Annotated in this window: 59 protein-coding genes, 2 tRNA genes and 2 pseudogenes (2 of these 63 running past the window's edge); 52 read left to right on the top strand and 11 right to left on the bottom strand. The window is 55.5% G+C overall.

Annotated elements, in window-relative coordinates; translation table 11 throughout:
• The 4 genes and pseudogenes from AB8880_06535 to rpsF all read right to left on the bottom strand — a co-directional run.
• Positions 1-768, bottom strand: partial view of a replicative DNA helicase gene (locus AB8880_06535; protein ID XDZ64591.1) — the 5' portion only. The gene continues 759 nt to the left of window position 1, outside the view; only the first 768 of its 1,527 coding nucleotides appear in the window; its start codon is at positions 766-768; the stop codon falls past the left edge of the window.
• 109 nt (positions 769-877) lie between these two features.
• Complete coding sequence (rplI, locus tag AB8880_06530) at positions 878-1,546, bottom strand: 50S ribosomal protein L9 (GenBank protein ID XDZ64590.1); 669 nt, start codon at positions 1,544-1,546, stop codon at positions 878-880.
• A gap of 12 nt (positions 1,547-1,558) precedes the next feature.
• The gene (gene rpsR / locus AB8880_06525; GenBank protein XDZ64589.1) at positions 1,559-1,813 is read right to left on the bottom strand and encodes a 30S ribosomal protein S18; all 255 of its coding nucleotides are present in this window, start codon (positions 1,811-1,813) and stop codon (positions 1,559-1,561) included.
• A gap of 45 nt (positions 1,814-1,858) precedes the next feature.
• Positions 1,859-2,182, bottom strand: a pseudogene (rpsF, locus tag AB8880_06520) (30S ribosomal protein S6).
• 267 nt (positions 2,183-2,449) lie between these two features.
• On the opposite strand from rpsF, the gene AB8880_06515 reads away from it, so the two are divergent.
• The 29 genes from AB8880_06515 (at position 2,450) to AB8880_06375 (ending at position 30,265) form a co-directional block, all read left to right on the top strand.
• Complete coding sequence (locus tag AB8880_06515) at positions 2,450-3,352, top strand: dihydrodipicolinate synthase family protein (protein ID XDZ64588.1); 903 nt, start codon at positions 2,450-2,452, stop codon at positions 3,350-3,352.
• 141 nt (positions 3,353-3,493) lie between these two features.
• Positions 3,494-3,859, top strand: coding sequence for an NADH-quinone oxidoreductase subunit A (locus AB8880_06510; protein XDZ64587.1), 366 nt, complete (start codon positions 3,494-3,496; stop codon positions 3,857-3,859).
• Positions 3,860-3,863: 4 nt separating this feature from the next.
• Positions 3,864-4,409: an NADH-quinone oxidoreductase subunit B family protein gene (locus AB8880_06505; GenBank protein ID XDZ64586.1), complete on the top strand. Its 546-nt coding sequence runs from the start codon at positions 3,864-3,866 to the stop codon at positions 4,407-4,409.
• An 18-nt stretch (positions 4,410-4,427) separates the two neighbouring features.
• A complete protein-coding gene (locus AB8880_06500; protein XDZ64585.1) occupies positions 4,428-5,090 on the top strand; it encodes an NADH-quinone oxidoreductase subunit C in 663 nt (220 codons plus the stop codon).
• Positions 5,091-5,093: 3 nt separating this feature from the next.
• Positions 5,094-6,272, top strand: a complete 1,179-nt coding sequence (locus AB8880_06495) for an NADH-quinone oxidoreductase subunit D (protein XDZ64584.1) — start codon at positions 5,094-5,096, stop codon at positions 6,270-6,272.
• The gene (nuoE, locus tag AB8880_06490) at positions 6,269-6,925 is read left to right on the top strand and encodes an NADH-quinone oxidoreductase subunit NuoE (GenBank protein ID XDZ64583.1); all 657 of its coding nucleotides are present in this window, start codon (positions 6,269-6,271) and stop codon (positions 6,923-6,925) included. The genes AB8880_06495 and nuoE overlap by 4 nt, the downstream gene beginning before the upstream one ends.
• Before the next feature lies 1 nt (position 6,926).
• Positions 6,927-8,210, top strand: coding sequence for an NADH-quinone oxidoreductase subunit NuoF (nuoF, locus tag AB8880_06485; GenBank protein ID XDZ64582.1), 1,284 nt, complete (start codon positions 6,927-6,929; stop codon positions 8,208-8,210).
• Positions 8,211-8,219: 9 nt separating this feature from the next.
• Entirely contained in the window at positions 8,220-10,295 is a 2,076-nt protein-coding gene (gene nuoG / locus AB8880_06480) for an NADH-quinone oxidoreductase subunit NuoG (GenBank protein ID XDZ64581.1), read from the top strand.
• Positions 10,296-10,327: 32 nt separating this feature from the next.
• Positions 10,328-11,323 carry an NADH-quinone oxidoreductase subunit NuoH gene (nuoH, locus tag AB8880_06475; GenBank protein XDZ67036.1) on the top strand — a complete coding sequence of 332 codons (996 nt, stop codon included), beginning with the start codon at positions 10,328-10,330 and terminating at the stop codon, positions 11,321-11,323.
• A 10-nt stretch (positions 11,324-11,333) separates the two neighbouring features.
• A complete protein-coding gene (gene nuoI / locus AB8880_06470) occupies positions 11,334-11,822 on the top strand; it encodes an NADH-quinone oxidoreductase subunit NuoI (GenBank protein ID XDZ64580.1) in 489 nt (162 codons plus the stop codon).
• A gap of 8 nt (positions 11,823-11,830) precedes the next feature.
• Positions 11,831-12,469 (top strand): NADH-quinone oxidoreductase subunit J, encoded by a 639-nt coding sequence (locus tag AB8880_06465; protein ID XDZ64579.1) that lies wholly within the window; start codon positions 11,831-11,833, stop codon positions 12,467-12,469.
• Entirely contained in the window at positions 12,469-12,780 is a 312-nt protein-coding gene (nuoK, locus tag AB8880_06460) for an NADH-quinone oxidoreductase subunit NuoK (protein XDZ64578.1), read from the top strand. The genes AB8880_06465 and nuoK overlap by 1 nt, the downstream gene beginning before the upstream one ends.
• A 6-nt stretch (positions 12,781-12,786) precedes the next feature.
• On the top strand, positions 12,787-14,718 hold the full coding sequence (gene nuoL, locus AB8880_06455) for an NADH-quinone oxidoreductase subunit L (GenBank protein ID XDZ64577.1): 1,932 nt from the start codon (positions 12,787-12,789) through the stop codon (positions 14,716-14,718).
• A gap of 1 nt (position 14,719) precedes the next feature.
• Positions 14,720-16,231, top strand: coding sequence for an NADH-quinone oxidoreductase subunit M (locus AB8880_06450; protein ID XDZ64576.1), 1,512 nt, complete (start codon positions 14,720-14,722; stop codon positions 16,229-16,231).
• Entirely contained in the window at positions 16,231-17,679 is a 1,449-nt protein-coding gene (nuoN, locus tag AB8880_06445; protein ID XDZ64575.1) for an NADH-quinone oxidoreductase subunit NuoN, read from the top strand. The genes AB8880_06450 and nuoN overlap by 1 nt, the downstream gene beginning before the upstream one ends.
• Positions 17,642-18,439, top strand: coding sequence for a biotin--[acetyl-CoA-carboxylase] ligase (locus tag AB8880_06440; GenBank protein XDZ64574.1), 798 nt, complete (start codon positions 17,642-17,644; stop codon positions 18,437-18,439). Before nuoN ends, AB8880_06440 begins: the two co-directional genes overlap by 38 nt.
• Positions 18,423-19,205 (top strand): type III pantothenate kinase, encoded by a 783-nt coding sequence (locus tag AB8880_06435; GenBank protein ID XDZ64573.1) that lies wholly within the window; start codon positions 18,423-18,425, stop codon positions 19,203-19,205. The genes AB8880_06440 and AB8880_06435 overlap by 17 nt, the downstream gene beginning before the upstream one ends.
• On the top strand, positions 19,202-20,896 hold the full coding sequence (locus tag AB8880_06430) for a ribonuclease J (GenBank protein XDZ64572.1): 1,695 nt from the start codon (positions 19,202-19,204) through the stop codon (positions 20,894-20,896). Before AB8880_06435 ends, AB8880_06430 begins: the two co-directional genes overlap by 4 nt.
• A complete protein-coding gene (gene mce / locus AB8880_06425) occupies positions 20,897-21,301 on the top strand; it encodes a methylmalonyl-CoA epimerase (protein XDZ64571.1) in 405 nt (134 codons plus the stop codon).
• Complete coding sequence (locus AB8880_06420; protein ID XDZ64570.1) at positions 21,301-21,546, top strand: DUF1467 family protein; 246 nt, start codon at positions 21,301-21,303, stop codon at positions 21,544-21,546. The genes mce and AB8880_06420 overlap by 1 nt, the downstream gene beginning before the upstream one ends.
• Positions 21,547-21,832: 286 nt before the next feature.
• The gene (gene rpiB, locus AB8880_06415) at positions 21,833-22,276 is read left to right on the top strand and encodes a ribose 5-phosphate isomerase B (protein XDZ64569.1); all 444 of its coding nucleotides are present in this window, start codon (positions 21,833-21,835) and stop codon (positions 22,274-22,276) included.
• 37 nt (positions 22,277-22,313) lie between these two features.
• Entirely contained in the window at positions 22,314-23,588 is a 1,275-nt protein-coding gene (glyA, locus tag AB8880_06410; protein XDZ64568.1) for a serine hydroxymethyltransferase, read from the top strand.
• 45 nt (positions 23,589-23,633) lie between these two features.
• On the top strand, positions 23,634-24,086 hold the full coding sequence (nrdR, locus tag AB8880_06405) for a transcriptional regulator NrdR (protein XDZ64567.1): 453 nt from the start codon (positions 23,634-23,636) through the stop codon (positions 24,084-24,086).
• A gap of 29 nt (positions 24,087-24,115) precedes the next feature.
• Positions 24,116-25,258, top strand: a complete 1,143-nt coding sequence (gene ribD, locus AB8880_06400; GenBank protein XDZ64566.1) for a bifunctional diaminohydroxyphosphoribosylaminopyrimidine deaminase/5-amino-6-(5-phosphoribosylamino)uracil reductase RibD — start codon at positions 24,116-24,118, stop codon at positions 25,256-25,258.
• A gap of 24 nt (positions 25,259-25,282) precedes the next feature.
• Positions 25,283-25,879 carry a riboflavin synthase gene (locus tag AB8880_06395; protein ID XDZ64565.1) on the top strand — a complete coding sequence of 199 codons (597 nt, stop codon included), beginning with the start codon at positions 25,283-25,285 and terminating at the stop codon, positions 25,877-25,879.
• A 5-nt stretch (positions 25,880-25,884) separates the two neighbouring features.
• Complete coding sequence (gene ribB, locus AB8880_06390) at positions 25,885-27,012, top strand: 3,4-dihydroxy-2-butanone-4-phosphate synthase (protein XDZ67002.1); 1,128 nt, start codon at positions 25,885-25,887, stop codon at positions 27,010-27,012.
• A 44-nt stretch (positions 27,013-27,056) separates the two neighbouring features.
• Positions 27,057-27,515, top strand: a complete 459-nt coding sequence (locus tag AB8880_06385) for a 6,7-dimethyl-8-ribityllumazine synthase (GenBank protein XDZ67001.1) — start codon at positions 27,057-27,059, stop codon at positions 27,513-27,515.
• A complete protein-coding gene (locus tag AB8880_06380; GenBank protein ID XDZ67000.1) occupies positions 27,508-28,026 on the top strand; it encodes a transcription antitermination protein NusB in 519 nt (172 codons plus the stop codon). The genes AB8880_06385 and AB8880_06380 overlap by 8 nt, the downstream gene beginning before the upstream one ends.
• Positions 28,027-28,225: 199 nt before the next feature.
• On the top strand, positions 28,226-30,265 hold the full coding sequence (locus AB8880_06375) for a sodium-translocating pyrophosphatase (protein ID XDZ66999.1): 2,040 nt from the start codon (positions 28,226-28,228) through the stop codon (positions 30,263-30,265).
• Between the two features lie 83 nt (positions 30,266-30,348).
• Here the strand turns inward: AB8880_06375 and AB8880_06370 are convergent, their stop codons facing one another.
• Entirely contained in the window at positions 30,349-30,810 is a 462-nt protein-coding gene (locus tag AB8880_06370; GenBank protein XDZ66998.1) for an outer membrane protein assembly factor BamE, read from the bottom strand.
• A 99-nt stretch (positions 30,811-30,909) separates the two neighbouring features.
• On the opposite strand from AB8880_06370, the gene AB8880_06365 reads away from it, so the two are divergent.
• The 15 genes and pseudogenes from AB8880_06365 (at position 30,910) to AB8880_06295 (ending at position 44,222) form a co-directional block, all read left to right on the top strand.
• On the top strand, positions 30,910-31,461 hold the full coding sequence (locus AB8880_06365) for a ubiquinol-cytochrome C chaperone family protein (protein XDZ66997.1): 552 nt from the start codon (positions 30,910-30,912) through the stop codon (positions 31,459-31,461).
• Positions 31,462-31,484: 23 nt separating this feature from the next.
• Positions 31,485-31,985 carry a hypothetical protein gene (locus AB8880_06360; protein ID XDZ66996.1) on the top strand — a complete coding sequence of 167 codons (501 nt, stop codon included), beginning with the start codon at positions 31,485-31,487 and terminating at the stop codon, positions 31,983-31,985.
• Positions 31,986-32,011: 26 nt separating this feature from the next.
• Positions 32,012-33,070, top strand: a complete 1,059-nt coding sequence (gene plsX / locus AB8880_06355; GenBank protein XDZ66995.1) for a phosphate acyltransferase PlsX — start codon at positions 32,012-32,014, stop codon at positions 33,068-33,070.
• Between the two features lie 22 nt (positions 33,071-33,092).
• Entirely contained in the window at positions 33,093-34,076 is a 984-nt protein-coding gene (locus AB8880_06350) for a beta-ketoacyl-ACP synthase III (protein ID XDZ67035.1), read from the top strand.
• Positions 34,077-34,149: 73 nt separating this feature from the next.
• Positions 34,150-34,440, top strand: a complete 291-nt coding sequence (ihfA, locus tag AB8880_06345; GenBank protein XDZ66994.1) for an integration host factor subunit alpha — start codon at positions 34,150-34,152, stop codon at positions 34,438-34,440.
• Between the two features lie 9 nt (positions 34,441-34,449).
• A pseudogene (locus AB8880_06340) lies at positions 34,450-34,683 on the top strand (MerR family transcriptional regulator).
• Between the two features lie 256 nt (positions 34,684-34,939).
• The gene (locus AB8880_06335; protein ID XDZ66993.1) at positions 34,940-36,094 is read left to right on the top strand and encodes a M24 family metallopeptidase; all 1,155 of its coding nucleotides are present in this window, start codon (positions 34,940-34,942) and stop codon (positions 36,092-36,094) included.
• Positions 36,087-36,878: an arylmalonate decarboxylase gene (locus AB8880_06330; GenBank protein XDZ66992.1), complete on the top strand. Its 792-nt coding sequence runs from the start codon at positions 36,087-36,089 to the stop codon at positions 36,876-36,878. The genes AB8880_06335 and AB8880_06330 overlap by 8 nt, the downstream gene beginning before the upstream one ends.
• A 20-nt stretch (positions 36,879-36,898) precedes the next feature.
• Positions 36,899-38,170: a sarcosine oxidase subunit beta family protein gene (locus AB8880_06325; protein ID XDZ66991.1), complete on the top strand. Its 1,272-nt coding sequence runs from the start codon at positions 36,899-36,901 to the stop codon at positions 38,168-38,170.
• A gap of 30 nt (positions 38,171-38,200) precedes the next feature.
• Complete coding sequence (locus AB8880_06320; GenBank protein XDZ66990.1) at positions 38,201-38,485, top strand: sarcosine oxidase subunit delta; 285 nt, start codon at positions 38,201-38,203, stop codon at positions 38,483-38,485.
• A complete protein-coding gene (locus AB8880_06315; GenBank protein ID XDZ66989.1) occupies positions 38,482-41,439 on the top strand; it encodes a sarcosine oxidase subunit alpha family protein in 2,958 nt (985 codons plus the stop codon). Before AB8880_06320 ends, AB8880_06315 begins: the two co-directional genes overlap by 4 nt.
• Entirely contained in the window at positions 41,432-42,004 is a 573-nt protein-coding gene (locus tag AB8880_06310; GenBank protein XDZ66988.1) for a sarcosine oxidase subunit gamma, read from the top strand. Before AB8880_06315 ends, AB8880_06310 begins: the two co-directional genes overlap by 8 nt.
• Before the next feature lie 6 nt (positions 42,005-42,010).
• The gene (locus tag AB8880_06305; GenBank protein XDZ66987.1) at positions 42,011-43,147 is read left to right on the top strand and encodes an amidohydrolase; all 1,137 of its coding nucleotides are present in this window, start codon (positions 42,011-42,013) and stop codon (positions 43,145-43,147) included.
• 74 nt (positions 43,148-43,221) lie between these two features.
• Positions 43,222-43,298, top strand: a tRNA-Pro gene (locus tag AB8880_06300).
• Positions 43,299-43,355: 57 nt separating this feature from the next.
• A complete protein-coding gene (locus AB8880_06295) occupies positions 43,356-44,222 on the top strand; it encodes a DMT family transporter (GenBank protein ID XDZ66986.1) in 867 nt (288 codons plus the stop codon).
• Here the strand turns inward: AB8880_06295 and AB8880_06290 are convergent.
• Both AB8880_06290 and AB8880_06285 read right to left on the bottom strand, forming a co-directional pair.
• Complete coding sequence (locus AB8880_06290; GenBank protein ID XDZ66985.1) at positions 44,219-44,650, bottom strand: DUF3429 domain-containing protein; 432 nt, start codon at positions 44,648-44,650, stop codon at positions 44,219-44,221. The genes AB8880_06295 and AB8880_06290 overlap by 4 nt on opposite strands.
• On the bottom strand, positions 44,650-45,045 hold the full coding sequence (locus AB8880_06285; GenBank protein ID XDZ67034.1) for a heme-binding protein: 396 nt from the start codon (positions 45,043-45,045) through the stop codon (positions 44,650-44,652). The genes AB8880_06290 and AB8880_06285 overlap by 1 nt, the downstream gene beginning before the upstream one ends.
• Before the next feature lie 132 nt (positions 45,046-45,177).
• On the opposite strand from AB8880_06285, the gene AB8880_06280 reads away from it, so the two are divergent.
• The 8 genes from AB8880_06280 (at position 45,178) to AB8880_06245 (ending at position 52,433) form a co-directional block, all read left to right on the top strand.
• Positions 45,178-45,528 carry a DUF952 domain-containing protein gene (locus AB8880_06280; GenBank protein XDZ66984.1) on the top strand — a complete coding sequence of 117 codons (351 nt, stop codon included), beginning with the start codon at positions 45,178-45,180 and terminating at the stop codon, positions 45,526-45,528.
• 81 nt (positions 45,529-45,609) lie between these two features.
• Positions 45,610-45,694 (top strand) — tRNA-Leu (locus AB8880_06275).
• An 83-nt stretch (positions 45,695-45,777) separates the two neighbouring features.
• A complete protein-coding gene (locus AB8880_06270) occupies positions 45,778-47,358 on the top strand; it encodes a gamma-glutamyltransferase family protein (protein ID XDZ66983.1) in 1,581 nt (526 codons plus the stop codon).
• Positions 47,359-47,432: 74 nt separating this feature from the next.
• Positions 47,433-48,659, top strand: coding sequence for an amino acid ABC transporter substrate-binding protein (locus AB8880_06265; protein ID XDZ66982.1), 1,227 nt, complete (start codon positions 47,433-47,435; stop codon positions 48,657-48,659).
• A 113-nt stretch (positions 48,660-48,772) separates the two neighbouring features.
• Positions 48,773-49,675, top strand: coding sequence for a branched-chain amino acid ABC transporter permease (locus AB8880_06260; GenBank protein XDZ66981.1), 903 nt, complete (start codon positions 48,773-48,775; stop codon positions 49,673-49,675).
• Positions 49,676-49,788: 113 nt separating this feature from the next.
• Positions 49,789-50,721: a branched-chain amino acid ABC transporter permease gene (locus AB8880_06255; GenBank protein ID XDZ66980.1), complete on the top strand. Its 933-nt coding sequence runs from the start codon at positions 49,789-49,791 to the stop codon at positions 50,719-50,721.
• Between the two features lie 3 nt (positions 50,722-50,724).
• On the top strand, positions 50,725-51,471 hold the full coding sequence (locus tag AB8880_06250; protein ID XDZ66979.1) for an ABC transporter ATP-binding protein: 747 nt from the start codon (positions 50,725-50,727) through the stop codon (positions 51,469-51,471).
• Positions 51,471-52,433 (top strand): ABC transporter ATP-binding protein, encoded by a 963-nt coding sequence (locus tag AB8880_06245; GenBank protein XDZ66978.1) that lies wholly within the window; start codon positions 51,471-51,473, stop codon positions 52,431-52,433. Before AB8880_06250 ends, AB8880_06245 begins: the two co-directional genes overlap by 1 nt.
• A gap of 4 nt (positions 52,434-52,437) precedes the next feature.
• Here AB8880_06245 and AB8880_06240 read toward each other — a convergent pair whose 3' ends face one another.
• From AB8880_06240 to AB8880_06225, 4 genes are all read right to left on the bottom strand, one after another.
• On the bottom strand, positions 52,438-53,763 hold the full coding sequence (locus tag AB8880_06240; protein ID XDZ66977.1) for a hypothetical protein: 1,326 nt from the start codon (positions 53,761-53,763) through the stop codon (positions 52,438-52,440).
• Complete coding sequence (locus AB8880_06235; protein ID XDZ66976.1) at positions 53,763-54,668, bottom strand: hypothetical protein; 906 nt, start codon at positions 54,666-54,668, stop codon at positions 53,763-53,765. Before AB8880_06235 ends, AB8880_06240 begins: the two co-directional genes overlap by 1 nt.
• A 139-nt stretch (positions 54,669-54,807) precedes the next feature.
• Positions 54,808-56,313, bottom strand: coding sequence for an anthranilate synthase component I (trpE, locus tag AB8880_06230; GenBank protein XDZ66975.1), 1,506 nt, complete (start codon positions 56,311-56,313; stop codon positions 54,808-54,810).
• A protein-coding gene (locus AB8880_06225) for a peptidyl-prolyl cis-trans isomerase (protein XDZ66974.1) crosses the window boundary here: on the bottom strand, positions 56,313-56,932 show its final stretch. It continues 1,252 nt past the right edge of the window; 620 of the gene's 1,872 nt are visible here — the last part of the coding sequence; its start codon lies off the right edge, out of view; it ends in the stop codon at positions 56,313-56,315. The genes trpE and AB8880_06225 overlap by 1 nt, the downstream gene beginning before the upstream one ends.

Here is a 56,932-nt window from a genome sequence, read left to right as displayed (position 1 = left end):
GGTGGTGGCGGCGTGAAACGCGATATTGGTGGCAAGTGCGGTCTTCCCCATCCCCGGGCGGCCGGCAAGAATGATCAGATCAGATCGCTGCAACCCGCCGAGAAGCCGGTTCAGGTCTCTGAGCCCGGTACCGATACCGGAAAGTCCGCCACTGCTTTTGGACGCGGCATCAGCCATCTGAATGGCCTGGGTGAGGGAATGGCTGAATGCCCGCAATCCGCCCTGCGCCTGGTCCTGTTCTGCCAGCGTGAAAAGACGTTGTTCGGCTTCCTCGATCTGGGTTTCGGCGGTCATCTCAAGACTTGCGGTCCTGGCTTTCAGGACAACATCTTCTGAAAGCCGGATCAACTCCCGCCGGAGATAGCACTGCCTGATCTCTTCGGCGTATTCCGGTGCTTCCGAAAGGAAGAGCACATTTTCCGTCAGTTGAACCAGATAGGTCTCGATATCCATCCCCTCAAAGGCGGGGTCGCCGACAAAGTAACTTTTCAGCGTCACGGCATTGGCCAGCTGGCCACGGCTGGTGAGGCTCTTGATGGCAGCAAAGATGCGGCCATGCGCCGGATCATGGAAATGATCTTCCCTCAGCCCGTCATTGATCTCTTCGGTGATGGAGTTATCCGTAATGAGCGCCCCGAGCAGGCTTTGTTCTGCTTCAAGGTTATGCGGCAATCGCGCCACCTGTTCCTTCTGGGGGAAGGTGGCGATATTATCGTCGCTTGCAGAACCCTCTGGAGTGGCGGGTGATGTGGGCAGTTTGTCGCTCATCGGGCAAGTCTAGCAAAAACAATCTCGCCCCGGAATAGCCCGGGGCGAGATTGCTCTTGTGGATAATGGGGATAACGGGGGTAACCCCTTCTCCCTATTTATGGACGTATTACTCGGTGGCGGCGGTGTCTTCATCCGCATTGTCCGCCGCATCATCAGAAGCGGTCGCCGGGGACGTATCTTCGTCCTCGCCGCCGGTTGTGTCTTCTTCAGCTTCCTGAGCTGCCACACGCTCGGCTGCAAGACGCGCAGCTTCGGCGGCTTCTTCACGTTCACGTTCGGCAATATCGCTGATAATGGCGCGGCCGAGGCGCTGCTGTTCAGCGGCTTCATCGGCACTGCGTGCAATATTGACGGTGACATTGACGGAAACTTCCGGATGCAGAACAACCCGAACATCAAAAAGACCAAGTGTCTTGATCGCGGTGTTGAGATCGACCTGGTTTTTGGAAATGGTGAAACCGGCATCGGTCACCAGATCAGCGATATCACGGCTGCTGGCTGATCCATAGAGCTGGCCCATTTCGGAGGCCGCCCGGATCAGACTCACGCTGAGCCCTTCCATCTTGCGGGCCATATCCTCAGCTTCGCCTTTGCGGGCCAGGTTGTCGGCTTCGAGTTGCGCGCGTTCGCCTTCGAAGCGCTTCTTGTTTTCCTCGGTGGCGCGGAGAGCTTTGCCTTTGGGCAGCAGGAAGTTGCGCGCATAGCCGGGTTTCACCTTAACAAGGTCACCCATCTGGCCCAGGTTTTCCACACGCTCAAGCAGGATGATTTCCATGATATTTCTCCCTTAGCTTACAACATATGGCATGAGCGCCAGATGCCGCGCACGCTTGATGGCCGTGGTCAGTTCACGCTGTTTCTTCGCGGAAACGGCGGAAATGCGGCTTGGAACGATTTTGCCACGTTCAGTCGTGAAGCGCTGAAGAAGCTTGACGTCTTTATAGTCAATCTTTGGTGAATTTGGGCTTGAGAACGGGCAGGACTTGCGGCGACGCCCTTGCGGACGGCGAACAGAAGCACGTTTGATTTCAAGCTGGGCCATGATTTATTCTCCTTCCGCTTCTCTGTCGTCATGCGATGGACGGTCTGACTTGGACTGCATCATGACCGAAGGCTCATCATCAACTTCGTCGATCTTGATGGTCAGGATGCGAAGAATATCTTCATTAAGCCCGATCTTGCGGTCATATTCGCTCATCGTTGCGGCGTCGGCTTCGATGTTGAACATGACGTAATGGCCCTTGCGGTTCTTCTTGATCCGGTAGGCCAGGCTTTTCAGCCCCCAATATTCTTTTTTGAGAATTTTGCCGCCGCCTTCGGTAATGATGCCGGCGAATTCGTCACAAAGAGCATCAACCTGTCCGGTTGAAATGTCCTGCCGCGCAATAAATACGCTTTCGTATAGACGCATACTGGTTCCCCTTCTGGCTAATCTGGTGCTGCTGCACCAAGCCGGCAACATATGCGTGGAGCTGCCGGCAAGAGGTTGAACGAACGTGCCCGAGGCACATGTGATGTGGCTTTATACATGACCTGACAGAGAATGCAAGCGCAACAAGCCATGCAAAACATGGAAGTTCAGGGCTTGCGAAAGATATATCCATGGCAGTATAACCATCGAGACAATAGGTTGGGTTAATTCCTTTCTCGATACCGTTCCACCACAATGAGGCATGACATGCTCAAAGGTCTGATTTCTCCTGTTCTGACACCGTTCAACGATGATCTGTCCATCGCAACAGACCTTTATATCGATCTCGCCAGAAGGTTGTTGAGTGAAGGTGGATGCGCAGGTCTCGCGCCATTTGGCACAACCGGGGAGGCCTTGTCCGTCGGCATCGATGAACGCATGGCCGCGCTCGATGCCCTGATCGATGCCGGTATTGACCCGAAAGTTCTGATCCCGGGAACAGGCCTGACCAATCTTGTTGATACAACCCGGTTGACGCGGCACGCCGTCGAACATGGCTGTCTCGGCGCCATGATCCTGCCTGCCTTCTATTTCAAGGGCGTGAGTGATGAGGGCCTGTTCAGCTATTACAGCCGCCTGATCGAGATGGTGGATCATCCGGGTTTGCGCATTTATCTCTACCATATCCCGCAGGTTTCGGGCGTCGGGCTTTCGATTGATCTGGTGCGCCGTCTTCATTCGGCTTTCCCGGAGATCGTCGTCGGCATCAAGGATTCTTCCGGGGACTGGGAAAATACCAAAGCTCTTCTGTCGATCGACGGGCTGATCACCTATCCGGGGGCTGAACTGCCCGTGATTGACGCTGTCCGCGCCGGGGCTCCGGGATGCATTTCCGCAACAGCAAATCTGAACGGCAAGCGGATCGCCGAGGTCATTGACCTCAGCCATCAGGGGCGTTGGGAGGAGGCCGAAGCGAAACATCAGGATGTCAGGGGAATTCGGCTTCTGTTTCAGGATTATGCGCCAATTCCTGCCCAGAAAGCGCTGCTGGCCAGGGCCTTGGATGAGCCGCGCTGGAACAATCTTCGTCCACCGCTCATGGCCATGGCCGAAGATAAGGTGATCGCCCTTGAAGACGCGCTCAAATCAGGGTTTGACTTCACGGTTTGAGAGGGCGGCGAAACATGGGGCGAATGGAACACCCGCGGGGATAAATCTAGCCGTGAAATTTTGTCTCAGCCCATGTTTTGATCTTGATCTCTTTAGTCCATGATGGAATAAGGTATACCAAGAATACGTTCGGGGGATTAAATGGAAGCCTATCTTGAGGAATATCTGCCAATTGCCATCTTTCTGGCTATCGCCCTGACCTTGGCGGCGGCCTTTGTAATCGGCTCTGTCCTCGTTGGTGCGCAGCGTCCTGATCCCGAAAAGCTGAGCGCGTATGAATGCGGATTTGAAGCATTTGATGATTCCCGCAGCCGCTTTGATATCCGGTTTTACCTTGTTGCGATCCTGTTCATTATTTTTGATCTTGAAGTGGCGTTTCTCTTTCCATGGGCCGTGTCGCTGGGTGAAACAGGTGCCTTTGGCTTCTGGTCCATGATGGTGTTTCTCCTCGTCCTGACGGTCGGTTTTGTCTATGAATGGAAAAAGGGAGCCCTCGACTGGGATTGATGTCATGGGATTGATTACCTCACCGAATACAAACCCGATCCCGCCAGGCGCTGACCAGGACGCCATTCTTGCCGCGGTGGGTGATGAGATTGCCAACAGGGGATTTGTCATCGCCCAGGCAGACAAGCTTTTCAACTGGGCGCGTTCAGGTTCGCTCTGGCCCATGACATTCGGTCTTGCCTGCTGCGCAGTTGAGATGATGCATTCGGCGGCCAGCCGCTATGATATGGACCGTTTCGGGATGCTGTTCCGGCCGAGCCCACGCCAGTCCGACGTGATGATCGTTGCCGGTACGCTCACCAACAAGATGGCGCCTGCCCTGCGCAAGGTCTATGATCAGATGGCGGAACCACGCTGGGTGCTCTCGATGGGGTCATGCGCCAATGGGGGCGGCTATTACCATTATTCCTACGCGGTGGTTCGTGGCTGTGATCGCATTGTGCCGGTGGATGTTTACGTTCCTGGCTGTCCGCCAACCGCTGAAGCGCTTATTTACGGACTCCTGCAGTTGCAGAAGAAAATTCGCCGAACGGCAACAATTGCGCGCTGATCTCTATAGGAAGTTAAGATGTCGAAATCCTCCATGGGCGGGGCACTTGCAAAACAGAATGAGGCGCTGGAAAACCTCCAGCTTCAGGTTGAGTCTGTTCTCGCCGGCCGAACGCTCAGCGCCCGTGTCTTCAGGGGGGAATTGACCTTCGAGATCCCGGTTGATGAAATTCCCGGAATTCTGCTTAAACTAAAGGATGATAGCGGCGGTGGTTTCACCCAGCTTTCTGATCTGACAGCCGTTGATTATCCCTCACGCTCCAAAAGATTTGAGCTGGTCTATCAGCTTCTCAGCGTTCGCCTCAATCAGCGCCTGCGTCTGGTCGCATCGGTGGCGGATGGCGAGATTGTGCCTTCGGTCAGCCATATCTTTTCCTCCGCAATATGGGCGGAACGTGAAGTCTGGGACATGTTCGGCATTTTCTTCCGGGGTCATGGCGATCTTCGGCGTCTGCTGACGGATTACGGGTTTGAAGGTCACCCGCTCAGAAAGGATTTTCCGCTCACCGGAACCGTGGAGACACGCTACGACGACAGCGAGAAAAGAGTTGTCTATGAGCCGGTCAGCCTGACACAGGAATTCCGCGATTTTGATTTCATGAGCCCGTGGGAAGGCATGCAGACCGCCATGCGCCAGGATGATCCTCGTCCGGATACAGATCAGGGCGAAGGAAAGGAATAAGGGATGGCTGAAGCACAGATCAAACCTCTTACGATGAATTTCGGCCCCCAGCATCCCGCCGCCCACGGCGTGTTGCGCCTTGTTCTGGAAATGGATGGTGAGGTGATCGAACGGGCAGACCCGCATATCGGTCTTTTGCATCGCGGCACGGAAAAACTGATCGAACACAAAACCTATCTGCAGGCTCTGCCGTATTTTGACCGGCTTGATTATGTCTCGCCGATGAATCAGGAGCACGCTTTCGCGCTGGCGGTAGAAAAGCTGATGCAGATCGAGGTGCCGCGGCGGGCGCAGTTTATCCGCGTTCTCTATTGCGAGATTGGCCGCATCCTCAATCACCTGCTGAACCTCACGACATTTGCGATCGATGTCGGGGCGATGACGCCGCTGCTCTGGGGATTTGAAGAACGCGAAGAGCTGATGGGATTTTACGAGCGGGCTTCCGGTGCCCGGCTTCATGCCGCCTATTTCCGGCCCGGCGGGGTGCATCAGGACCTGCCTGATGGTCTGGTTGATGATATTCTGGACTGGGCTGGCCGTTTCCCTTCCTTTATCGATGATATGGAAACCCTGCTGACCGATAACCGGATCTTCAAACAACGGACAGTGGATATCGGGGTTGTCACCCTTGATGAAGCTCTTGATCTCGGGTTTTCAGGCCCCTGCATCCGGGCCTCGGGCCTGCCGTGGGATTTGCGCAAAACCCAGCCCTATGATGTCTATGATGAGATGGAATTCGATATTCCAACCGGCAAGACAGGGGACTGTTACGCGAGGTACCTTGTCCGGATAGAAGAGATGCGGCAATCCTTGCGTATTATCAGGCAGGCGATTGAAAACATGCCCAACGGTCCTGTGCTGGCCGAAGATCACAAGGTGACGCCACCTCGGCGTGATGAGATGAAAACATCGATGGAAGCCCTGATCCATCATTTCAAACTTTATACCGAAGGTTTCCACGTTCCGGCAGGTGAAACCTATACCGCGGTTGAAGCCCCGAAAGGTGAATTTGGCGTCTATATCGTATCGGATGGGACAAACAAGCCGTATCGATGCAAGATCAGGGCGCCGGGTTTTGCCTTCATGTCGTCGATGGATCAGTTGTCGCGCGGGCATATGTTGGCAGACAGCGTCGCCATTCTCGGGTCGCTCGATGTTGTTTTTGGAGAAATCGACCGATGAGCATTTCAAGCCGCATCGCCGAAGATCAGCCGGAAAAATTCGCTTTCACGGCCGAAAACAAGGCCAGGATCAAGACTATTCTGGCGAAATATCCCAAGGATCGCAAAGCCAGCGCGGTGCTGCCCCTGCTTGATCTTGCCCAGCGCCAGCATGACAACTGGGTGCCGATGAAAGCCATTGAGGAAATCGCCAATATTCTCGATATGGCGGAAATTCGCGTTCTTGAAGTGGCGACTTTCTACACGATGTTCAATCTTCGTCCGGTGGGCAAATATTTTATTCAGGCTTGCGGCACAACGCCCTGCTGGCTGCGCGGCAGCGATGACGTGATGCGCTGTATCAAGGACAAGGTCGGGATCAGCAACGGCGAGACGAGCCCTGATGGTAAATTCACCCTTCTTGAGGTTGAATGCCTCGGGGCTTGCGTCAACGCGCCCATGGTTCAGATCAACGATGATTATTATGAAGACCTGGATTACGAGGGCATGGCGGTACTGCTGGACCGGCTCAAGCAGGATGATGTTCCGCCCGCTGGATCCATCAAGGGCAGACAGGGTTCACAGCCGGCGCCCGGGCCAACTTCACTTTCTTCTGTAACGCCAATTTCGGGCAAAACAAGAAAAGCGGTCAAATCCGCCCGTAAAGGAGGCTGACATGCTGGCCGATGAAAACCGGATTTTCACCAATATCTATGGCTGGGAATCGGCAAGTCTTGAGGCGGCGCGCAACCGTGGTGACTGGAGCCGTACCGCGCAACTGATGAAGAAAGGCCCGGATGCTCTCATCGACATTGTCAAGGCATCGGGGTTGCGGGGGCGCGGCGGTGCCGGTTTCCCGACAGGGCTGAAATGGTCGTTCATGCCAAAAGAAGTCAAGGACCGGCCCCATTATCTCGTCGTCAATGCCGATGAGAGTGAGCCCGGAACCTGCAAGGACCGTGATATCATCCGCCATGAACCACATAAACTGGTTGAAGGTTGCCTGCTTGCGGGTTTTGCCATGCGCGCCAACGCCGCCTATATCTATATCCGGGGCGAATTTGTGAACGAAGCCATTGCCCTGCAGAAAGCCATCGACGAAGCCTATGATGCGGGGCTTCTTGGCAAGAATGCCGCCAAATCAGGCTGGGATTTTGACCTTTATCTTCATCGCGGGGCAGGGGCCTATATCTGCGGTGAGGAAACAGCGCTGATCGAATCCCTCGAAGGCAAGAAAGGCCAGCCACGCCTGAAGCCGCCATTTCCGGCAGGTGTAGGTCTTTATGGTTGCCCGACCACGGTGAACAATGTGGAAACCATTGCCGTCGTACCGACGATCCTGCGCCGCGGGGCGGACTGGTTTGCCGGTCTTGGCCGTGAAAACAATACCGGCAGCAAGCTTTTCTGCATTTCCGGCCATGTCAACAATCCCTGCAATGTCGAGGAAGAGATGGGCATTCCGCTCAAGGAGCTGATCGAAAAACACGCCGGCGGCGTCCGCGGGGGCTGGGATAACCTGCTGGCAATCATCCCCGGCGGATCATCAACACCCCTCATGCCGAAATCGGTCTGTGATAACATGCTGATGGATTTTGACAGTTTGCGGGCGGCAGGCACCGGACTGGGCACGGCCGGGGTGATCGTGATGGATAAGTCAACAGATATCATTCAGGCCATCGCCCGGATTTCCTATTTCTACAAACATGAATCCTGCGGCCAGTGCACGCCATGCCGTGAAGGCACCGGATGGATGTATCGCATGATGGACAGGCTGGTCCGCGGTGAGGCCGAGGTCGATGAAATCGATGTGCTTGAAAACGTGACACGTCAGGTTGAAGGACACACGATCTGCGCCCTTGGTGATGCTGCCGCCTGGCCCATTCAGGGGTTGATCAAGCATTTCCGGGGTGAGATCGAGAATCGCATCGCCGCGCGCAAATCCGCAGCGGTGGCGGAATAGGGGGCAAGGATGATCACGGTCACGGTTGATGGCATAGAAGTCGAGGTCGAAGACGGCGCCACGGTGCTGCAGGCCTGTGAAGCTGCCGGCAAGGAAATTCCGCGCTTCTGTTATCATGAGCGCCTGTCGATTGCCGGCAACTGCCGGATGTGTCTTGTTGAAATGGAACGCGCGCCAAAGCCCGTTGCGTCCTGCGCCATGCCGGCTGGCAATGGCATGGTCATCAAGACAGACAGCGAGATGGTGCGCAAGGCCCGCGAAGGCGTGATGGAATTCATGCTGATCAACCACCCGCTCGATTGCCCGATCTGTGATCAGGGTGGAGAGTGCGACCTGCAGGATCAGGCCATGGGGTATGGCGGCGACAGAAGCCGGTATCTTGAACCCAAACGGGCGGTTGAAAACAAGCATATGGGCCCGCTGATTTCGACCATCATGACCCGCTGTATTCACTGCACGCGCTGCGTCCGGTTTTCCACCGAAGTGGCCGGGGTCAACGATCTTGGCGCGATTGGCCGTGGTGAAGCCATGGAAATCACCACCTATCTTGAAAAATCACTGGCCTCGGAGCTTTCAGGAAATGTTGTTGATCTCTGCCCCGTTGGCGCGCTGACGAGCCGGCCTTACGCATTCAACGCCCGCCCGTGGGAGCTGAGCCATACGGAAACCGTCGATGTGATGGATGCCGTCGGCAGCTCGATCCGGGTAGATACCCGCGGCAATCAGGTGATGCGGGTTCTGCCCCGGGTCAATGATGATATCAACGAAGAATGGATTTCCGACAAGACCCGCCATGCGCATGATGGCCTTCAGCGTCAGCGACTTGATCGCCCTTTCATGCGCGGGGCCAACGGCCGCCTTGCCGAAGCCAGTTGGGAAGATGTGTTCGCCAAAATCCGCACCAGAATAAAAAAGGCCTCGCCTGAGAAGATTGCAGCGCTTGCCGGTGACCAGTGCGATACTGAATCCATGTATGCGCTGAAAACGCTGCTGGAGGCGCTGGGCAGCCCGAATATGGATTGCCGCCAGGATGGCAGCCTGCTCGATGCAAGCAACAGATCTTCCTATATCTTCAATTCCGGCTTCAACGGCATGGAAGAGACGGATTTCGTGTTGCTGGTGGGCACAAATCCACGTCACGAGGCGGCGGTGATCAACGCAAGACTGCGGCGGCGCTGGCTTCACGACGGGCTTGAGATTGCCCGTCTCGGTGCCCCGGTTGATCTCACCTACCCGGTCCGTGAACTTGGTGAAGATGCAAGTATCCTCAAGGATCTCGCTGACGGAAAAAGCCCTGTTTTCAACAAGATGAAAAAAGCTCGAAAGCCCATGATCATCATCGGTCAGGGGGCGTTGACGCGAAAAGACAGCAAGGCCATTCTCGGCGCCTTGAGCCGTCTTGCCAAAGCTGCTGGCGTAGTGAAAGATGATTGGAACGGGTTTAATATCCTGCATACGGCGGCGGCGCGTGTCGGCGGCCTCGATATCGGATTTGTTCCGTCAAAAGGCGGCAAGGACACGCAAGCCATTCTCAAGGCGGCGAAATCCGGTGATCTTGATGTGCTCTATCTGCTCGGTGCGGATGAGCTCGATCTCACCGGCATTTCATCCAGAACATTCGTGATCTATCAGGGAAGTCATGGCGATGCCGGGGCGCGGGTCGCGGATGTTGTCCTGCCCGGCGCGGCATGGTGCGAGAAAGACGCCACGTTTGTGAATACCGAAGGCCGGGTTCAGTTTGCGCCGCGTGCCACCTTCCCGCCAGGGGATGCGCGCCAGGACTGGTCGATCATCCGAGCGCTTTCGGCTGTGCTGGGCAAAACCCTGCCCTTTGACACGCTGGAAAATCTTCGCGCCCGGATGGAGGCTGCCTGTCCGGTTCTCCGTGAACGCGATGTGCTCGTTGTATCACGGTTCAAGGGGGTCAATTCTTCGGCCAGTATTTCCACATCACCTCTCGGCTATGCGCTTGGCGCCGGGACGGGGACAAGTTTCTACATGACCTGCCCGATCAGCCGCAATTCGGTGACCATGGCCGCGTGTATCGACGCGTTTGAAGGCGAGATGAAGGGAGCGGCCGAATAATGGACATGATCCTTTCCATCCTGACCGCGCCGATGACGCTTGAGCTGCTTTATACGGTGGCGCAGATCTTTGCCGTGATTGTGCCGCTGCTGATTGCGGTTGCCTACCTGACCCTGGCCGAGCGCCGTGTCATCGGGCTGATGCAGTTGCGCAAGGGGCCGAACGTGGTCGGGCCTTTTGGTCTGCTCCAGCCCTTTGCCGATGCGCTCAAGCTTCTTTCCAAAGAGACGATCCTGCCTTCCGGCGCGTCCAAGGTTGTCTTTGTGGCAGCCCCGATGCTCACCTTTATCCTGTCGCTGGTTGCCTGGGCCGTGATCCCCTTTGGTGAAGGGCTCGTGATTGCCGATGTCAATGTCGGCATTCTCTACCTTTTTGCGATATCATCGCTTGGCGTATATGGCGTGATCATGGCAGGGTGGTCGAGCAATTCAAAATATCCCTTCCTCGGGGCCATGCGGTCAGCGGCACAGATGATTTCTTATGAGGTTTCTCTCGGGCTGGTGATCATCACCGTGATCATGGCCTCCGGGTCACTTAACCTTACGGATATCGTCGAAGCCCAGCGTGATCTCTGGTTCTTCATCCCGCTTTTCCCGATGTTCGTGATCTTTTTCATCTCGACGCTGGCGGAAACCAACCGCGCACCATTTGACCTGCCCGAAGGCGAGTCCGAACTGGTGGCGGGATATTTCGTCGAATACTCATCGATGTCGTTTGCGTTGTTCTTCCTTGGTGAATACGCCAATATGATCCTGATGTCGGGAATGACGACGACGCTTTTCCTCGGTGGCTGGCTGCCGCCTTTGGATATTGCCCCGTTGAACTGGATACCCGGGCCGATATGGTTTGCGCTCAAGGTTGCGCTCGTTCTGTTTGTCTTTTTATGGGTGCGGGCAACCACGCCGCGCTATCGCTATGATCAGCTGATGCGACTGGGCTGGAAAGTGTTTCTGCCCTTCACCCTGCTTTTCGTGGCCATCTGCGGCGGTTTCATGCTGGCCTTTGATATGCTGCCGGCATCGGTTTAGGGAGAAGATCATGCACGCTCTTATCAATGCCGCCCGATCTTTTCTGCTTCTGGAAATCGTGAAGGGGCTTGCGCTTACGCTCAAATATTTCTTCAAGCCCAAGGTGACGATCAACTATCCCTATGAAAAGGGAAGTCTGTCGCCGCGATTCCGTGGTGAACATGCTCTCAGGCGCTATCCCAATGGGGAGGAACGCTGCATCGCCTGCAAATTATGTGAGGCGATCTGTCCCGCCCAGGCCATTACGATCGAAGCGGAGCCAAGAGAAGATGGCAGCCGCCGGACAACCCGATACGATATCGACATGACCAAATGCATCTATTGCGGGTTCTGCCAGGAAGCCTGCCCTGTTGATGCCATTGTCGAGGGCCCGAATTTTGAATTCGCCACCGAAACAAGGGAAGAGCTTTACTACGACAAGGAAAAGCTTCTTGCCAATGGTGACCGTTGGGAAGTCGAGATTGCCCGCAATCTAGCTGCAGACGCCAGGTATCGGTAAGGGGTGGAATGATGATTACAAGCTTGTTCTTCTATCTTTTTGCCGCCATGACCGTTGCATCCGGTTTCATGGTCATCACGGCACGAAACCCGGTTCACGCGGTACTGTTTCTGATCCTTTCGTTCTTTAACGCGGCCGGATTGTTCATCCTGATGGGGGCGGAATTCCTCGCCATGCTGCTGGTGGTTGTCTATGTCGGTGCGGTGGCGGTGCTTTTCCTTTTCGTGGTGATGATGCTTGATATCAATTTCGCCGACATGCGAGAAGGGTTCCGGCGTCACCTGCCGCTCGGTATAATTATCGGATTGATCCTGCTGATTGAACTTGTGCTCATTTTTGCGGTTCCGGAAACGGCGATCATGGTTGCGGACAGTGTGTCTTCGCGCAGCAATACAGCCCAGATCGGTGATGTGCTCTATACCGATTATATTTTCCTGTTCCAGCTCGCCGGGATCATCCTTCTTGTGGCCATGATCGGGGCCATTACCCTGACCATGCGTCATCGTGAAGGTGTCAAGCGGCAGTCCATTGCCCGGCAGAATGCCCGCCGCCGGGAGGAGACGGTGGAGATTGTCTCCGTTGAAAGCCATGTTGCGCCGCAGGAAATTGCCGCAGAAGTCAACGCTGACCAGAAGGTGCTTCGCTGATGGGTACGATTACGCTTTTCCACTATCTGACCGTGGCTGCTATTCTGTTTACGCTGGGCGCGGTTGGGATTTTTCTCAATCGCAAGAACGTCATCACCATTCTGATGTGCGTTGAGCTCATGCTCCTTGCCGTCAATATCAATCTGGTGGCGTTTTCCACCCATAACGGTGACCTGACAGGCCAGATCTTCGCTATGCTGATCCTGACGGTTGCCGCCGCCGAAGCTGCCATCGGTCTGGCCATTCTTGTTGTGTACTTCCGGAACCGCGGCAGCATCGCGGTGGAAGATATCAATATGATGAAGGGATAGGCGATCATGATTACGGCGATTGTCTTTCTGCCGCTGCTCGGTGCCATCGGTGCGGGTATTTTTTCGCTTCTTAAAAACGATACGGGCGGATATGCCGTGACGATCACGGCGATGCTTGCGTCGATGATATTGGGATGGATTGCCTTTCTGGGCCATATATCATCCGGCACGGACAGCACCGTCGTCTTGGCAAACTGGATGTCCTCAGGCGGATTTCATGTTGATTGGGCCCTGCGCTACGATGCGCTGACGGCCGTGATGGTAATTGTTGTTACCACCGTCTCGACCATGGTTCATATTTATTCGGTTGGCTATATGTCGCACGACAACGCCAAGCCGCGTTTCATGGCCTATCTCAGCCTCTTTACCTTTGCCATGCTGATGCTGGTGACGGCGGACAACCTTGTCCAGATGTTCTTTGGCTGGGAAGGGGTGGGGGTTGCCTCCTATCTGCTGATCGGTTTCTGGTATCATCGGCCCTCCGCGCATGAGGCGGCGATGAAGGCTTTTGTCGTCAACAGGGTTGGAGATTTTGGCTTTGCGCTTGGTATTTTCGGGGTCTATGCCCTGGCAGGCTCGGTAGAGCTGGATGTGATTTTTGGCTTTGCTCCTGCACTTGCCAATGTGACCATGCCGTTCCTTTTCTGGGAGTTGCCCGCGCTTGAAGTCGTCGGGATGCTGCTCTTTATCGGAGCCATGGGGAAATCTGCCCAGCTCGGGCTTCATACCTGGCTTCCCGACGCGATGGAAGGCCCGACACCTGTCTCGGCGCTCATTCACGCAGCAACGATGGTGACCGCGGGCGTCTTTATGGTCTGCCGCCTGTCGCCAATGCTTGAATATGCCCCGTTCACGCTGGATTTCATCACCGTGGTGGGGGCGCTCACGGCAATCTTTGCTGCTACCATCGGCTTCACCCAGTTCGATATCAAGCGGGTTATCGCCTATTCGACCTGCTCCCAGCTTGGATACATGTTTTTTGCCGCCGGTGTTTCGGCCTATCCTGCGGCCATGTTCCACCTGACAACACATGCGTTTTTCAAGGCGCTTTTGTTTCTCGGGGCGGGATCGGTCATTCACGCGCTGTCCGATGAACAGGACATGCGCCGGATGGGCGGGGTCTGGCGGAAAATACCCGTCACCTATGTGATGATGTGGATTGGATCACTTGCTCTGGCCGGATTCCCGTTCTTTGCCGGCTACTATTCCAAGGACATGATCCTTGAGGCGGCCTGGGGCCAGCATGCATCGACCGGCCAGTTTGCCTATATTCTGGGTATCCTGGCGGCGTTTCTGACGGCTTTCTATTCATGGCGTCTTCTGTTCATGACCTTCCACGGCAAGCCGCGGGCATCGGCAGAAGTGATGAGCCATGTGCATGAAAGCCCGGCGGTGATGACGCTGCCGCTATTTGTTCTGGCGATCGGTGCTATTTTCTCCGGCTTCCTTTTCTATGATCTGTTTGTCGGGCATCACTGGAAGGAATTCTGGGGCAATTCCATTTTCATTCTGGCTGAACATCAGGCTATGGAAGCGGCGCATCACGTCCCGTCGATCATCAAGCTGATGCCGCTTATTGTCGGTATTGGCGGTGTCGCTCTTGCCTTTGTGATGTATATCGCCATGCCGTCCTTGCCTGCACGCATGGCTGAACTGTTCCGGCCCCTCCATCAGCTTTTCTTCCATAAATGGTATGTTGATGAGATTTATGATGCTCTTTTTGTCCGGCCGGCGGTGCGGTTTGGTCGCTTCCTCTGGATGCGCGGCGATCTGCGGACCATCGACGCCTTTGGTCCCGATGGTGTTAGCGGGATGGTGGCCCGGCTTTCGGCGGTAACCAGCCGTTTCCAGACAGGGTACGTTTTTCATTACGCATTCGCGATGCTGATCGGGGTTGTTGCCCTGATCCTCTGGTATGCGCGAGCATTTGGGGGCTGAGATGGATACGAGCTGGCCAATTCTTACGGTTCTGACCTTCCTGCCTCTTTTTGGCGTGGTATTCCTGCTGCTCACCCGGGGGGATGATGAAACCGTCATGCGGAACTCCCGGAATGTTGCGCTGTGGGTTTCGGGCTTCACCTTCCTTGTGTCCCTGTTCGCGCTCATGCAGTTTGACCCGTCAATTGTCGGCTACCAGCTGGAAGACCGCGGTGAGTGGCTTCTTGAGGACGGGATCAGCTATCATATGGGGGTTGATGGGATATCCATGCCCTTTGTCGTGCTGACAACGTTTCTGACGCCGCTTGCCATTCTCGCATCCTTCAAGGCAATCACCCATCGGGTGCGCGAATACATGATCGGCTTTCTGGCGCTGGAAACGCTCATGATCGGGACTTTCTGCGCCCTTGATGTGGTGATGTTCTACCTCTTCTTTGAAGCGGTGCTGATCCCGATGTTCCTGATCATCGGGATCTGGGGCGGCAAGCGGCGGGTTTACGCCTCGTTCAAGTTCTTCCTCTATACGCTGGCCGGGTCGGTGCTGATGCTCGTTGCCATCCTTTTCATGGCAGATCAGGCTGGCACGACGGATATTCCGGCCCTGCAGAAATTCGCCTTTGATCCAGATGTGCAGTTCTGGCTGTTTCTGGCGTTCTTTGCTTCATTTGCCGTCAAAGTGCCGATGTGGCCGGTCCATACCTGGCTGCCTGATGCCCATGTCGAGGCACCGACCGCAGGATCGATGATACTTGCCGGTATTCTGCTGAAGATGGGGGGGTATGGGTTTCTGCGTTTCTCTCTGCCGATGTTCCCGGATGCATCGCTCTATTTTGCCCCGATGATCTTTGCGCTCTCCGTGGTTGCGGTGATTTACACGTCTCTGGTGGCCCTGGCCCAGAGCGATATGAAGAAGATGATCGCCTATTCCTCCGTGGCGCATATGGGTTTTGTCACCGTCGGGATTTTCACCATGACCGAGCAAGGCGTGGCTGGCGCCATGTTCCAGATGATCAGCCATGGCCTTGTCTCCGCGGCGCTTTTCTTTGCGGTTGGAGTTGTCTATGACCGCCTGCATACACGAGAGATAGATGCCTATGGCGGGGTTGCCGACAGCATGCCCCGATATGCCGTGTTTTTCATGCTGATGATGCTTGCCTCGGTCGGCCTTCCCGGCACAAGCGGCTTCATCGGTGAGTTTCTGGTTCTGGTCGGGGCCTGGCAGACAAGCAGTTTCCTCGCATTCCTGACGGCAACAGGCCTTGTTCTTGGTGCAACCTATATGCTCTGGCTTTACCGCCGGGTGGTGTTTGGCCGCGCCGAAAAAGAAGAGGTTATCAGCATGAGCCCTCTTGAAAGACGTGAAATCATCATCTTCCTTCCGCTGGCTGTTCTTGTCTTGTGGTATGGCGTATTTCCGGGCTCACTTCTCGATCTGATGCAGCCATCCATTCTGGCCGTGATTGACCAGGTCAATCTCCACGCTGATGCCTCTCTCCTCCCAGGGGGTAAATAATGTCGATGATCACGTATTTTCCTGCGATTGCTGAAATATTTCTTGCTCTCATAGCCATAATTCTGGTGCTGGTCGCGGCATTCGGCGGAGATGAGGGCCGGGTCTCCCAGATCATGCGCAGGCTCGGGCTGGTGACGCTTGTTGCGACAGGTATCCTCGTGCTGTCCTATGGCCGGGAATCTTCATTGGCGTTTGGCGGGCTTTTTCTCACGACACCTTTTGCGGTCTTCATGAAAATGATTGTGCTGGTCGGCGCGGGCATCGTGTTGCTGCTCGCCAAGCCAAGCCTGAAAGCGGATAATATCAACAAGCCCGAATTCACGATGCTGGTCCTCATGTCGGTGCTGGGCATGATGGTGCTGATATCTTCCAATGATTTGATGGTTCTTTATATGGGCATTGAATTGCAGTCCCTGCCGCTCTATGTCATCGCGGCGATGCAGCGGGATTCGCTTCGCTCGTCTGAGGCGGGGCTGAAATATTTTCTGCTGGGCGCCCTGTCTTCAGGGCTTCTGCTCTACGGCATATCGCTCATCTACGGTTTCACCGGGGCAACGAATTACGCGGAAATATCGCAGTCGCTTTCCGGTTCAGTCTCATCGGGGGCGGTGATCGGGATTATCTTCGTCATTTCCGGGATGGCGTTCAAGATCTCGGCGGCTCCCTTCCATATGTGGACACCGGACGTGTATGAAGGCTCCCCGACCATTGTCACGGCCTTTTTTGCGATCGTCCCCAAAGTTGCGGCCATGGCCCTGTTCCTGCGGATAACTTACGGGATGCTCGCGCCCGTGCCCGGGGTATGGCAGCAGGTGGTGGCAGTCATCGCGGTTCTTTCAATGGTCGTCGGGGCGCTGGCCGCGATCATGCAGACCGATCTGAAACGGCTGATGGCCTATTCGTCGATTGCGCATATGGGTTATGCCCTCGTCGGATTGTCGGCGGCGACAACCGGCGCGGTGAGCGCGGTGATGATCTATATGCTCATCTATGTGATTTCATCGATCGGGGTATTCGCCATCATCCTGAACCTGACAAGGGAAGGTGAAGCCGTCCACCGGATCAGCGATCTCAAGGGGTATTCACGTTCGCATCCCCTGCACGCGGCCTGTCTTCTTGTCTTCATGTTTTCGATGGCAGGGATACCGCCTCTTGGCGGATTTTTCGGCAAATGGTTCACCTTTATGGCCGCTGTAAATGCTGGCCTGATCCCGCTTGCGGTGATAGGTGTTCTGTCGTCGGTTGTCGGCGCGTTTTACTACATTCGGATCGTCAAGGTCATGTATATCGATGAGGTTGATATCGTGCTTGATCCATCAGCGAGAAGAGCGAATACGATCATCATGGGCCTGTCAGCCCTGATCCTGGCCCTGTTCGTTTTCGGTCTGAGCCCGTTGCGGGAGGCAGTCATTGCGACCGTCCCGCATATCATCCTCATCGCAGGTTGATGTGCTGAAAGAACTAGTCATTTCCTACCACGATCAGGTGACCAGCACCTCTGATCTTGCCCGTCAGGCGGTCAAGGAAGGCAGCCTTGCGGGAACGGCGTTTCGTGCAGGTCTCCAGACAAAGGGGAGAGGGCGTCATGGCCGCCACTGGGAATCGCCCGAAGGCAATCTCTATGTGTCCATTATCCTCTATCCCGCCGTACCCGAGGTGCGCTGGCCGGAGATATCGCTTGTCACTGGATTGGCGCTCCTTGATGCGATCCGCTCGCTGAAAAAGGATGCCGGGATTACCTTGAAATGGCCCAATGATGTGCTGGTAGACGGGCTGAAATGTGCCGGTATCCTTCTTGAACGTGAGGGCGATGCCATCATTGTCGGATGCGGCGTCAATCTTGATGCCGAGCCGATTGAAACATCTGGCTGGGCGCCGGGCTCGCTCAACAGGAATTCAACGACGGAACCGATCACGCCTGAAATCCTGATGAAGACGTTTGAGCAAACGCTCATCCGCCGCTATAACACCTGGGAAGGTGAGGGGTTTGAGCAGCACCGGCGTGACTGGACCCGCGCGGCGGCTCATATCGGGGCCATGCTGGCCGTTGATCTGGGGCAGGGAAAGGTTTTGCACGGTATTTTTGAGTCTCTCGGAGAAGACGGCGCGTTGATGCTCTGCTCCGGAGATGGAACAACGCATCGTATTCAGGCTGGTGATGTGATCAGCGCCCGGCTGGAAGAGGATCAGCATGCTTCTTGTCATTGATTGCGGAAACACCAATACGGTCTTTGGTATTTACGACGAAAACCGCAAGCTTCAGCATTGGCGGATGACCACCGTTCCAAGCCAGACCTCCGATGATATGGCGGTGTGGCTGTCGCATCATCTGCAGCGTGCCGGCCTCGGGATTGAACGCATAAGCGGGGTGGTTGTATCAAGTGTGGTGCCGCAACTGCTGCCGGCATTCCGCCATCTTGCCAAGGATCACCTTGGTCTTGAGGCTTTTGTGATCAGTGCCGATAACCCGGACCATGGTGTCAAGGTCCGCATCCCCAATCCGGCGCAGGCCGGGGCTGACCGTATCGCCAATACCGCCGGGGCAAGGGCCTATGGCCTGCCGGCGATGGTGATAGATTTCGGGACTGCGACAACCTTTGATCTCATCGATGCCGATGGCGCCTATATCGGCGGGGCAATCGCGCCGGGGGTCAATCTTTCGATTAATGCGCTTTATGAAGCCGCGGCAAGACTGCCGCTCATCGATCCATCCACCTGGACACCGGAAATGCCATCCCTCGGCACCACAACGGTCGATGCGATGAATTCGGGGCTCTATTTTGGGTATGTCAGCCTTGTTGAAGGCATGATAACCCGGCTCAAGGCCGCCTTTGGTGGTGAGATGATCGTGATTGCCACGGGAGGGCTTGCTAATATATTCAGTATTTCCATTGAGGGGGTTGATCATCATGATCCGGACCTTACTCTCAATGGCATGGTTGCGATCTATAGCAGCATCAGGGAAAAGGAATGACAGCGACTCAGCCGTGGCAGCATGATGATCTATTGTTTGTGCCATTAGGTGGCTCTGGTGAGATCGGCATGAACGCCAATCTCTTTCACTACGACGATCAGTGGCTGATGGTTGATCTAGGGATCAGTTTTCCCGATGATACCATGCCGGGGATTGATGTGGTGCTGCCGGACCTCTCCTTTATCGAGGCACGGCGCGACAAACTCGCCGGCCTCGTCATCACCCATGGGCATGAAGATCATCTTGGCGCAATTCCCTATCTCTGGGAGCGGCTGAAATGCCCCATCTATGGCACGCCGTTCACCCTTGCGCTTGTTCGCGGCAAGCTCAGTGAAAGATTGCCGGACGCCCGGGTCAAGCTCATTTCCCTGCCGTTCAACACACCGGTTCCTGTGGGAAGCTTTGATGTTGAGATGATATCTCTCACCCATTCCATACCTGATCCGGCGGGGCTTGTTCTCCGCGCCGGGGGCAAGACCATTTTTCATACCGGTGACTGGAAATTCGATAATGATCCATTACTGGGCCCGACCTCGGACAAGGATGCGTTGAAGAAACTTGGCGACAGCGGCGTTGATATCCTTATCGGCGACAGTACCAACGCCATGGTGGAAGGCAGAACCGGCAGCGAAGCTGATGCAAGAGAGGGGCTTCTTGAAACCATCAGCGGGCTAAAGGGGCGGGTGGCGGTCACCTGCTTTGCGTCCAACGTGGCCAGGGTCGATTCGCTCGTGCGTGCCGCGCGTGAAACCGGACGCAGCCCGATGCTGGTGGGGCGGGCCCTGCACCGGATTTCGGAAGCTGCCAGATCCTGCGGCTACCTTTCTGACTGGCCTGATTTTGTCCCCGAAGATGATTTTGATCTCATCCCCAAGGAAAACCTGCTGATGATCTGCACCGGCTCGCAGGGTGAGCCGAGATCGGCACTTTCCCGGATTGCATCGGGCAGCCATCACATGGTTCGTCTTGAAAAGGGTGATACGGTGCTTTTTTCTTCCCGTGAGATACCAGGCAATGAGCCTGCTATTTCACGCGTTCAGGATAATCTGATCCGCCGCGGGGTGCAGGTGATCACGGCAGATGATGCACCGATCCATGTTTCCGGCCACCCGGGACGCGAAGACATGGCGGAGATGTACCAGATGATAAGGCCTCGGGTTGCGATCCCGGTGCACGGGACCGCGCGCCATCTCAACGCCCATGCGGCGCTGGCGCAGTCTTGCCAGGTTGGCAAGACGATCATTCCCGATAATGGTGATGTCATCGCGCTTGACGGCGACCAGAGCCGGGTGATCAGCAAGGCTGATACAGGGCTTCTGACCTATGAAGCCGGCGAAGTCATCGGGCTGGACAGTTCGACCTTGCGTGACCGCCGCCGGATGTTGTGGAACGGAAATGTCTCGGCGTCGATCGTGTTGAGCCTGACAGGCGAGTTGTGCCTCGCACCCAGCATCACCCAGAACGGGCTTAACGACGGGTTTCGCGCCGATGATTATATCGCCGAAGGATCGCTTCGTGTCGAAGATGCATTGCTGGCCATGAGCAACAGGGACCGCCTTGATGATGACGTGGTAACAGACCGTGTTTCGCAAGCCTTGCGCGGTCTCGCCAAAACGATGTTTCAACGTCGCCCCGCCGTCCAGGTTCATGTGATGCGCGTGGATGCGCCAGGCGTTCTGACGGGGGAATGAATGATAGGAAGACTTAACCATATCGCGCTGGTCGTTCCGGATCTTGAAGCGGCGGCAACGCATTGGAAAGAGGCCTTGGGAGCAAAGGTATCTCTTCCCCAGGCGTTGCCCGAACATGGCGTGACCGTTGTCTTTGTCGATACAGGAAACAGCAAGATCGAACTGCTTGAGCCCATCGGTGATGACAGCCCCATCGCCCGATATCTTGAACGCAATGCCGATGGCGGCATGCATCATCTGTGCTTTGAGGTGGATGATATCCTTGCCGCCCGTGACCGGCTGATCTCTCAAGGGGCGCGGGTCCTTGGTTCGGGGGAGCCCGCGATTGGCGCCCATGGCAAGCCGGTACTGTTTCTTCACCCCAAGGATTTCAACGGTACCCTGATTGAACTGGAACAGGCGTAATGGATACGGTTTCGGGAATAGTTGTGTATATCCTGCTCTGGTGGTGGGTCTTCTTCATGACCTTGCCATTCGGGGTGAGACAACCGGATGAGGTTGAAAAAGGACACGCCTCCGGTGCCCCCGCCAGGCCTGGACTGTGGATCAAGGCGGCAATTACCAGCATTCTGGCGTTACTTCTCTGGTTCGGGGTGGATGCGGTGATTGCAAGCGGGATATTTTCGTTCCGGGATATGGTGAACAATTAGAGCCAAAAGAAAATGACGGGGCAAAACCCCGCCATTTTGTACAATTTTTTTTAATTGTACCGAAATTGTCCTCCCCAACCTCGGTTTAATAAAAACCTATGACACTTTATGGGCGTTGTCACCAAAAAAAACTTTTTGAGGGAAGTTTTTGAAAGAAAATTTCCTTTTGCAGATAAAATTTAAAACATGCGGCAATATGGAGTGTTGAGATAGATCAGGTTGAAGACTATAACATCTTGATATAAAACTACGATCCAGCGCATCCTGAACTTTTTATGGACCGAATATGACAGTTGAAATCTATATGGCGTCAGATCATGCCGGGTATGGGCTGAGGACTCATCTTGCGGATTTTCTGCGTGAATCTGGTCATATTGTCCATGATCTCGGCCCGGAATCGAGCGACCGCGTGGATTATCCGGATTATGGCGCGAGACTTGCTGAGGCCATGAAGCCTGTTTCTGATGCAAAAGGTATTCTTGTATGCGGGAGCGGAATAGGGATTTCCATTGCGGCGAATCGCTTCCCATGGATTCGAGCTGCACTCTGCCATGATATAACGACAGCCAAACTGGCACGGCAACATAATGATGCCAACGTGATCGCGCTGGGGGAACGCGTGATCGGCATCACAACCGCAACAGATATTGTTCATGCCTTTCTTGAAACCGGTTTTGAAGGTGGCAGGCACGAAGCCCGCGTGAACAAGCTGAGCCAATTGAAGCCGTGATCGGCTTCTTCACTTCTCCAAGGAAAGGTCAAGACAGATGAACGAAATGAAATCCTTTTTCTCAACGCATCTCATGGATAGTGATGCCGAACTTTACTCGGCCCTTGATAAGGAACTGACACGTCAGCGTGACGGGATTGAACTGATCGCATCGGAAAACATTGTCTCCAGGGCTGTCCTTGAAGCGCAAGGCTCCGTCTTCACCAACAAATACGCCGAAGGTTACCCCGGGCGGCGCTATTACGGCGGCTGTGAGTTTGTCGATATTGCCGAACAGCTGGCGATTGATCGCGCCAAAAAACTTTTTAACTGCGCCTGGGTCAATGTTCAGCCGCATTCAGGTGCCCAGGCCAATCAGGGGGTGTTCCTGTCGCTCTTGAAGCCGGGGGATACGATTCTCGGCATGTCTCTTGCGGCCGGCGGTCACCTCACCCATGGCGCTGCGCCAAACCTTTCCGGCAAGTGGTTTAACGCGGTTCAGTACGGGGTCCGGCGTGACGATGCCCGCATTGACTTTGAAGAAGTTCAGCGGCTGGCCGATGAACATAAGCCCAAGATGATCATTGCCGGTGGTTCAGCCTATCCGCGGGTGCTTGATTTTGCAAAATTCCGGGAGATTGCTGATCGTTGCGGGGCGTATCTCTTGGTTGATATGGCCCATATTTCGGGTCTTGTTGCGGTCGGCGCGCATCCCAGCCCGATCGATCATGCCCATGTGGTGACGACAACGACGCATAAAACCCTGCGCTGCGGGCGTGGCGGCATGATCATGAGCAACGATGAAGAGATCGGCAAGAAGATCAATGCGGGGATGTTCCCGGGTCTTCAGGGTGGTCCGTTGATGCACGCGATCGCCGGCAAGGCCGCTGGCCTCGGCGAAGCGCTGAAGCCTGAATTCAAAACCTATATCGACAATGTGGTCACCAACGCCAAGGTGCTGGCGGAAACACTTGTTGAATGCGGTTTCGATATTGTCTCCGGCGGCACGGACAATCATATCGTGCTGGTGGACCTGCGGCCGAAGGGGTTGACCGGGAATATCTCTGAAGTCTCCCTTGAACGTGCCGATATCACCTGCAACAAGAACGGGGTGCCGTTTGATCCGGAAAAACCGATGGTGACATCGGGGATACGTCTTGGCACGCCGGCGGCGACAACCCGCGGCTTTGGTACAGCAGAGTTCCGCCAGGTCGGCCTGCTGATCGGTGAGGTGCTGGATGGTCTGGCTTCCAACCGCAACGACAACAGCCCGGTTGAAAAGGCGGTGGCGGAAAAAGTACATAAATTGTGTCAATCCTTCCCAATCTACTAGATTTAGTGTAAAAAGGGGCAGATTTAACGGCGTGGAGACAGCCTGATGGACTGCCCCTTTTGCGGAAGCAACGACACCCAGGTTAAAGATTCAAGACCTTGCGAGGATGGCGCGGCCATACGACGTCGCCGTCTTTGCAGCGCGTGCGATGCACGTTTCACCACCTTTGAGCGGGTTCAGCTGCGGGAGCTGATCGTTGTCAAACGCAATGGCAAAAAATCGCCGTTTGATCGCGATAAACTGGAACGTTCGCTCAATATCGCCTTGCGCAAACGTGATGTTGATCCGGAGAATGTCTCGCGTGCCATCAATGATCTCATCCGCACCCTCGAACAGCGCGGCGAAGTCGAAGCCACGACGGAGACGATCGGCCGGCTGGTGATGGAAGTACTCGCCAGGCTCGACAAGGTGGCGTATATCCGCTACGCCTCGGTATACCGGAATTTTGCCGAAGCAAGAGACTTCGGCGAATTTGTTGAGAAGGAACTGGGCGACTGATATTGGTATGCCCTCAAGAGGAGGGCAGGTTGCCCGGAAAGACCAGATCATCATCCGTCAGTCCCGTTTCTGACCGGCGCTGGATGCGTGCGGCGCTCGCCCTTGCCATGCGGGCGGAAGGGCGGGCCTGCCCCAATCCTGCGGTGGGATGCGTGATCGTCAGGGATAACAGGCTGATGGGGCGCGGCTGGACTCAGGATGGGGGCCGCCCTCATGCGGAGACCATGGCCCTTGCCGAAGCCGGGGATATGGCGAAAGGCGCCACCGCTTATGTCACCCTTGAGCCTTGCGCCCATCACGGCCGGACACCGCCTTGCGCCGATGCGCTGATAAAAGCAGGGATTGCGCGTGTTGTCGTCGGGGTGAAGGATCCCGACCCCAGGGTTTCAGGTCAGGGGATGGAAAAGCTTGAGGCTGCGGGGGTTGATGCCTCGTTTGCGCTGATGGCCGGGGATATTTCATCTCTTCTCTGTGGCTATATGCTCACCCGCCGTGAAGGCCGCCCCTCGGTGACGGTCAAGATGGCCTCCAGCCTTGATGGCCGGATTGCTCTTTCCAATGGCCACTCAAAATGGATCACCTCGCCGGAAACGCGGCGCTATGTTCATCTTCTGCGGTCGCGCCATGATGCGATACTGACCGGTGCCGGAACCGTCCGTGCCGACACCCCGTCGCTGACCTGCCGTCTGCCCGGATATAAAGGCCCCCAGCCTTTGCGGGTTATTCTCTCTTCAACCCCCCGGCTGGAAGGGCTTGACGCCATCATTGCTTCAACGGATGTGGCGCCGGCCTTGCTGATCTGCCGGGAAGATCAGGGGCTGGAGGCTGACAAAACCCCTCTTGCTGGCGGGATTGAATGCACGCAAGTTGCCGGGGCGGCCACCGGCGGCGTGGATGTAAAAGCTGCCCTTCATCTCCTTGCTGATCGCGGTGTAACCTCGGTTCTGGTGGAGGCGGGAGGAAGATTGATCGCATCGCTGCTGAAGGCAGGGCTGGTCGATCAGTTGATCTGGACCAGGAGTGCTGGCCTGATCGGGGCGGACGGGCTGCCGTCTCTTGCCGGGATGGGGCTCGAAACACTCGAGGAAGGCTGTATTTTTTCAAGGCAGAAACTTAGGTGTTCCGGGCCGGATGTGATTGAAATCTTCACCCGCCATGCGCATCTTGAATAAGAGAACAGAAAACAGGGAAAGCAGATGTTCACAGGGATCATTGCCGCATTGGGAGAAGTGGCCTTGCTGGAGAAAAAACCCGATGGCGGGTGCCGCGTTGAGATCAGCACGCCATGGAACTGCGATGACATTGATCTTGGTGCGTCAATCGCCTGCAGTGGCGTCTGCCTGACGGTGGTGGAACGAGACGGGCCATGCTTTGCCGTCGATGTCTCTGAGGAATCGCTCGCGGTTACAACGCTTTCCGGCTGGAATGTGGGCCGGAAAATCAATCTTGAGCGAGCCCTTGCCATGGGGGATGAGCTTGGCGGTCATCTTGTCTCTGGACATGTCGATGGTCTGGCGGAGCTGGTAAGCATCACCCCGGATGGTGATAGTTACCGGCTTTTTCTCGATGCCCCGCATGAGCTTGCCCATCTCATTGCCCCCAAGGGATCGGTTGCCCTTGATGGCATTTCCCTTACGGTCAACAGCGTCGAGGGTCGGCGCTTCGGGGTCATGATCATTCCCCATACCTGGGAGATGACCACGCTCAGCCTTGCCAGGTCCGGGGACAAGATTAATCTTGAAGCAGATATGTTCGCCCGTTATGTTGCGCGCATTGTCTCCTATACAGGTTGAAGTTCATGGACTCCACCAACGAAGCCGCTCTTTCCTCAACGGATGAAATCATCGCCGCCGCCAGGGCCGGGGAGATGTTTATTCTGGTCGATGATGAGAACAGGGAGAACGAAGGTGACGTCTGCATTCTTGCCGAACATGCAACACCGGAAGCCATCAATTTCATGGCCAAGCATGCCCGCGGCCTGATCTGCCTTGCCCTTGAGCGCAAGAGGGTGGAACAGCTCGGCCTGTCGCTCATGGAACAGCGCCACGATTCCCGCCACCAGACAGCCTTCACGCTTTCGATCGAAGCCAGGGACGGGGTGACCACCGGGATCTCTGCCCATGACAGGGCAAGGACCGTCTCCATTGCCAGCAATCCTCAATACGACGCATCGCACATTACAACGCCCGGGCACATCTTTCCGCTGATGGCGCGTGATGGCGGGACTCTTGTGCGCGCCGGCCATACCGAAGCGATGGTCGATATTGCCCGTGCCGCTGGCGGGACTCCAGCCGGCGTTATCTGTGAGATCATGAAGGATGACGGCACCATGGCACGGCTTCCGGATCTCAAGGTTTTTGCAAGGGAACATGGGCTCAAGATCGGCACGATCGCGGATCTCATTTCCTGGCGTCGGCAACGGGAATCCATTGTCAAACGCGGAAGTGAGACGATTATCCAGTCGTCTTATGGCGGCGAATGGCGGATGGTTGTCTATATCAATACCGCAAGCTATGCCGAACATGTCGCGCTGGTGAAGGGCGATATCTCTTCGGATGATCCGGTGCTGGTCCGGATGCACGCCATGAATATCATGACCGATGTTCTGGGGGAAACCGGCGCGGGCCGGACCGGATCTGAAATTCAGACAGCGATGCGGGCCATCGCCAGAGAAGGCCGCGGCGTCATCGTCATGCTTCGCGAGCCCAGCCCGACCACGCTTTCCGATCTTGTCGAGATGAAAGCCTCCGGAAAAAACGGACCGAAAAACCAGATCCGCAGTTACGGCGTCGGGGCGCAGATTCTCCTTGATCTCGGGATTACGGAAATGGAGTTGCTATCCAATACCCAGCGCAATATAGTTGGCCTCGACGGTTACGGGCTGACGGTGACTGGATACCGCGAGATAAAACCTGACGCGAGATAAAACCTGACTAGGTGAACCGGAACCTTACAAGCGAGGACAATACCATGGCGGATACGCCATTGCGCTTTCTGATTGTGGAAGCACGTTTTTACGAAGATATTGCCGATGCCCTGGCCGCAGGTGCGATTGAAACCTTGACCGAAGCCGGGGTTGAATATGACCGTATCGCCGTGCCGGGTGCTCTTGAAATACCTGCCGCCATCGCCATGGCAGCCCAGAGCCGGGAAGGGGCGATATATGATGGGTATGTTGCGCTCGGATGCGTCATTCGCGGGGAAACCTATCATTTTGAAATTGTCTGCAACGAATCGGCCCGCGCGCTCATGGATCTTTCCACCATGGAACTGATCGCGATCGGCAATGGCATATTGACGGTGGAAAATGCAGATCAGGCATGGGAACGTGCAGATCCCGCACGCAAGAACAAGGGCGGCGATGCTGCCCGTGCGGCGCTGGCCATGTCGGCGCTGGCCCGGAAATTCGGCATCGAAAGCGATGACTGATATCAACACCATCAATGATGAGGGCGATGATCAGGACAAACAGCAGCGTCGTCCGGGCTCGTTGAGGCGACGGGCGGCGGCGCGCCTTGCGGCCGTGCAGACCCTGTTTCAGATCTGGGCCAGCGGCAAGCCCGCAACAGATGTCGTGCCGTCGTTCAGGTCACATTTTCTTCCGGCTCTTCTCGATGAGTTTGAAGTCAACCGGATGGACGAAGATCATTACACCCGTCTTGTTTTCACCGCCGCAAGCGATGCCGGGAGCATTGATGAGATGATCCGCCCGCTTCTCAAGGAAGGCTGGACGCTTGAGCGTATGGATGAAGTCGAACGCTCGGTCTTGCGGGCGGCTTTTGTCGAGTTGCGTGATACACCTCATATTCCGGCCAAGGCCGTGATCACGGAATTCACGGCGATTGCCGACAGTTGTGCCTGTGACAGCGATTTTATCAACGCCTTGCTGGATCGGTTGGCGCGCACGCTCCGAGGTGCCGAAATGACCGGCAAAACCTGACCCGGAGGTTTCGGGAATAAATTGTTTGCCTTCCTGGGGGCGTTTGATTATACACATCCCAAGACGTCAAAGGGCCGGTTTTACTGGCCTTTTTCTTCGGTTGCCCGCATCGGATATGTCCTGGGCGCCAAATCTGGAGCAGCCATAGCAAACTGGGGGCAGGCTGTATTCGTAAATCCAATCCCTAAGGGTAAACAAGATGAGCATTGTTGATTTTTCCATCCTCTGCGGTGTCATCGGTCTTGCCTATGGTATCTGGGCTGCAAGAAGCGTTCTTGCCGCTGATGCCGGCAACACCCGTATGCAGGAAATTGCAGGCGCCATCCAGGAAGGTGCGCGCGCCTATCTCAACCGTCAGTACACGACGATCGGTATCGTTGGCGTCATCGTGACGGGTATTCTGATAGTCACTCTTGGCATGTATGTTGCCATCGGTTTTGTAATCGGCGCTGTCTTTTCCGGTATCGCCGGCTATATCGGCATGAACGTGTCGGTTCGGGCGAATGTCCGTACCACCCAGGCCGCCCGGTCTTCGCTTTCCGGCGCGCTTGATATTGCCTTTAAGTCAGGTGCGATTACCGGGATGCTGGTTGTTGGCCTTGGTCTCATCGGCGTTGCCCTCTACTACCGTATTCTGACAAACCTGAACCTCGGCGAACGCCAGATCATGGAAGCACTGGTGGCATTGTCCTTCGGTGCATCGCTGATTTCGATCTTTGCGCGTCTTGGTGGCGGTATCTTCACCAAAGGCGCCGATGTCGGCGCTGACCTTGTCGGCAAGGTTGAAGCCGGCATTCCCGAAGATGATCCACGCAACCCGGCGGTTATTGCCGATAACGTGGGCGACAACGTGGGTGACTGCGCCGGAATGGCCGCCGACCTCTTTGAAACCTATGCGGTTACGATTGTTGCAACCATGCTTCTTGCATCCATTTACGGGCTTGGCGAAGCAGCGCTTGTCTATCCGCTTGCAATCGGTGCTGTCTGCATTATCGCCTCGGTGATCGGAACATTCTTTGTCCGTCTCGGTTCCTCCAATAACATCATGGGGGCCCTTTACAAAGGGTTCATCGTCACCGCGATCCTTTCGGCGATTGCCATTTACTTCGTGACCCAGAACATGTTCGCCGGCACGAATGAAATGATGTCATATTTCATCTGTGCGCTGGTCGGTCTTGTGGTAACGGGCGCTCTTGTCTGGATTACCGAATACTACACTTCGACGGAATATCGTCCGGTGCGTACGGTAGCCAAAGCTTCTGAAACCGGCCATGGCACCAACGTGATCTCCGGCCTTGCCATTTCCATGGAAGCTTGCGCTGTTCCGGCGATCATCATTGCCGCCGGTATCGTTGTTTCCTTCCAGATGGCCGGGATTTACGGCATTGGTGTTGCCGCAACCACGATGCTGGCGCTTGCCGGGATGGTCGTTGCCCTTGACGCCTATGGCCCTGTTACCGACAACGCCGGCGGTATTGCCGAGATGTCCGAACTCGATGAAAGCGTCCGGAACGTCACCGATGCCCTTGATGCTGTTGGCAACACCACCAAAGCCGTGACCAAGGGTTATGCTATCGGCTCCGCCGGTCTGGCCGCGCTGGTGCTGTTTGCTGCCTATACCGAAGATCTGAACCACTACTTCCCGGACTTGACGATCAACTTTGATCTCAAGGATCCATTTGTTGTGGTTGGCCTGATCATCGGCGGCATGCTGCCCTATCTCTTCGGTGCCCTTGGCATGCAGGCCGTGGGCCGTGCCGGTGGCGCGGTGGTCGAAGAAGTCCGCCGCCAGTTCCGTGAGATCAAGGGGATCATGACCGGAAAGGCCAAGCCGGATTACAGCCGTGCGGTTGATCTGCTGACACGTTCGGCCATCAAGGAGATGATTGTCCCGTCACTTCTGCCGGTGCTTGCGCCCGTGGTTGTCTATGCCGTGATGGCAACGGCCGTCAGCCAGTCCGCCGCGCTGACAACCGTTGGGGCCATGCTTCTTGGCACGATCGTCACCGGTCTCTTCGTGGCCATTTCCATGACCGCAGGTGGCGGTGCCTGGGATAACGCCAAGAAGTATATCGAAGATGGCAATCACGGTGGCAAGGGCTCGGAAGCGCATAAAGCTGCCGTGACCGGCGATACCGTGGGTGATCCATACAAGGATACCGCGGGTCCTGCCGTCAACCCGATGATCAAGATCATCAATATCGTGGCGATTCTGATGCTGGCTGCTCTGGCCCACTGAACGCTCTTAAGATAAGAAAAAGGCCTGTCATCTGACAGGCCTTTTTTATGTCGCAAGAGGTAAGGTTAAGATTGCGCCCCGAATTATTGGCTTGCTACGGGCCGCTTGGCAACATTGCTGAAGATCTGCTCAAGTATCCCGAATGTATCTCCGGGGGTAGGCGTTTTCTCATCGATATGGAAGACATTCCGGCCTGATGCCTCATCGGTAATGTCAACGGCGGTCACGATCCCTTTATCGTTGAAGGAAAAGGCCACAATCGTCCGGTTGACGGGGGTTTTCTTGCCGCCTGGGGCTTCTTCCATGATCTGCGCGACATAGTAGACCTTGCCGCTGTCAAAGGCCCCGTCCACCGATGGGCGACCAAAGAGCGCCTCGACTTCGATCATCCGGCTTTTGCCAGGTTCAATTCGCGACAGTTTGACCGGATCAAGCGTATTGCCATGGCTGGTCACGACGCTGCTGCAGGCCACAAGACTGATCGCAAGACATCCTGCGGCAAAAAAACGGGTGAGGAAAAATGTTTTTGGATCAGATCCGTTCATGGTATCAACAATCTCTTTTGCGGATATACTCTTATTGCAGTGAAGTTTCCTCTTGGTCAATGACACATAACAAAAAAAGATTTATCGATGATAACAAGGTTGTCCAGCATAGTTGAAAAATGGGCCCGTCCCGGGGGAGAGCAGGCGCATCTGCTTTATGCCGAAATCGCCCGCGCCGCACGGATGCCGGAGTTTTACCTGCGGTTTAATGTCGAAGATACCCTGGATGGGAGGTTCGACACGCTGACACTCATGGTGGTGCTGGTTGTCCGCCGCCTCAACAATGCAGGCAAGGAAGGTACCGCGCTGGCCCAGGAAGTCATTGACATGATGTTTGCTGATATGGATCTCAGCCTGCATGAAATCGGCGTGAGCGAGAACAAGGTCGGCAAAAAGGTCAAAACCATGGCGACAGCTTTTCTTGGCCGGATGAAAGCCTATTCATCGGCGCTCGATAATGGCGATAGCGCTGAACTTGGCGCCGCGCTCAGTCGTAATCTTTATCGAGACAATGGAACTGATCCTCTGCTGAACGGTCTGGTAGAGGCTGTTGAGGGGCATGCGAGGCGACTTGCAGCGCTGGCAGATCGTGATCTGCTAGCCGCCTCGCCATCCCTTGAATTCGATATTCCAGATCAGATCAGCAGCTGATCGGCATGGTGTGAGGTACAGATATGTTTGCCACTACTATTTCAGCCGAGCAGTTAAATCAGGGAAAGCCGGTAAACCTCGCGCTGGAAGCCGATCGGCCAGCCTGCAGGGAACTTGCCGAACGATTTGGATGGATTGAGGTCTGCTCCCTTCGGGCGGAGTTGCGGCTCAAGTCTGTTGCCAAGACGGTGTATCAGGTCACTGGCCAGATCGAGGCGGCGATTATCCAGTCCTGCCGGTTGAGCGGTAATCCTGTGCCTGAAGCGCTACTGATCACGGTGAATGAACGCTTTGCTGATCTGGAAAAGGAAGCCGGTGATACGGAAATCGATCCCATGGCCGTTTCTGTTGAGGCGCTGGAAGACGGCAAAATACCGATAGGGGAGATGATAGCCCAGCTTGTTGGGCTTGAGGCTACACCATGGCCAAGAGATCCGGGTGTTGCGGATGAGGGGATTCTTCCCGCAGGAGAAGATCCTGACCATCCCTTCGCTTCTCTTGCCCAAATGAAGAAAAATCTATAGACAGGAACTGAATTCATTTTAGGGGTGTGGCTCTGTCTTCCCAGAATAAAATAAAATCTCTGCGCATCGCTATCGATGCCATGGGTGGCGATAAGGCGCCGGATGTAGTGGTCGAGGGCACAGCGCTTGCTGTCAGCCGAAATCCTCACATTGTGCCAACACTTGTCGGGGATGAAACGGTGCTGCGGCCACTCCTGCATCGGCACCGTTTGCTCCGCGATGTTGAGATCCTGCATACCCCGGATCAGGTGGCTGCCGAAGAGGTGCCTTCGGTTGCGTTGCGAACAGGCAAGAATTCCTCGATGAACCTTGCAATTTCACTTGTCCGGGAAGGCAAGGCGGATGCGATTGTTTCCGCCGGTAATTCTGGCGCGCTTCTGATCATGGCGCTGATGGCGCTGCGGACAATGGAGGGCATTGATCGCCCGGCTCTGGCCGCATATATGCCGACAATTCATGGCCAGTGCTGCATGCTGGACCTTGGCGCGAATATTGATTGCAGTGCCGAGCATCTGGTTCAGTTTGCCATCATGGGGGATGCGTTCTGCCGCGTCACCACCGGTGTTTCAACGCCATCTCTTGGCCTGCTCAATGTTGGTGAGGAAGAGCAGAAAGGCAACGCCACCATAAGGGAAGCGGCGACCGTTCTCTCACGTCCGGATGTTGAGCTGAATTACATTGGCTTTGTCGAAGGTAATGACATAACCCGGGGTGAGGTGGATGTCGTGGTAAGCGACGGGTTTTCCGGGAATATCGCGCTCAAGACAACCGAAGGCACGGCCCAGTTCATCACCACTCTTCTGCGTCGGAGCTTCAAGACCAGTGCCATGTCCAGGCTTGGCTATCTTCTTGCCCGCCCGGCATTGAAAGGTCTCCGCAAGAAGCTGGATCCACAACTTTATAATGGCGCGGTTCTGCTCGGCTTGAACGGGATTGTGGTCAAATCTCATGGTGGCGCCAATGCCCGGGGGATAGCCAATGCCATCGAAGTGGCGATACGGATGATTGAAAACGATTTTCTCAATGACCTGAAGCAATCGGTTGAGCGTTCCATGCTTGCACTTGATGCCTCAACGGCGCAATGATGAGAAAAACAGAGAAACGATGATGTCAGAACCAGCCCGCCAAACCCTGATCACCGGCACCGGCTCGTATCTTCCGGAAAAATGCCTCAGCAACGATGATCTGGCGGAGTTCATGGACACGGACGATGCGTGGATTCGCCAGCGGACAGGGATACAGCAGCGTCATGTTGTTGCCGATGATGAGACAACATCCGATCTGGCCGTAGCCGCTGCCCGGAAGGCGCTTGATACAGCAGGGCTGGAGGCAGCAGATATAGATGCGATCATCATTGCCACCACAACCCCGGACCAGACATTTCCCGCTACCGCGGCGGCGGTTCAGGCAAAGCTCGGGGCCTTTCGTGCCTTTGCTTTTGATGTCCAGGCCGTCTGTGCCGGGTTTGTCTATGGCCTTGATGTTGGCGATGCCCTGATAAAGAGCGGCAAGGCGGATCGCCTCCTTGTCATCGGCGCGGAGAGTTTCACCCGTATTCTCGACTGGGAGGACAGATCAACCGCCGTCCTTTTTGGTGATGGTGCTGGCGCGGTTCTGCTTGAAGCCGCCACGGGGCACGAAGGATGGGGGATTCTTTCCTCTTGCCTCTACACCGATGGCCGGTTCCGGGATATTCTTTATGTTGATGGCGGGGTTTCTAGTACAGGTACCGTTGGGCAAGTCCGGATGAAAGGAAGTGAAGTTTTTCGTCATGCCGTTGAAAAACTCGCCGCAAGTCTTGATGCCGCGCTGCAGGACTCGGGCCTCACCGCCGGTGACATTGACTGGCTGGTGCCGCATCAGGCCAATATCCGGATCATCGACAGCATGCAGCGGAAGCTCAAACTCGACAGCAGCAAGGTCGTACGGACAGTGGCGGAGCATGCCAATACATCCGCGGCGTCCATACCACTGGCCCTTGATACGGCGGTGCGCGATGGCCGAATTCAGCATGGCCATGTTCTTGCTTTTGAGGCGATTGGCGGCGGGTTGTCCTGGGGGGCGTCGCTGGCCCGCTTCGGCCGTCCCTGAAAGCGCTGGCAATTCCGATATTTTCTTGATTTAAGCCATTGACCCGCGGAAATTTTTTACCTAACCTTTCTCCATGTCACGTTCCGTTATCAGAGCCGATCTAGCCGAGGCGATTTACCAGAATATCGGACTCTCCCGAAATGAGTCCGCTGAGATCGTTTCCACTATTCTTGAGGAAATCACCGAAAACCTTGTTGAGGGGAAGACGGTGAAGATTTCATCTTTCGGCAGTTTTTCGGTGCGCAACAAAAACATGCGGATCGGCCGCAACCCCAAGACCGGGCAGGAAGTGCCAATCACGCCCCGGCGTGTTCTTTCCTTCCGGCCATCGCATATTCTGCGCGATAAGGTCAACGCCGAATAGGTGAGGGGTATGGTTGAAAAATCCCCTGAAGCCTTTCGCAATATTTCCGAAGTGTCCGACCAGTTGAATGTCCCGGCCCATGTGCTGAGATTCTGGGAAACACGTTTCAGTCAGATTAAACCGATCAAGCGCAGTGGCGGGCGCCGCTATTATCGTCCCGATGATATTGCGTTGCTGCAGGAAATCCGGAATCTTCTCTACACCCAGGGTTATACGATCAAAGGCGCACAGCAGGTGCTCAAAGGCACTAAGGAAGCATCGGCAAATGCTCCTGCCACCTCTCGAAGGCAGGAAGCCATGGACCTTCTCAGGGAAGCATCAGCCCGGCTGGCAAAACTTTCTGCCTGAGCATTGAAAATGATTCTCCCTGTTTCAGGTGGCCGCGGATACCTTCTTTTGACCGAAACGTTGTTTTCTCATTGAATTATCTTTTTATTTATATTTAAGATACGTCCAGCAAGCCGTGTGAAGAACATTACCATCCAGAAGTAGAGCCATCATGTTCGCTGAAAGACTGCGCAAATTTCAGAAGTCTTTGGATGACGCATCTGTCGATGTCGCGCTGATTACGGATGACGATAACGTCTATTATCTTACAGGGTATTTCGATTACCTGCATATGGAATTCGGCCGCCCGACGATCCTTGTGGTGCCGAAGGACGGGGACACATTGCTGATCACCCCGGTTATCGATTATAACGCCGCGCTGGAACACGCGCATGTTGACCGTATCGCGCCATGGAATGATGGTGCTGGCAATGAATGGCGTGAAGAGCTTCCCGCCGCAATTCGCGGCGCCGGTAAAGTCGGGATTGAGCCGGACCACATGCCCCCACCTGTCCGGGCGTATATTGAAAATCTGGTCGGGCGCGACAAACTCAACAGCGTAACCCCTCATCTGGCAGAGATGCGCATGATCAAATCCAGCGAGGAGCTCAAGATTGCGCGGCATGCCGGCATGGTGGCCAACACGATGATGGAGGCTGGCCGTTCGGCAATTGGCGATGGCGTGCCGGAATACGAAGTGGCGCTGGAGATTTCACGCGCCGGCACCCGCAAGGCCGCCGAATTGCTTGATGCCCATTACGACGCCGCCGATATGTCACCAAATACCCATTTCCTTCAGATCATGGCGTCAGGCCGGGAGGTGACCAAGACCCATCATCGCGCCTCTACCCGGATCATGAAGAGGGGTGAGCCGGTCTTTCTCTGTTTCTGCGGGATGACCAATTTCCACCGGTTCAAACTGGGTTTTGACCGGACGTTCTGGATTGGCGAGATTGCCGATCCTGCCCAGGCCCGGGTTTATGAAAGCGCCGTTACCAGCCAGCAGGCCGCGCTTGATGCCCTGAGGCCTGGTGTTACGGCTGAAAGCGTCCACGCCGCCTATGCCGAAGCTATCCGCGAGGCGGGCTATGATTATCCTTTCCGCTGTGGCCGGGCGACAGGGTTCAGCTTTCTTGAAAAGCCGCAGCTTGTCACCGGCGATACAACAATCCTTCAGCCCGGGATGGTGTTGGCGGTCGATGGGTCGGTGACGGTTGAAACTTTCCGCGCCCAGGTCGGAGACAGTTTCATCATAACCGAAGACGGCTATGAGCCGCTGACAAATCATCCCAAATCCCTGGAAGATGTGGTCTTGAAACATGTATGAATCCGGGCAGATCATTACCTCTAAACCGCGCCGCCCCGTGCTTGACGGGGGCAGGCATCACCGCGCCAAGCTCGGCTTTATCCTGATGTCCACCGATCTTGCTGCAGAGGCAGATTTTATGGACATGGCACCGGAAGGGGTCGGGGTTCATATTACCCGCCTGAAGACGGAAGACTACACCACCACCGAAACACTCTCTCGTCATATTGAACATATGGCTGATGCCGCCGCCCGGCTTCAACCGGATGTCAAACCTGATGTTGTCAGCTACAGTTGCACCAGCGGCTCGATTGTCAACGGGGAAGAACGCGTCTTTGAAGAGATCCGTAAAGGGGCACCTTGGGCAAAACCGATGTGTATCGTGACCGGGGTTGTCGATGCGTTGCGAGAGATTGGAGCACAGAAAATCGTGGTAGGCACGCCCTATCTCGATGAAATCAACACCGCCGAAGCCGAGTTTCTCATCAAGAAAGGTTTTGATATACTTGATATTCAAGGTCTTAATCTTGAAACAGGGATTGAATTCGGGCGCGTGACGCCTGCCTACTGGAAGGAGTTCGCCCTTGAGATTGATCGCCCCGATGCTGATGCGATTTTTCTTTCCTGCGGGGGGATACGGGCACTCGAAGTTGCCGAAGAGATCGAAGAGGCCACGGGCAAACCGGTGATCACTTCAAATCAGGCACAGTTCTGGAGTTGCCTGCGCCGAGCAGGTATAATGGATGAAATCCAGGGTTTCGGAGAGATCTTCAAGAGACCCGGCACATCCCTGCTGCCAGCATGATATCGGAGCGCTAAATCGCCATGACCAGATTTTCTGCCTGGAATGTCATCAAAAACGCCTTCAACGACCAGAAAGGCTGGACGCGGCAATGGCGTGATCCGGAACTAAGGCCCGAATATGACATCGTGATTGTCGGCGGCGGGCTGCACGGGCTGGCCACCGCCTATTATCTGGCGAAAAACCACGGGATCAAAAATATTGCGATCCTTGAAAAAGGCTGGCTTGGCGGCGGCAATGGCGGCCGCAATACCACCATCGTGCGCTCGAATTACGCCCGCCCGGGCAATCGTGAGTTTTACGAACATTCGCTGAAACTCTGGGAAAATATGAGCCATGATCTCAATTACAACGTGATGTTCAGCCAGCGATCGCATATCACGCTTCTGCATACGCCAGGCGCCATTGATACCGCGGCGCGGAATTACAATACCATGCGCAAGACCGGCACGCCGGATACCGAATTATGGAGCCTCGACAAGTTGAAGGAAACCATCCCTCATCTGAATTACAGCCCGGAGGCACGGTTTCCGATCATGGGGGCGGCGGTGCATAAAAGAGCCGGCACCGCCCGCCATGATGCCGTCGCCTGGGGCTACGCACGGGCAGCCGATCAGTTGGGCGTTGATATCATCCAGAACTGCGAAGTTAACGGCGTGACGCGTAAAGGCGGGAAGGTTGTCTCGCTCAGCACCAGTCGCGGGGTTGTCCGGGCGGGCAAAGTCGGCTTTGCAGTGGCGGGCAATACATCACGTCTCTGGGGCATGGCGGATCTAGGGCGCCTACCCATCGAATCGCACAAGCTTCAGGCTTTTGTATCGGAGCCGCTCAAACCTCTGCTTGATCAGGTCGTTGTCTTCGGTGTTGGCGGCGCGCATTTCTATATCTCCCAGTCCGATAAGGGCGGGATGGTCTTTGGCGGTGATTTAGACTGGTATAAATCCTACGCCCAGCGCGGCAATCTGCCGATTGTTCAGGATGTGGCGGAAGCCGCCATGTCTGTTTTGCCCTGCCTTGGGCGGGTGAAACTGCTGCGGCACTGGTCAGGCGTCATGGATATGTCCATGGACGGGACGTTCTTCATCTGCAAGACACCTCTTGATAACCTCTATCTCAACGCGGGCTGGAACTATGGCGGCTTCAAGGCAAGCCCGGCCTCGGGCTGGTATTTCGCTGACCTCATCGCCAATGACCGGCCGCATCGGGTGATTGAAAACCATGACCTCAAACGGTTTGAGCGCGGCTTGCAGATCGATGAACGCGGTGCCGGTCCTGACCCGAAACTCCATGGTTAGGGATGAACAGCATGAAAAGAAAGGTATGAGATGATCCGGATACCCTGCCCATTCTGCGGTGAACGCGATCATAGCGAATTCAGCTATGGCGGTGATGGATCAATTCAATATCCGCCCCTCGATGCGTCGGTGGAGGCCTGGCATGACGCGGTCTTCCTCAGGGAGAATATATGCGGCGTGCAGGTGGAAACCTGGCAGCATGCGCAGGGCTGCCGGATGTGGCTTCGGGTGACGCGTGATACCATGACCCATGAAATTCACGGCGTTGAACCTGCGCATCCGGGATTGGCTAAAGCCTTGGGGGTAAGCAAGTGACGGCACGGCGACTTGATAAGGGCGGGCGGATTGACCGCTCTCAGCGACTTGAATTCACCTGGGATGGCAGACCGATGACAGGCTTTGCCGGGGACACGCTTGCTTCGGCGCTGATGGCAAATGGGGAGCAGGTCATCGGCCGCAGCTTCAAGTATCATCGTCCTCGGGGAATCATGTCCGCAGGCGTCGAGGAATCCGGCGCTATTGTTTCGGTGGGGGAAGGCGACCGGCTTGAACCTAACGTCAAGGCAACCATGCAGGAGCTCTATGACGGCCTCATCGCCACCGGGCAGAATGCCTGGCCGAATGTGCGGAATGATATCGGTTCGATCTCCAATCTGTTCAGCCGATTTTTTGCCGCCGGGTTCTATTACAAGACCTTCATGGGCTTGCCGCCGTTTGAATGGGGGCGCGGCACCTGGATCTGGATGCAGTACGAAAAACTGATCCGCAAGGCCGCAGGCATGGGCCGTGCCTCGCGTGAGGCGGATCCGGACATATATGACCACGCCCATGCGTTCTGTGATCTGCTGGTGGTTGGCTCGGGTCCTGCCGGGCTCAATGCCGCGCTTGCGGCAGCTCAAGGCGGCATGGACGTTATTCTGGTTGAACAGGATCATGTCCTTGGCGGTGATCTGCTGAACTCATCGGATACCGTTTCTGAGAAACACCGGCTTTCCCTCATCAAGGCAGTTGAAAAGGCTGGCGTCCGGATCATGACCCGGACAACGGCTTTCGGTCTCTATGATTACGGCACGGCAGGTCTGCTGGAACGTGTAACGGACCATCTTTCATCCCCGCCTTCTTATATGCCACGCCAGCGTTTCTGTACGGTGCGGGCGCGTCACACCATTCTGGCAACCGGCGCGATCGAACGCACACTTGCCTTCGGGCATAACGACCGCCCCGGGGTGATGACGGCGGCATCGGCGCGGGTTTATCTCAACCGTTTCGGCGTTCTCCCCGGCAAGAAGATCATCATCGCCACCAACAACGATTCGGTTTACGGCACCGCCGGCGAGTTGGCGGCCGCCGGGGCGAAGGTTTCGGTGCTTGATGCGCGGATGGCGGCCAAACCTCAACTGGCTTCGGGAATTACGGTTCGCACCGGCACCGCCCCGCTGGAAGTCTTGGGCGGCAATGTTCTCACCGGCTTGCGGGTGGTGAAGTCCAGCGGCGATATCTGGAGCGATGCGGGCAGGGAAGATGCGGATCTTCTGCTGGTTTCCGGAGGATGGTCACCTGTGGTGAACCTTCTTTCGCATCGCGGGAACAAGCCAGAGTGGAATGATGAGCTTGCCTGTTTCCTTGCGGGGCCGACCTCCGAAAACATCTATATGGCAGGGTCAGCGGCCGGAATCTGGAATGCCGAGGCGTGCGAAGAATCAGGCAGGGCTGCGGCCAGCATGGCGCTTGGTAAAAAGACCGGAATGCCTGCTCCCGGCGGCTGGAGTGAGCCGATCAGGCCGCTCTATGAAATCAGCGTGCCGGGCCGCAAGACCAAAAGCTTCGTTGATTTTCAGCATGACGTGACGGCAAGCGATATCCGGCTTGCGCATCAGGAAGGGTTTGTTTCGGTGGAGCATCTGAAGCGCTACACCACCCTCGGGATGGCGACCGATCAGGGCAAGATGGGCAATATCATCGGCCTTGCGCTGATGGCGGAAGCCCTTGGAAAGGATATCCCCGAGGTTGGCACAACCCGTTTCCGCCCGCCATATACGCCGGTGTCCATCGGGGCGCTGGCCGGGAGAAATACCGGCAGTCACTTCAGGGCACTTCGCCGTACCCCGCTGCATGACTGGAATTTGCGCCATGGCGCGGTCATGACCCTTGCCGGTGTCTGGCATCGGCAATGGTACTACCCAAAGGAAGGTGAGACCATCACCGAAGCCTATATCCGTGAGGCGGGAACGGTTCGTGATACTGTCGGCATCTGCGATGTCAGCTCATTGGGCAAGATCGCGGTTCAGGGTCCGGATGCGGCGGAATTTCTCAATCGTGTCTACACCAATGGATTTGCGAGACTGCCGGTGGGTAAATCACGTTACGGCATCATGCTCCGTGATGACGGTATCGTCATGGATGACGGGACCACCTGGCGGTTTGATGAAAACGACTTCCTCATGACCACCACCACCACCCATGCCGCCAAGGTCATGGTCTGGCTCGAAGAACTTCTGCAGACACGCTGGCCGGAGCTAAAGGTTCATGTCACCTCCGTATCAGATCAATGGGCCGGTGTGTCGGTGGCAGGGCCGCTTTCAAGGGAGACCATCGCCGCCTGTCTTGAGAATGCAGATAATATCTCACCGGAAAATCTGCCCTTCATGGGTGTTGCTTCCATCAGGATGAAGGGCGGCATTGATGCCAGGATCGCCCGGATCAGCTTTTCCGGTGAGCTTGCTTTTGAAGTCTATGTTCCGGCAGGATATGCCGAAGCCATGATGGATCAGCTTTACGCGGCGGTAGAGGAACGTGGCGGCTGCCTCTATGGATTGGAAGCCCTTGGCACATTGCGGATCGAGAAAGGCCATGTAACCGGGGCTGAGCTTGATGGCCGGGTGACGATTGATGATGCCGGGCTGGGCAAGATGGCCTCCACGCAAAAATCCTTTATCGGCTCGGCCTTGCGCCAGCGACCGGAATTGATGCGCGAAGACAGGCCGCAACTGGTGGGGATTTTCCCGAAAGACCGAAAACAGACCTTCAAGGGCGGCGCCTTGCTCTTCAGATATGGCCGGATCAGCGGCTTCGGGGAAGGCTGGATCACCGGCGTCACCCATTCCCCGGCCCTTGGCCACTGGATCGGGATCGGTTTTATCTCAGGCGGCTATAAAGCCTGGGAAGGCAAGCGCATTATTGCGACCGACCCGTTGCGCAACAAGGATGTCGAGGTGGAGATCGTCTCTCCCCACATGTTCGATCCTGATGGAGGGCGGATGCATGGCTAAAACAGTATCAGCACTTCATGGCCATATGAAAAAGGGCAGATACGGGGCATCGGGCACGCCCGGGGTCATCATCGAGGAGGTGCGCGTTGCCACACTTGTTCAGCTGGCTGCCTGGCCTGAAACGCATTCTGAGGCCGGCAAACTGGCGGCCAGAATGGCGGGGGTGCGGGCAGCGCCCGGACGGGGCAAGGTCAAGAGATCGAAAAAAGGTGAACTCTTGAGTATCGATCCCCTCAAATGGTGGGTGATCTCGGATCATGAGGAGATATCTGCCCCATCTGTTCCGGTAAAGACGGGCATGGTGCTGGACCTTTCCGATGCGCGAACCTGGCTCAGGATACGCGGGGCGAAGGCTGAAATGCTGCTCAACCACTTTCTGCCGCTGGATTTCAGGAAAGACGTGTTTTCGGAAGATGACGTTGCCAGTACCGGATTTCATCATATCGGCGTGACGGTCTGGCGTGCAAAAGATGGGTTCAACCTGCTCTTGCCACGCAGCTTTGCCCTGTCGCTCTGGGAGTTGCTTGAGACCAGCGCCCATCAATACGGGCTCGAGGTGAAATAACCCGACGTGCAGGCATTGAAAGAAAAATTGACCCTCCTGCGGCATGATCTTCACCGCCATCCCGAACTTGGATTTCAAGAAGATCGCACCCGTTCGGTCGTGGCTGAATATCTGCGGGATCTCGGGCTTGACGTCCATGAAGGGGTTGGTGTCGTCGGTGTTCTCCGATGCGGGAAAGGCAACAGGGCCATTGCGCTCAGGGCAGATATGGACGCGCTGCCCATTCACGAAACCAGCATCCATGATCATGTTTCAACACAGCCCGGCGTCATGCATGCCTGCGGCCATGATGGCCATACAGCCATGTTGCTTGGGGCGGCGGAACTGCTCAGCCAGTCGAGGGATTTTGACGGCACGGTGGTGTTCATCTTCCAGCCCAATGAAGAGCACGGTCTTGGCGCGAAGGCCATGATTGACGAAGGCGTGCTGGAACAATTCCCTGTTGACGAGATCTATGCCATTCATAATCTGCCGGGCGCACCTCTCGGGCAGGTCTCCACCCGGGTTGGCCAGATTTGCGCCAGCGAGAGCCTTTTTGAGATAAGGATCAAGGGCCGTGGAGGCCATGCGTCCATGCCGCAGGTCGGGGTGGATGCGATAACCGTCGGGGCCGAGCTCGTGCTGGCCTTGCAGACCATCATCTCCCGCAAGATATCTCCCGGCGCAGGCGCGGTGGTCTCGGTGACGGAGTTTCTCACCGACGGGTGCCGGAACGTTCTGCCCGGTCACGCCACGCTGAAAGGCGATGTCCGCGCAAGACAGCCGCAGGATCGTGAGATGATTGAGCGTTTCATGCGTCAGATCGTCGGAGGAGTTGCGGCTACCCACGGGGTTGAGGCGAGCATGGATTTCCGCGCCGATTTTATTGAGACGATCAATGCAGGTGAGCCGACAGAGGCCGTCATCCGTTCGGCGGAAAGGGCGGGGATGGACGTGATCGGCCAGCGCCAGCCGATGAGTTTTTCCGAAGATTTCGCCCAGTTCAGTCAGGCGGTGCCCGGGTGTTTTCTGCTCCTCGGCAATGGTGAGGAAGGCCCCCATGGCCAGCCGCTTCACGCCTCCGATTATGATTTCAATGATGAGCTTCTCACCATTGGTCCCGGCTTCTGGCAGGAACTGGTGCGCGATCGCCTCCCTCGATAAAGATATCTCAATCTACCTGCATGTGCTGTTTGACCTTCATCTTCTCTTGGGTTACAAGCGGTATTTAATGGTCTCGGAGTGTAGCGCAGCCTGGTAGCGCACCATACTGGGGGTGTGGGGGTCGTGGGTTCAAATCCCGCCACTCCGACCATTAATCCACATGGATCTTGCACCCTGGGTCATCGTGACCTGAAGAACAGGTCTCCTGATGAAACCACTTGATTATCTGCTTTATGGCTTAACCATTTTTGGATGGTCAACAAGCTGGCTTGCGCTTAAATGGCAGCTTGGCGTGGTGGCACCTGAAGTCTCGCTTTTCTGGCGTTTCAGCGCCGCTGCAATACTGATGTTCATCATCACCCGGGCGCTTGGCAAACAGATCTGGATTCCGCTTCATCAGCATTTCCGCATCGCCGGGCTGGGGCTTTGTCTCTTCAGCCTGAATTTTGCGCTTTTCTATTATGGGGGGCTCAACAGTACCTCCGGCCTTCTTGCGGTGGTGTTTTCGCTGGCTTCGGTGATTATCATGCTGATGGTTGCCGCACTAAGCCGGAGCTGGCCAAGGTTTGAGCATCTCACGGCGGCATTTATGGGGTTCTGCGGTGTCGGCCTTCTCTATGCACCGGAACTTCAGGTCAATGTGGATATTCTCTTTAGTCTTGTTCTCTGCATTATGGGAACGCTTGTCTTTTCAACCGGCAACATTCTTTCTGCTGCAGCCCAGCGCCAGGGGATGCCCGTCATGGCAACGAACTGCTGGGGCATGGTCTATGGCGCCACCTATCTTGGTCTTTACAGTTTTTTCCGCGGTGATGAATTTACCGTCGAGCCGACCCTGACTTATCTGGGCGGGTTGATCTGGCTCGTGGTCATATCGACGGTGATGTCCTTTACGGCCTATCTGATGCTGGTCGGGCGCATTGGTCCTGGCCGGGCAGGGTATGCCACCGCAGTCTTTCCGGTCTTTGCCTTGCTGATCTCATCGGTGATGGAAGGGTATGACTGGTCTCTTCTGGCCTTGGCCGGAATCACCCTGGTGGCAGGGGGCAATGTCATCATGGCGCGAATTCGCTAGATCCCGAGATGAAGCGACAATAGCGAAGCGCCAGCCACGGCCGTCAATCCATGGCGCAGGCGCATATACCAGCGCGGCAGTACTCCCGCCCGTGTCGATCTGAGGTCAACGCCCCAGACAAGTATCAGCCCCGCCAGCAACAGAAGAGGACGAAAGGGCGGAGCAAGCATCAGCACCAACGCCATCAGGAGCGACGGGATCACCGACCAGAGATAGACATAAGGGCTTGCATCTTCACGCTTTATTGCAACCCCCCAGTGGACGGCTCCGATAAAGGTGATGATCACCGCCCCATAAATGGTGCCGGCTTCAAGCGCGGTGATTGCCACATGGGGCGGGGCGTATTTGAACGCCAGTGCCGTTGCCACAAAAGGGATGACCCCGCCCCAGCCAAGTATCAGGGCAGATAGAGGTGTCTTTTCGTCCATTACCCGGTAACGGGGCTGAAGCCTGCAGCTTCAATGCCGGCGACGGCGGCTGCCTCGTCGTTATCGGACGTATCGCCGGAAATACCGACCGCTCCGATAAGTGCATCGCCATCCATGATCAGCACGCCGCCAGGAACCGGAACAAGATCACCACCAGCAACGCCGTTGATCGAATCGACAAAATAGGCCTGCTGTTCGGCGCGATTCATCAGCGCTCGCGATCCCATGCCAAGCTGAATGGCGCCATTGGCCTTTCCGTGGGCGATGCGGGGCCGCATGATGCTGACGCCATCTTCGGACTGTGCCGCAACAAGGCTGGCGCGGGCATCAAGAGCAATAACGCTTAGCGGCTTGAGCGATTGCTGGCGAGCATGGGCAAGGGCAGCAGCAATCATCGTGTTGGCATCTTCAAGTTTCAGGGACATGGGATTTCTCCATCTGATTTATTTCCTTCGTTCTTAGCGGCTTGGTCAAGGTTTCGCAATGCCTTGCTTGCGGGCCATGCCATCTTGTTCTAGGTTTTGTTCATGACCGGGGTGATTTACAAAATCTGCAGTCAGGCGATATGGGATGCGGCCGAGGCTGAAGGCCGTTTTGATGGTGCCGGCATTGATCTTGAAGACGGCTATATTCATTTTTCCGACGCCGCGCAGGTGGCAGAGACAGCCTGGCTTCATTTCAAGGGGATTAAAGGTCTTGTTCTTGTCAAGGTTCACACCGATGGTCTGCCGGTTGTCTGGGAAGAATCACGTGGCGGGCAATCCTTTCCCCATCTTTATGAGCCGCTATCGCTTGAATTTGTTGAAAGCGTTGTTCCGTTGCCATGTGGCCCATCGGGTGAACATGTTTTCCCGGATGAGATTCCACCCCGTCCCTGACCCGCTTCCAGGTCCTTGATTGGTTCCATCGGGTTGGGGCTTGATAAAGGGCAATGTTTTAGGCTAAAAAAGCCAACCTTTGCGGATGTGGTGAAATTGGTAGACACGCCAGATTTAGGTTCTGGTGCCGAGAGGCGTGGGGGTTCAAGTCCCTCCATCCGCACCATCAATATCTTGGTCCCTTATTCCGGTTCGCCTCAATGATACTGGATAGACCGGCGGCCAGGGTTGTTCTTGAGGATATTCAGGATGCGAAATTTTTCATCCCCCGGCCGTTCCGCAGTCCGCGCCCGCAATGCCGCGATCACCACCTCGCATCCGATGGCGACCGCCGCCGGGCTCAGGATTCTTGCAGAAGGTGGCAGCGCGATTGATGCGGCGATCACGGCAGCAGCGCTGCTTTCGGTTGCCGAACCTCACATGACCGGCATTGGCGGTGATTGCTTTGCCCTTGTCTCGGGGGATGGATCCGCCAATATCGAAGCGCTGAACGGCTCTGGTCGTGCGCCTCGCGCCATTACGGCCGAAGCCTTGAGGCAAGAGGGGCTTGACATGATACCGCGTCACAGCCCGCATGCGGTGACCGTTCCGGGTGCCGTCGCGGCCTGGAGTCGTCTTCACGAAAAATATGGCCGGCTGGACTGGGACCGGCTTTTTGCCCCTGCCGTGGATTACGCCAAAAACGGGATCCCTGTTCATGATCGCGTCGCCCGTGACTGGGGCCTCCATGTGGAAAATGTTATTGAGGATAGTGATGCTGCCGCGCAGTATCTGAAAGATGGCCAAGCCTACCGGGAGGGGGAGATTTTCACCCATCCACGTCTTGCCGAAGCGCTGGCAAGGATACAGCAGCACGGACGTGACGGTTTCTATAAAGGCCCCGTGATGGAAGACATGCTGGCCAAGCTTCAGCGCATGGGCGGATTTCATCGTGAGGAGGATTTCACCTCCGCCGATGCGGAATTTGTTCAACCGGTTCGGGCAGAATACAAAGGCTACACGATCTGGGAATGCCCGCCGAACGGGCAGGGTGTTGCGGCCCTCGTTCTGACCCGGATGATGGAGCATGTTGATCTGGCGGCGATGAATGCCGTGGATCGTATTCATGTTCTCGCCGAAGCGTCCAAGATCGCCTACCATCTGAGGGATAGATATGTGGCCGACCCGGATGATCATCCCACCCCGGTGGACTGGCTCCTCGATGATGCGCAGATCGCCTCTTTTGTCGCCCGGATTGATATGCAGAAGGCAAAGCCGGTCACGCCATCGGATTTTCCGGATCATCCGCATACGATCTATCTTGCCGCGGTTGACGAAAGCGGGATGTCGGTGTCGTTCATCAATTCGATCTTTGATGATTTCGGCTCAGGTATTTCGACGCCTGAATTCGGGGTTCTTCTCCAGTCACGCGGCCGGGCCTTCCGCCTCGATGAAACGCACCCCAATGTGATCAAGGGCGGCAAGAGGCCGCTACATACAATCATCCCGGGAATGATTACGCATGGTGACAGATTGGTCGGGCCATTCGGCGTCATGGGCGGTCAGTATCAGGCCTGCGGCCATGCCATGCTGCTTTCCAATCTCTTTGCTTTGGGGCTCAACCCGCAGGAAGCTCTTGATGCGCCGAGAAGTTTTGCAATCGACGGCGTGCTCCAACTCGAAGATGGATATGCACCGGAAATCGCTTCGGCCCTGGAAGCCAGGGGACATGTTCTCGACTACCCGGCCTCGCCCATTGGTGGTGGTCAGGCTATCCTTAGAGATCCTGATACTGGACTCCTTATTGCCGGTTCAGACCCGCGAAAAGACGGGATGGCCATCGGTTTTTAGAAATATTTTAGGGATTAATGCTGGACAGAGTACAAAATTAATCTAATCTTTTACTAAATCAACTGGAGGATATAATGAAACATTCTACGATCAAAACAATGGTGGCCGGCGCTGCTATTGCAGCATCGCTTGCATTTTCTGGTTCGGCTCTTGCCAAGGTGGAAGGGGATACCATTATCCTGGGTTCAGCCATTTCGCTGACCGGCAAATATGCTACGAACGGCCTGCATACGCAGCGCGGCTATGATTACGCGGTGAAGGTGATCAACGAAAAGGGTGGTGTCAACGTTGGCGGCAAGTCGTATAAACTTGCGGTGAAATACTACGATGATGAATCAACACCTGCTCGTGGCGCCCAGCTTGCCGAACGTCTGATCCAGCAGGATGGCGTGGAATACATGCTCGGGCCGTATTCATCCGGTCTGACCAAGGCGATTGCACCGGTCTCTGAAAAGTTCGGGGTTCCGATGGTCGAAGCCGAAGGTGCATCGCGCTCGCTCTTTACCCAAGGGTATCGGTATCTGTTTGGCGTCCTGTCGACGACTGACCTCTATCTGCCGGCAGCAATCGAAATGGCAGCAGCCAGCACCGACGATCCAACAAAACTGCGCGTCGCGGTCGCTTTTGAGGGGGACCCCTTCACCGCCGATATTCGTATTGGTGTTCTTGAGAAACTTGCTGAATACGGCATGCAGGTGATCGTAGATGATCAGCTTCCGGCTGATCTTTCCGATATGTCCACGACCCTTACCAAGGTCAAGGCACTGAAGCCTGATATGCTGATCGTATCTGGCCACTCCAAAGGTGCGGCTACCGCAGTCCGTCAGCTTGACGAGATGAAGGTAAATGTTCCGATCGTTGCCCTGACACACTGCGAGGCAGCCAAGGTTCAGGAAAAGTTTCCGAAGACGGCCACCGGTCTGCTTTGCCCGACCCAATGGGTTGAAACACTTTCCAAGTCTGACAAGTACTTCGGTACAGCAGCACAATGGAATGAGGGTTTCAAAGCCGATTATGGTGAGTTTTACCCGACTGAGGTGCCTTATCAGTCAGCTCAGGCCTCGGCAGCGGTGATTGTTTTCAAGGAAGCATTCGAGGCAGCCAACAGCTTTGACAAGGACAAGGTGCGTGACGCCATTTCGGCGGTCGAGATGGAAACCTTCTATGGTAACATCAAGTTCTCCGAGGCTGGCAATAACATTGCCAAGCCAATGTTCATGCGTCAAATTCAGGCTGATGGCTCATACAAGCTTGTCGAGAAGTTCGGCGATATGATCTTCCCGCGGAACATTGACTACTAAATCTGTTGCAATGGTATATGAGGGGAAAGCCTAAAGCTTTCCCCTCTCATTTCTTAAACCAAATGTTTTTCAATTTTATTTAGAAAGCCCTTGTAACTCGAAAAGAGGAAATCATGTGGGATGATCTGCAGTTGTTGTTGGTATGGGCGCCGGTCGTCAATATTCAGCTCATTTTGGAAGGCGTGTTCATCGGAGCTATCTTTGCCTTGAGCGCATATGGCCTGGCGCTTGTCTGGGGCGTGATGAATATCAAGAATCTGGCTCAGGGTGATTTCGTTATCCTCGGGGGGTATCTGGCCTTTGCGATGAATATGTACAACATCCCGCTTTTGATCATTCTGCCAATCATCATGATCATCATGTTTGTTTATGGCTGGGTGATTTATTTGCTGATGATCAAGCGTATTCTTGATCAGGATATGTTTGTTTCTCTTCTGGCCACCTTCGGCCTGTCGCTGGTGATGCAGCAGGTGATCAACCTGTTTTTTGGGCCGGAGGTGCAGACAATTGACATGCAGCTTCCTGTCTTTGAAGCGTTCGATAGCATGGTGACGGTCCCGTCATCCAAATTGCTTGCCCTTGGGCTGGCGGGGATCATCGCTTTTTGCGTGGTGCTTTTCATGAAGCGTTCCCGGATGGGTCAGTCCATCAGAGCGACAGCACAGGACCCGCGTGCGGCGCGCGTCCTTGGGATAAACACCGACCGGGTCTACGCTTTTACCTTTGCCTTTAATTCGGCATTATGCGGGGCGGCGGGCGTACTTGTCTCCATCATCTTTGTGATCCAGCCTTTCTATGGCATCACCTATTCCATGGGGTCATTCGCCATTGTCACGGCGGCAGGCCTTGGCAATCTGCCGGGGGTCATCGTATCGGCCTTTGGTATTGGACTCTTTACAAAATATTGTGGCTTTTTTGAATCCGCCCTCGAATATGCCGCCCCTGTAGGTGTGCTGCTTTCGGTACTTATGTGGAGACAAATTACGATGCGCCGTAACAGGCAGGTGGTACGATGAAAGAAAAACATTCACTTACAATCTACGGATCGCTGGCGGTTTTAGGCGTTTTGGGTCCAATCCTTTTCCCGGCCTACACGCTATCCATTGCTTTTTTGTGGGTTATGGTTCTGATGGCCTCGACCTGGGATACGCTCGGCGGCCAGATGGGGTATAATTCGCTTGGCAACATTACCTTCTTCGGGGTGGGTATGTATGTCTCGGCGATTGTGCAGATTTCTTTCTTCTATGAAGGTGGTGTCGGCGAATATACTTCGGCAATGGGGTCGATTAAGCCGGAATTCACCGATGCTGAATATTTTTGGGGTCTGTCACTTGGAATTCTGGCCGCAGGTCTTGTCGGGCTTTTGCTTTCACTCGTGTTCAGTTCCTTCATGTTCGGCCTGCGTGGACCGTATTTCGCCATCGGCTCGCTTGGTCTTGCCATTGCGGCTGCGGAAATAACCATAACCATCGACTATGTCGGTGGCCCATCTGGCATTCAGATGCCGTTGTTTCCCGGTGATATTGAGTTCAGATCAACCTTCTTTTACATAATTTGCTTTGCCTTCGCGATTGCCGCGCATTTCCTTCTTCGCTGGCTCTATTCAACGCAGTTCGGGCTGGCGATCAACGCCATCCGTGATGACGAGGATAAAGCCGAGGCCATGGGTATTCCCACCCTTGCCTATAAGCGAATCGGCTGGGCGATTGCGGCTTTCTTTATGGGCTGCATTGGTGCCGTTGTCGGTAATATGATCGGATTTATCGACAAGGAAGTTGCCTATCCTATTCCTACCTTTGGTATCTTCATGGTTGCATCGGCGTTGCTGGGCGGGAAGGGGACTCTCTGGGGGCCGGTTCTTGGTGCCATCATCTTCCATGTGATCAAGGATACGGCATGGACCCTTCTTCTTGGCTTCCAGTGGATCGCCCTTGGCTTGCTTCTGATTGTCAATATCGTCTATTTTCAGCAGGGCATCATGGGATGGTTGCAGACGAAATTCCCTGAAATGTTCGGCATAACCGTCGATACATCTTCACGCGAAGACATCAAGGGAGGTTGAGCCATGGCCCGCGATATTATTGAAGTCAGGAATGTTTCGAAATCCTTTGGCGGGGTCAGGGCGAATGTCGATATTTCGATGACGGTCAAGGAAGGATCGATCACCGGTATCATCGGCCCGAACGGATGCGGTAAATCCACCTTGTTCAATTCGATTGTCGGCTATCACCCGATTGATGAAGGGTCAATCAGTTTCGATGGCAGGGAAATATCGAAACTCCGCGTCGGGCCTATCGCCAGGCTTGGGTTGCTTCGTACCTTTCAGCAGACACGCATTTATTCTGAGATGAATTGCGTGGACAATATGCAAATCTCGGTATCTCACCGGAAAGATGCCCGTGACGGGATTTTCGCCAGCCGCAAGGGGGAAATTCTGGAACGTGCCGAAAACCTGCTTGAGTTTGTCGGCCTCTATTCGAAACGGAACCTTATTTCAGGCGATCTTTCCTTCGGCCAGCAGAAACTGCTTGAATTTGCGATGGCATTGATGAACGAGCCGAAAGTGCTGCTGCTTGATGAGCCAACAGCCGGGATCAACCCGACCCTGATCAACGGTCTTATTGACCGTCTCAAACGGGCGAACGAGGAGCTGGGGATCACCCTTTGTGTGATTGAACACAACATGCGGGTGATCATGAACCTTGCTGAACATATCTACTGTCTGTCGAATGGTCACATGCTTGCCGATGGCAAGCCGGAAGACCTGCAGAATGATCAACGTGTTATCGATGCGTATCTGGGAGGCCATTGATGGCTGAAGCAAAGAAAAAAGCCGCCAAGAAATCATCCAGGAAAGCTGCCGCCAAGGCCAAGTCACGCCCTGCGGCCAAAAAGGCAGCTAAAAAATCAAAGAAGGCTGGCACAAGCAAGCCCACCAGCGGCTATGGTATGGGCAAGGTTGATGTGGTCATGTCCGTTGACCAGGTGGCGAAGGAAGCGGCCAGTATCGCGGTCAATGCCCCCACCATTGCCGAGCTTGAAGCGCTCACCGGCAACGATGTCTATATGACCATAGACAAACTCTGTGCCGGGTATGGCAAGATGCAGATCCTGCATGATTTCACCCTCAAGATCGGCCGGGGCCAGTCTCTCTGCCTGATCGGCCCGAACGGCGCGGGAAAATCAACGGTTCTGCACTCGATCTTTGGTTTTACCAATATCTTCTCCGGCAGTATCGTGGTCGATGGCAAGAATGTGACCAATCTCTCGCCGTCGCAGAAACTGGCGCAGGCCGGCATTGCCTATATCCTGCAGGATAAATCGGTCTTCCCGGGCATGACGGTTGAAGAAAACCTGCTGATGGGCGGTTTCCTCAAGAACAAGCCGGCCGAAGCGAAGGCCGCAGCAGAAATGGTGTTTGATAAATACAGCCGCCTTGCCGAACGTCGCGACAAGCCTGCCGGCGTTCTTTCAGGAGGGGAGCGGCGTCTTCTTGAAATCTCGCGTGCGCTGGTCATGGAGCCGAATGTTCTTCTGGTGGATGAGCCTTCTATCGGGCTTGAGCCGCGCTTTATCGACATGGTGTTCGAAATTCTTGACGATCTGCAGCGCAAAGATGGCAAGACCATCATCATGGTTGAGCAGAACGCCAAAAAAGGGCTGGAATTTGCCGATATAGGCTATGTGCTGGTATCTGGGGAAACCGCTATCGCTGATATTGGCAATGACCTCCTGAACAACCCGGAAGTCGGGCGGCTGTTCCTCGGCGGCTGACGCTTTATCCAATGATCAGATTGATGAGCGTGAGCACCACGCCACCGCCAAATGCGAGCCCGAATGCGGCGGTCAGATTGGCGCCCATGGCAAGCTCGCGCGACGATACCTCATAAAGTGTCGTGCAGGTGATGACCGAAAGAGAAGCAACCGAACTCATGGTCCCCGCCGCCCAGCCGATAAGATGCGACTGCATCAGCAGCGCCGGATCGGCATCGGATCCACTGCCGCTGAAAATAGACAAGAGAATGGTGCTGGAAATTACCGGATGAATGCCGATAACCGAAGCCAGCATCATGACAACCGGCGTCGTGATCAGCGCCACCCATGCAGGTGAGGCACTGGTGCTGAAATGCTCTAGGATCAATGCAACCCCGCCGGTGCGTGTCACAAGATAGCCGAGCAGCATTGCCGATGAAATGACCACAATATCATCCGCCGTGGATTTGAGTGATGTGGTCGTCTTCGCGAGTATCGATGATACATTGCCGGGGTGACGCAGGAACTGGATGAGGATAAGCAGGGGCATCACGGAAACCACGGCGGAAAGAGCCGTCAGTTTGAAGATGAGCGCCCCGCCAAGAACCGATACCAGCACCACCAGAAGCCTGAGTGAAACGGGCTTGAGGCAGATCAGCGAAGATCGCAGGATGGAGAGATTGAGCCCGGGCGTGAACGCAAACAGACAAGAGAGTGTAAACAAGAAGGAAATCAGCACCCCATACCCTATCGCAACCCAGGATGAATGGGCATCGATGAAACTCTGGCCAATCGCGAAAGCCACAAAAAACGGCGACCAGACCGCCGAGGAATTCATCCCCCGGAGGGCGGCGAGGGCGGCGGTCTTGCGGCGCTGAAGGCTGCTGTTTTCAGGCAGCGCGGCGGAAAGCATGGCAAAGGTGCCTGTATTGATGACGCCGCCAAAGGCATGACCGGCCAGCTGCAATCCTGCGGCCGAGGCTTCCGGCGGTAATTCCCCCAGGGCTTCTTGTGTCTTGCGCACCGACGGCATGGTCATGGCGGTATGTTTGACCAGCGCCATGGTGGGCACGAGCCCCGCGAAGATCAGCATGAATCGTCCGGCCCCTAGAAGTGTCTCATGATCAGGCATCGAGGGGATGATCAACACGCCGAGCAGCAGAAGAAAACTGATGATGATCAGGCTGTCTCTTTTCAGGTAGGGGAGGGTCAGCACGATATAGACGGTGAAGATCGTCACCCCGATGACGGAGATAGGCTCAAAATACCGGCCAAGCACGATCTGAAGCACCGCCGAAAGCCAGGCAAGGAGCAGCAGCCAGAACCGGAATATCTTCAGTTTTTCCATCATTACCCAAGCAATACCATGATAATGGAAATGGCCAGCATCAGTATGGCCAGCAACTCGATCCGGCTAACTGTTTCCTTGAAATAGAACAGCGACACGCCAATGGTGATCAAGAGCTCGATCTGCCCGACGGCACGAACCGGCGCAACCGCATGAAGGGTGAAGGCGGTGAACCAGGCGGCGGTTGCAACCGCACCAAAGAAACCCGCCCCGAAGGATTGCTTCCAGTGACGAAAACTTGCAACAAGCTCATGACGTGAGGAGACAAACATCCAGATACCCATCCCGAGTGTCTGAACCACCACCGCCATCGCACCGGTGAATCCGGCATTGAGGAGCCAGTCCCCGCCGTCGAGTTCCAGCACCGCTGCCTTGAAGAATACCGTCGACAACCCGAGGAAGGACCCGCTGGCAAGGCCGATCAGCGTCTGTGTTGAAAGAAGGGTGGCAATAAGCCCCTTTTCACGGAAATCCGCCTTGGCAAGCGAGAGCATCACCACGGCAACCGCGCCGAGGATAATGGCTGTTCCGGTCAGAACAGATACCACAACCCCAAGGATCAACGCTTCATAGATTGCCGCCTGCAGGACTTCGGTTTTGGAAAACGCCGTACCCGCAGCGAAGGTGCGGTGGGAGAAAAGACGGATCAGCAGGACGGTAAAAAGCACCTGCATCAGGCTTGCCAGCACAACCCAGAACCAGAACCCGGCATCAGGTACTGGCAAGGCAAGGCCGGTATAGGATTGATATCCAAGCACCCAGATCCAGGCAAAAGGCACGGCATAGGAAAACCGGATATAGCTTGCCCCGCTGTCACCGATCACCGGTTTCATCCGTTTCTGGATGGCGCTGCGGAACGTCTGGGCCACCGCCGCTATGATTGTAACGAACACCCAGGTTTCCAGCATGACGGAGATATCCAAGACCAAAAAGTGAAACTTATGAAAGGATACAACCAATTTCAGCTTGCGGTCATCCTTTATCTTGAATTGAAAGTGAATTACTTTCTGGCCTGTTGCCGGATAGGGGAGGGCGTGTCGCCACCGATCAGTTGTTCGACGTTTCCCGATGCATGTTAGTTGCTTCGGCGGCGGCGCGGATAAGTGCCATCGCCTTGTTGACGGTTTCCTCGAATTCCATGTCAGGCTTGCTGTCATAGACAATGCCGGCGCCTGCCTGGGCGTGCATCATCCCGTCTTTCAGAATGGCCGTCCGCAGTACAATGCAGGTATCCATATCACCATCGGCGGAAATATATCCGGCCGCACCACCGTAGGGGCCGCGACGGCATGGCTCAAGTTCATCAATGATTTCCATGGCCCTGATCTTGGGAGCACCGGAAACGGTGCCAGCGGGAAACCCAGCTTTCAGCGCATCAACAACATCCATATCGTCCCTGATCTCCCCTTCGACTTCGGAGGCGATATGCATCACATGGCTGTAGCGCTCGATGGTGAAACTGTCCACCAGCCTTACCGTTCCGGGTTTGGAGACCCTGCCTGTGTCGTTGCGGCCGAGATCAAGAAGCATCAGGTGTTCCGCGCGTTCCTTGATATCGGCAATGAGATCGGATGCGTGATTTGCGTCCTCTTCCGGGGTTTTCCCGCGCGGGCGCGTGCCGGCGATGGGACGTATCGTGACCTTGCCATCACGGAGACGGACCAGAATTTCCGGGCTTGATCCGACGAGCGACATATCCTTCATGTTGAAAAGGATGAGGAAAGGCGAAGGATTGAGCCGTCTGAGCGCGCGATAAAGGCTGATTGGCGGCAGGGTGAAGGGAACGGAAAACCGCTGCGAAAGCACGACCTGAAAGATATCACCAGCCTTGATGTATTCGACCGCTTTTTTCACCATACCAAGGAAGGTGGGCTTTTCCACATTAGAGGTATATTCCGGCAGAGGACCGGTGGTCTCAATTTTCTCTTCCTGGTTGAGCGGCGTGTTCAGCGCCTCAACCGTTGAAGAAAGCCGCTCATAGGCTCTGTCCCAGCTGTCTTCCGCTGATCCGGTTTCAGTCTTGCGGATGGGGGTGCAGATCGTCATTTCATCCTTGAGGCGGTCAAAAATCACCACGATCTGTGGCCGCATCAGCATGGCATTGGGGGCGTTGATCGTATCGGGATTGCTGATGGGGATACGTTCCATGAACTGGATCATCTCATACCCGAAATAGCCGAAAAGCCCGGCCGACATGGGCGGCAGATTTGCCGGTATATCAAGGGAAGATTCCTCGATCAGCTCCCTCAGGGAGGCAAAAGGATCATCAGAAGTTGAACCCATCTTCTCACCATCGGGGGTGAGCCGGTGGGCGCTGGTTTCATCGCATGTCCAGATCAGGTCCGGGTCAAGCGCAATGACCGAAAACCTGCCCCGGACATTGCCGCCCTCCACCGATTCCAGAAGACAGGAATAGGGCTGATCTGCGCCAAGCTTTATCATGGCCGAGACAGGTGTCTCAAGGTCAGCCACCAGCTGGGTGAACATGATGGTCCCGTGGCTGGTATCGCTCAGCACATGGTGTATCTGATCACGGCTGGGGGTAACCTGCATCAGTTTCCTGACCCGAGAAGAAGCTGCTGGACGCTGGTGATATTCACGTCAATGTCATGAATACCGTTAAGGCCATTGGCAAGGGTGAACTCGACCCCCTGGGCCACAGATTCACCAAGATTTGCCTGGAACCGCTCGGTTTCGGCGCGAACCGCATCTTCATCGGCCGGGGTGACAGCCTCCACCATGATGACAATCGCCGCCCTGCCGGTTTCGATATAGCTGGTTTCGTCAACCTCAAGGGTAAAGGCCTCATTGGCGATGAGCCGGGCATCGGCATTATCGAAACCGACCCCGTCGCGGCGCATCGGCGTGCTGGTTTCAAGGGATATTCCAGCCTTTCTTGCCGCCTCCTTCGGGTCGGTTGCGCTTGAAATCATCTCGGCTTTCTCGCGGGCGTTGCGGATCGCGGTTTCAAGGCGCATCGCTTCGATGGCCCGGATACGGACTTCGGCCAGATCACGTGGACGCTTTTCTTCTTCACGATCAAGACGCAGGACAAAGAATGTATCTGCATTGGCTTCTTCAACCAGCCCGTCCTGTCCCGGCTCCGCCGTCCAGACCGACTGGCGGAAAAGCGTGTCACCGGCAATCCCATCTAGGGTATTGCCGTCTATAT

It is taken from the genome of Alphaproteobacteria bacterium LSUCC0684 (genome assembly GCA_041228335.1).
Lineage (GTDB): Bacteria > Pseudomonadota > Alphaproteobacteria > Puniceispirillales > UBA1172.
This window is presented reverse-complemented; position numbering and strand designations above follow the sequence as displayed.

Coding starts and splice junctions, on each gene's coding strand:
- AB8880_06255 (XDZ66980.1), top strand. CDS start 49,789: ATGGCCTCGACCTGGGATACGCTCGGCGGCCAGATGGGGTATAATTCG.
- AB8880_06420 (XDZ64570.1), top strand. CDS start 21,301: ATGGATACGGTTTCGGGAATAGTTGTGTATATCCTGCTCTGGTGGTGG.
- AB8880_06500 (XDZ64585.1), top strand. CDS start 4,428: ATGTCGAAATCCTCCATGGGCGGGGCACTTGCAAAACAGAATGAGGCG.
- nuoE (XDZ64583.1), top strand. CDS start 6,269: ATGAGCATTTCAAGCCGCATCGCCGAAGATCAGCCGGAAAAATTCGCT.
- AB8880_06310 (XDZ66988.1), top strand. CDS start 41,432: ATGGCTAAAACAGTATCAGCACTTCATGGCCATATGAAAAAGGGCAGA.
- mce (XDZ64571.1), top strand. CDS start 20,897: ATGATAGGAAGACTTAACCATATCGCGCTGGTCGTTCCGGATCTTGAA.
- AB8880_06430 (XDZ64572.1), top strand. CDS start 19,202: ATGACAGCGACTCAGCCGTGGCAGCATGATGATCTATTGTTTGTGCCA.
- AB8880_06515 (XDZ64588.1), top strand. CDS start 2,450: ATGCTCAAAGGTCTGATTTCTCCTGTTCTGACACCGTTCAACGATGAT.
- rplI (XDZ64590.1), bottom strand. CDS start 1,546: ATGGAAATCATCCTGCTTGAGCGTGTGGAAAACCTGGGCCAGATGGGT.
- nuoI (XDZ64580.1), top strand. CDS start 11,334: ATGCACGCTCTTATCAATGCCGCCCGATCTTTTCTGCTTCTGGAAATC.
- AB8880_06350 (XDZ67035.1), top strand. CDS start 33,093: ATGTCAGAACCAGCCCGCCAAACCCTGATCACCGGCACCGGCTCGTAT.
- AB8880_06280 (XDZ66984.1), top strand. CDS start 45,178: ATGACCGGGGTGATTTACAAAATCTGCAGTCAGGCGATATGGGATGCG.
- AB8880_06295 (XDZ66986.1), top strand. CDS start 43,356: ATGAAACCACTTGATTATCTGCTTTATGGCTTAACCATTTTTGGATGG.
- AB8880_06360 (XDZ66996.1), top strand. CDS start 31,485: ATGTTTGCCACTACTATTTCAGCCGAGCAGTTAAATCAGGGAAAGCCG.
- nuoG (XDZ64581.1), top strand. CDS start 8,220: ATGATCACGGTCACGGTTGATGGCATAGAAGTCGAGGTCGAAGACGGC.
- nuoF (XDZ64582.1), top strand. CDS start 6,927: ATGCTGGCCGATGAAAACCGGATTTTCACCAATATCTATGGCTGGGAA.
- AB8880_06435 (XDZ64573.1), top strand. CDS start 18,423: ATGCTTCTTGTCATTGATTGCGGAAACACCAATACGGTCTTTGGTATT.
- ribB (XDZ67002.1), top strand. CDS start 25,885: ATGGACTCCACCAACGAAGCCGCTCTTTCCTCAACGGATGAAATCATC.
- AB8880_06380 (XDZ67000.1), top strand. CDS start 27,508: ATGACTGATATCAACACCATCAATGATGAGGGCGATGATCAGGACAAA.
- AB8880_06505 (XDZ64586.1), top strand. CDS start 3,864: ATGGGATTGATTACCTCACCGAATACAAACCCGATCCCGCCAGGCGCT.
- rpiB (XDZ64569.1), top strand. CDS start 21,833: ATGACAGTTGAAATCTATATGGCGTCAGATCATGCCGGGTATGGGCTG.
- AB8880_06235 (XDZ66976.1), bottom strand. CDS start 54,668: ATGCTGGAAACCTGGGTGTTCGTTACAATCATAGCGGCGGTGGCCCAG.
- AB8880_06370 (XDZ66998.1), bottom strand. CDS start 30,810: ATGAACGGATCTGATCCAAAAACATTTTTCCTCACCCGTTTTTTTGCC.
- rpsR (XDZ64589.1), bottom strand. CDS start 1,813: ATGGCCCAGCTTGAAATCAAACGTGCTTCTGTTCGCCGTCCGCAAGGG.
- glyA (XDZ64568.1), top strand. CDS start 22,314: ATGAACGAAATGAAATCCTTTTTCTCAACGCATCTCATGGATAGTGAT.
- AB8880_06395 (XDZ64565.1), top strand. CDS start 25,283: ATGTTCACAGGGATCATTGCCGCATTGGGAGAAGTGGCCTTGCTGGAG.
- AB8880_06465 (XDZ64579.1), top strand. CDS start 11,831: ATGATGATTACAAGCTTGTTCTTCTATCTTTTTGCCGCCATGACCGTT.
- AB8880_06290 (XDZ66985.1), bottom strand. CDS start 44,650: ATGGACGAAAAGACACCTCTATCTGCCCTGATACTTGGCTGGGGCGGG.
- AB8880_06240 (XDZ66977.1), bottom strand. CDS start 53,763: ATGATGGAAAAACTGAAGATATTCCGGTTCTGGCTGCTGCTCCTTGCC.
- AB8880_06375 (XDZ66999.1), top strand. CDS start 28,226: ATGAGCATTGTTGATTTTTCCATCCTCTGCGGTGTCATCGGTCTTGCC.
- nuoK (XDZ64578.1), top strand. CDS start 12,469: ATGGGTACGATTACGCTTTTCCACTATCTGACCGTGGCTGCTATTCTG.
- AB8880_06285 (XDZ67034.1), bottom strand. CDS start 45,045: ATGATTGCTGCTGCCCTTGCCCATGCTCGCCAGCAATCGCTCAAGCCG.
- trpE (XDZ66975.1), bottom strand. CDS start 56,313: ATGCAGGTTACCCCCAGCCGTGATCAGATACACCATGTGCTGAGCGAT.
- AB8880_06335 (XDZ66993.1), top strand. CDS start 34,940: ATGTTCGCTGAAAGACTGCGCAAATTTCAGAAGTCTTTGGATGACGCA.
- AB8880_06265 (XDZ66982.1), top strand. CDS start 47,433: ATGAAACATTCTACGATCAAAACAATGGTGGCCGGCGCTGCTATTGCA.
- nrdR (XDZ64567.1), top strand. CDS start 23,634: ATGGACTGCCCCTTTTGCGGAAGCAACGACACCCAGGTTAAAGATTCA.
- nuoH (XDZ67036.1), top strand. CDS start 10,328: ATGACGCTTGAGCTGCTTTATACGGTGGCGCAGATCTTTGCCGTGATT.
- AB8880_06270 (XDZ66983.1), top strand. CDS start 45,778: ATGCGAAATTTTTCATCCCCCGGCCGTTCCGCAGTCCGCGCCCGCAAT.
- AB8880_06495 (XDZ64584.1), top strand. CDS start 5,094: ATGGCTGAAGCACAGATCAAACCTCTTACGATGAATTTCGGCCCCCAG.
- AB8880_06330 (XDZ66992.1), top strand. CDS start 36,087: ATGTATGAATCCGGGCAGATCATTACCTCTAAACCGCGCCGCCCCGTG.
- AB8880_06260 (XDZ66981.1), top strand. CDS start 48,773: ATGTGGGATGATCTGCAGTTGTTGTTGGTATGGGCGCCGGTCGTCAAT.
- nuoL (XDZ64577.1), top strand. CDS start 12,787: ATGATTACGGCGATTGTCTTTCTGCCGCTGCTCGGTGCCATCGGTGCG.
- AB8880_06250 (XDZ66979.1), top strand. CDS start 50,725: ATGGCCCGCGATATTATTGAAGTCAGGAATGTTTCGAAATCCTTTGGC.
- AB8880_06385 (XDZ67001.1), top strand. CDS start 27,057: ATGGCGGATACGCCATTGCGCTTTCTGATTGTGGAAGCACGTTTTTAC.
- AB8880_06320 (XDZ66990.1), top strand. CDS start 38,201: ATGATCCGGATACCCTGCCCATTCTGCGGTGAACGCGATCATAGCGAA.
- AB8880_06510 (XDZ64587.1), top strand. CDS start 3,494: ATGGAAGCCTATCTTGAGGAATATCTGCCAATTGCCATCTTTCTGGCT.
- AB8880_06245 (XDZ66978.1), top strand. CDS start 51,471: ATGGCTGAAGCAAAGAAAAAAGCCGCCAAGAAATCATCCAGGAAAGCT.
- ihfA (XDZ66994.1), top strand. CDS start 34,150: ATGTCACGTTCCGTTATCAGAGCCGATCTAGCCGAGGCGATTTACCAG.
- nuoN (XDZ64575.1), top strand. CDS start 16,231: ATGTCGATGATCACGTATTTTCCTGCGATTGCTGAAATATTTCTTGCT.
- AB8880_06325 (XDZ66991.1), top strand. CDS start 36,899: ATGACCAGATTTTCTGCCTGGAATGTCATCAAAAACGCCTTCAACGAC.
- AB8880_06450 (XDZ64576.1), top strand. CDS start 14,720: ATGGATACGAGCTGGCCAATTCTTACGGTTCTGACCTTCCTGCCTCTT.